At 47.7% G+C, this 57,671-nt stretch carries 38 protein-coding genes (1 of these 38 running past the window's edge); 19 read left to right on the top strand and 19 right to left on the bottom strand.

Going from position 1 to position 57,671, the window contains the following annotated elements; genetic code table 11:
* Nucleotides 1-87: 87 nt before the first annotated feature.
* Both JFT56_RS06365 and JFT56_RS06360 read left to right on the top strand, forming a co-directional pair.
* Nucleotides 88-471 carry a hypothetical protein gene (locus tag JFT56_RS06365; protein ID WP_198782846.1) on the top strand — a complete coding sequence of 128 codons (384 nt, stop codon included), beginning with the start codon at nt 88-90 and terminating at the stop codon, nt 469-471.
* Nucleotides 471-1,244 (top strand): Zn-ribbon-containing protein, encoded by a 774-nt coding sequence (locus JFT56_RS06360; RefSeq protein ID WP_198782845.1) that lies wholly within the window; start codon nt 471-473, stop codon nt 1,242-1,244. Before JFT56_RS06365 ends, JFT56_RS06360 begins: the two co-directional genes overlap by 1 nt.
* A gap of 92 nt (nt 1,245-1,336) precedes the next feature.
* On the opposite strand, the gene syd is transcribed toward JFT56_RS06360, so the two are convergent.
* Nucleotides 1,337-1,987, bottom strand: coding sequence for a SecY-interacting protein (gene syd / locus JFT56_RS06355; protein WP_198782844.1), 651 nt, complete (start codon nt 1,985-1,987; stop codon nt 1,337-1,339).
* Between the two features lie 59 nt (nt 1,988-2,046).
* On the opposite strand from syd, the gene queF reads away from it, so the two are divergent.
* Nucleotides 2,047-2,904 (top strand): NADPH-dependent 7-cyano-7-deazaguanine reductase QueF, encoded by an 858-nt coding sequence (gene queF, locus JFT56_RS06350; protein ID WP_198782843.1) that lies wholly within the window; start codon nt 2,047-2,049, stop codon nt 2,902-2,904.
* 61 nt (nt 2,905-2,965) lie between these two features.
* Here the strand turns inward: queF and JFT56_RS06345 are convergent, their stop codons facing one another.
* Complete coding sequence (locus JFT56_RS06345) at nt 2,966-3,901, bottom strand: LysR family transcriptional regulator (RefSeq protein ID WP_198782842.1); 936 nt, start codon at nt 3,899-3,901, stop codon at nt 2,966-2,968.
* A gap of 123 nt (nt 3,902-4,024) precedes the next feature.
* On the opposite strand from JFT56_RS06345, the gene JFT56_RS06340 reads away from it, so the two are divergent.
* Entirely contained in the window at nt 4,025-6,013 is a 1,989-nt protein-coding gene (locus JFT56_RS06340) for an alkyl/aryl-sulfatase (protein ID WP_198783506.1), read from the top strand.
* 155 nt (nt 6,014-6,168) lie between these two features.
* On the opposite strand, the gene JFT56_RS06335 is transcribed toward JFT56_RS06340, so the two are convergent.
* Entirely contained in the window at nt 6,169-6,714 is a 546-nt protein-coding gene (locus tag JFT56_RS06335; RefSeq protein ID WP_198782841.1) for a hypothetical protein, read from the bottom strand.
* Between the two features lie 88 nt (nt 6,715-6,802).
* Nucleotides 6,803-7,717 carry a 4'-phosphopantetheinyl transferase family protein gene (locus JFT56_RS06330; RefSeq protein ID WP_233095573.1) on the bottom strand — a complete coding sequence of 305 codons (915 nt, stop codon included), beginning with the start codon at nt 7,715-7,717 and terminating at the stop codon, nt 6,803-6,805.
* A 389-nt stretch (nt 7,718-8,106) separates the two neighbouring features.
* Here JFT56_RS06330 and JFT56_RS06325 point away from each other — a divergent pair, with 389 nt between their 5' ends.
* The 5 genes from JFT56_RS06325 to pfaD all read left to right on the top strand — a co-directional run bounded on the left by JFT56_RS06325 (nt 8,107) and on the right by pfaD (nt 26,801).
* Entirely contained in the window at nt 8,107-8,934 is an 828-nt protein-coding gene (locus JFT56_RS06325; RefSeq protein ID WP_198782840.1) for a helix-turn-helix domain-containing protein, read from the top strand.
* Complete coding sequence (locus tag JFT56_RS06320; RefSeq protein ID WP_198782839.1) at nt 8,931-16,745, top strand: type I polyketide synthase; 7,815 nt, start codon at nt 8,931-8,933, stop codon at nt 16,743-16,745. The genes JFT56_RS06325 and JFT56_RS06320 overlap by 4 nt, the downstream gene beginning before the upstream one ends.
* Nucleotides 16,742-19,075 carry a PfaB family protein gene (locus JFT56_RS06315; protein WP_198782838.1) on the top strand — a complete coding sequence of 778 codons (2,334 nt, stop codon included), beginning with the start codon at nt 16,742-16,744 and terminating at the stop codon, nt 19,073-19,075. The genes JFT56_RS06320 and JFT56_RS06315 overlap by 4 nt, the downstream gene beginning before the upstream one ends.
* A gap of 41 nt (nt 19,076-19,116) precedes the next feature.
* A complete protein-coding gene (locus tag JFT56_RS06310; protein WP_198783504.1) occupies nt 19,117-25,038 on the top strand; it encodes a beta-ketoacyl synthase N-terminal-like domain-containing protein in 5,922 nt (1,973 codons plus the stop codon).
* A gap of 116 nt (nt 25,039-25,154) precedes the next feature.
* A complete protein-coding gene (gene pfaD, locus JFT56_RS06305; RefSeq protein WP_198782837.1) occupies nt 25,155-26,801 on the top strand; it encodes an eicosapentaenoate synthase subunit PfaD in 1,647 nt (548 codons plus the stop codon).
* A 644-nt stretch (nt 26,802-27,445) separates the two neighbouring features.
* Here pfaD and JFT56_RS06300 read toward each other — a convergent pair.
* The 3 genes from JFT56_RS06300 to JFT56_RS06285 all read right to left on the bottom strand — a co-directional run bounded on the left by JFT56_RS06300 (nt 27,446) and on the right by JFT56_RS06285 (nt 30,365).
* Nucleotides 27,446-28,423 carry a transposase gene (locus tag JFT56_RS06300; RefSeq protein ID WP_198782836.1) on the bottom strand — a complete coding sequence of 326 codons (978 nt, stop codon included), beginning with the start codon at nt 28,421-28,423 and terminating at the stop codon, nt 27,446-27,448.
* Between the two features lie 586 nt (nt 28,424-29,009).
* Entirely contained in the window at nt 29,010-29,432 is a 423-nt protein-coding gene (locus JFT56_RS06290; protein ID WP_198782835.1) for a DUF3224 domain-containing protein, read from the bottom strand.
* Between the two features lie 138 nt (nt 29,433-29,570).
* Nucleotides 29,571-30,365 carry a hypothetical protein gene (locus tag JFT56_RS06285; protein WP_198782834.1) on the bottom strand — a complete coding sequence of 265 codons (795 nt, stop codon included), beginning with the start codon at nt 30,363-30,365 and terminating at the stop codon, nt 29,571-29,573.
* Nucleotides 30,366-30,680: 315 nt separating this feature from the next.
* Here JFT56_RS06285 and JFT56_RS06280 point away from each other — a divergent pair, with 315 nt between their 5' ends.
* Nucleotides 30,681-30,923: a hypothetical protein gene (locus tag JFT56_RS06280; RefSeq protein ID WP_198782833.1), complete on the top strand. Its 243-nt coding sequence runs from the start codon at nt 30,681-30,683 to the stop codon at nt 30,921-30,923.
* A 177-nt stretch (nt 30,924-31,100) separates the two neighbouring features.
* On the opposite strand, the gene JFT56_RS06275 is transcribed toward JFT56_RS06280, so the two are convergent.
* Entirely contained in the window at nt 31,101-31,727 is a 627-nt protein-coding gene (locus JFT56_RS06275; protein WP_198782832.1) for a fumarylacetoacetate hydrolase family protein, read from the bottom strand.
* Between the two features lie 238 nt (nt 31,728-31,965).
* On the opposite strand from JFT56_RS06275, the gene JFT56_RS06270 reads away from it, so the two are divergent.
* Nucleotides 31,966-33,993, top strand: coding sequence for a methyl-accepting chemotaxis protein (locus JFT56_RS06270; RefSeq protein WP_198782831.1), 2,028 nt, complete (start codon nt 31,966-31,968; stop codon nt 33,991-33,993).
* 20 nt (nt 33,994-34,013) lie between these two features.
* Here JFT56_RS06270 and JFT56_RS06265 read toward each other — a convergent pair whose 3' ends face one another.
* From JFT56_RS06265 to JFT56_RS06250, 4 genes are all read right to left on the bottom strand, one after another.
* Complete coding sequence (locus JFT56_RS06265) at nt 34,014-35,027, bottom strand: succinylglutamate desuccinylase/aspartoacylase family protein (RefSeq protein WP_198782830.1); 1,014 nt, start codon at nt 35,025-35,027, stop codon at nt 34,014-34,016.
* A 119-nt stretch (nt 35,028-35,146) separates the two neighbouring features.
* The gene (locus JFT56_RS06260; RefSeq protein WP_198782829.1) at nt 35,147-35,704 is read right to left on the bottom strand and encodes a MarR family winged helix-turn-helix transcriptional regulator; all 558 of its coding nucleotides are present in this window, start codon (nt 35,702-35,704) and stop codon (nt 35,147-35,149) included.
* A gap of 218 nt (nt 35,705-35,922) precedes the next feature.
* On the bottom strand, nt 35,923-36,486 hold the full coding sequence (locus JFT56_RS06255) for a PhnA domain-containing protein (RefSeq protein WP_198782828.1): 564 nt from the start codon (nt 36,484-36,486) through the stop codon (nt 35,923-35,925).
* Between the two features lie 133 nt (nt 36,487-36,619).
* Complete coding sequence (locus JFT56_RS06250) at nt 36,620-38,839, bottom strand: TonB-dependent receptor domain-containing protein (RefSeq protein WP_198782827.1); 2,220 nt, start codon at nt 38,837-38,839, stop codon at nt 36,620-36,622.
* A 302-nt stretch (nt 38,840-39,141) separates the two neighbouring features.
* On the opposite strand from JFT56_RS06250, the gene JFT56_RS06245 reads away from it, so the two are divergent.
* From JFT56_RS06245 to JFT56_RS06220, 6 genes are all read left to right on the top strand, one after another.
* Nucleotides 39,142-39,855, top strand: a complete 714-nt coding sequence (locus JFT56_RS06245; RefSeq protein WP_198782826.1) for a DUF2461 domain-containing protein — start codon at nt 39,142-39,144, stop codon at nt 39,853-39,855.
* Nucleotides 39,856-39,909: 54 nt separating this feature from the next.
* The gene (locus JFT56_RS06240) at nt 39,910-40,536 is read left to right on the top strand and encodes a glutathione S-transferase (RefSeq protein ID WP_198782825.1); all 627 of its coding nucleotides are present in this window, start codon (nt 39,910-39,912) and stop codon (nt 40,534-40,536) included.
* A gap of 37 nt (nt 40,537-40,573) precedes the next feature.
* Complete coding sequence (locus JFT56_RS06235) at nt 40,574-41,242, top strand: glutathione S-transferase family protein (protein ID WP_198782824.1); 669 nt, start codon at nt 40,574-40,576, stop codon at nt 41,240-41,242.
* Between the two features lie 231 nt (nt 41,243-41,473).
* The gene (locus tag JFT56_RS06230; RefSeq protein ID WP_198782823.1) at nt 41,474-42,877 is read left to right on the top strand and encodes an RsmB/NOP family class I SAM-dependent RNA methyltransferase; all 1,404 of its coding nucleotides are present in this window, start codon (nt 41,474-41,476) and stop codon (nt 42,875-42,877) included.
* 288 nt (nt 42,878-43,165) lie between these two features.
* Nucleotides 43,166-43,324 (top strand): hypothetical protein, encoded by a 159-nt coding sequence (locus JFT56_RS06225; protein WP_007646662.1) that lies wholly within the window; start codon nt 43,166-43,168, stop codon nt 43,322-43,324.
* Between the two features lie 261 nt (nt 43,325-43,585).
* Nucleotides 43,586-46,708, top strand: a complete 3,123-nt coding sequence (locus tag JFT56_RS06220; protein ID WP_198782822.1) for an NAD(P)-binding protein — start codon at nt 43,586-43,588, stop codon at nt 46,706-46,708.
* Between the two features lie 65 nt (nt 46,709-46,773).
* Here JFT56_RS06220 and JFT56_RS06215 read toward each other — a convergent pair whose 3' ends face one another.
* Nucleotides 46,774-48,447: a diguanylate cyclase gene (locus tag JFT56_RS06215; protein WP_198782821.1), complete on the bottom strand. Its 1,674-nt coding sequence runs from the start codon at nt 48,445-48,447 to the stop codon at nt 46,774-46,776.
* Nucleotides 48,448-48,660: 213 nt separating this feature from the next.
* Here JFT56_RS06215 and JFT56_RS06210 point away from each other — a divergent pair, with 213 nt between their 5' ends.
* On the top strand, nt 48,661-49,512 hold the full coding sequence (locus JFT56_RS06210) for a DMT family transporter (protein WP_198782820.1): 852 nt from the start codon (nt 48,661-48,663) through the stop codon (nt 49,510-49,512).
* Nucleotides 49,513-49,564: 52 nt separating this feature from the next.
* On the opposite strand, the gene JFT56_RS06205 is transcribed toward JFT56_RS06210, so the two are convergent.
* The 3 genes from JFT56_RS06205 to JFT56_RS06195 all read right to left on the bottom strand — a co-directional run bounded on the left by JFT56_RS06205 (nt 49,565) and on the right by JFT56_RS06195 (nt 52,185).
* On the bottom strand, nt 49,565-50,104 hold the full coding sequence (locus tag JFT56_RS06205; protein WP_198782819.1) for a YfaZ family protein: 540 nt from the start codon (nt 50,102-50,104) through the stop codon (nt 49,565-49,567).
* A gap of 163 nt (nt 50,105-50,267) precedes the next feature.
* Complete coding sequence (locus JFT56_RS06200; protein ID WP_198782818.1) at nt 50,268-50,771, bottom strand: GNAT family N-acetyltransferase; 504 nt, start codon at nt 50,769-50,771, stop codon at nt 50,268-50,270.
* Nucleotides 50,772-50,814: 43 nt separating this feature from the next.
* The gene (locus tag JFT56_RS06195) at nt 50,815-52,185 is read right to left on the bottom strand and encodes a magnesium transporter (RefSeq protein WP_198782817.1); all 1,371 of its coding nucleotides are present in this window, start codon (nt 52,183-52,185) and stop codon (nt 50,815-50,817) included.
* A 147-nt stretch (nt 52,186-52,332) separates the two neighbouring features.
* Here JFT56_RS06195 and JFT56_RS06190 point away from each other — a divergent pair, with 147 nt between their 5' ends.
* Nucleotides 52,333-52,818: a glutathione peroxidase gene (locus tag JFT56_RS06190; protein WP_198782816.1), complete on the top strand. Its 486-nt coding sequence runs from the start codon at nt 52,333-52,335 to the stop codon at nt 52,816-52,818.
* Nucleotides 52,819-53,446: 628 nt separating this feature from the next.
* Here JFT56_RS06190 and JFT56_RS06185 read toward each other — a convergent pair.
* From JFT56_RS06185 to phoR, 3 genes are all read right to left on the bottom strand, one after another.
* Nucleotides 53,447-55,267 carry a M1 family metallopeptidase gene (locus JFT56_RS06185; protein ID WP_198782815.1) on the bottom strand — a complete coding sequence of 607 codons (1,821 nt, stop codon included), beginning with the start codon at nt 55,265-55,267 and terminating at the stop codon, nt 53,447-53,449.
* 414 nt (nt 55,268-55,681) lie between these two features.
* Complete coding sequence (locus JFT56_RS06180; protein WP_198782814.1) at nt 55,682-56,653, bottom strand: PstS family phosphate ABC transporter substrate-binding protein; 972 nt, start codon at nt 56,651-56,653, stop codon at nt 55,682-55,684.
* A gap of 224 nt (nt 56,654-56,877) precedes the next feature.
* Nucleotides 56,878-57,671: the 3' portion of a phosphate regulon sensor histidine kinase PhoR gene (phoR, locus tag JFT56_RS06175; RefSeq protein ID WP_198782813.1), read on the bottom strand. 505 nt of this gene lie beyond the right edge of the window; the window shows 794 of its 1,299 coding nt (coding positions 506-1,299); its start codon lies off the right edge, out of view — the gene reads right to left on this strand; the stop codon is at nt 56,878-56,880.

The raw sequence follows: 57,671 nt of genomic DNA, 5'->3' as shown, positions 1-57,671 counted from the left end.
TAATTAATTGTTATTTAACAATAAAATCAATATCGCATGCCGGAAGTTAGTGTAAATGACAACTCGAATTAAGGAATTTCACTCATTATGAGTCCCATTGACCAAGTATTGGCTGCGGCACGTGCGCTCGAGGCCAGCGGAAAAGTCCCAAGCTTAGCCTTAATTAAAACTCGCTTAGGGAACAGTCTGCCTTTACCTATATTGATCCAAGGTTTACAGCAATTTAAATCTATGCCAAAAGCGGAACGTGAGCGCTTAGCCGAGTTGCCAACCATCAGCTCAACCACTGAAGCCTCGACAACTGGCGATACCTTAACCCTTGCGATGCTCGCCGATCGCCTGCAGATGCAACAAACCCATTTTGAGCGTCACGCTGAGCAGCAAAAAGCTGAAATAATGCAATTAAAAAACGAACTGCTTGAGCTAAAACAACGCCTCAGCTTATTAGAATCAAAAGGAAAAACAGCTTAATGTTTGTCACTGAACTGCGCTTCGAATGCTTTGCCGATACCACGATTTCTGCTGCCGAGAAAGCCATTAATCAGCTACTTGAAGCCTATCGAGCCAATGGCCAAGTATTAGGGCGGGAATTTGCGGTCGCCTTTAATGACGGTGAGTTTAGGGTGCGGCTATTAACGCCTGAAAATAACAGCCTAGCGCACAAATACCACAGCCCATGGGTCAAAAAAGCCTTAGCCGAATTAACCGAAGCTAAGCTACTCGCGCCGCGGGAAAAGTTTATCGGGCAAGATATCAATTCTGAGGTCAGCAATACCGATACCCCAAGCTGGCAATTGCTGTATACCAGTTATGTACATATGTGCTCGCCGCTGCGCAGTGGTGACAATTTATTGCCGATTCCCCTGTACCGTATACCCGCCACCTTTAATGGCGACCATAAACGAATTATTCGTTGGCAGAGTGAATGGCAGGCCTGTGACGAGCTGCAAATGGCGGCGGCCACTAAAGCCGAGTTTGCCGCACTTGAGGAATTATCGAGTCCAGACAGTGATTTATTTCGCAGAGGTTGGGATTTACGCGGCCGTATCGAATATCTCACTCAGATCCCGACCTATTACTATTTATATCGCGTCGGTGGTCAGGATCTCACCTCCGAAATGGCGCGCCCCTGCCCTCGTTGTGGCAATCAAGATTGGAAGTTCGATGAACCTTTATTGGATATGTTCCACTTTCGCTGTGAGCCTTGCCGCATAGTGTCTAACCTATCCTGGGATCATCAGTAACTTGTGGTGAAGCTTGCCACAGAGCAAACTCAAGCACATCGATAAACCAATCATACCGATACAACCTTGAGTTTGCGAAAGTTTGCCTCGCGTTAACGCTTCCCCCTAAGGTTGTGCCACATACGTTTAAAGCTGGCAAAAATCCCCGGATGTTCTAATGCGGGCATAGGGAGTTCTTCATGTTTTACTGGCGGTGCTATCCGTGGGGATAACGCCCCAATAAACGCCGCTAAACTTGGCGACAATTGCTGGGTGGGGATCTCACCTGGGATCTCAATCCAAACGCTACCATCGGCATTATTGACCGTCAGCATATTATCGCCATCGTCTAAAAGGCCGATAAACCAAGTTGGTGGCTGTTTGAGTTGTTTCTTCATCATCAAGTGACCAATGATATTCTGTTGCAAACAGTTAAAATCATCCTCATTCCATGCCTGCAACAATTCGCCCGTGCCCCACTGGGAGTCAAATAGCAAAGGGGCCGCAAAATACTGGCCGTAAAACACATTGATATCGGGCCAGAGGCTTAGCTCGAGTGCCTGTTCAAGGTTGACAAAACTGCCCTGCTCATCACGTTTAACAGGCTTCCAAGCAACGGCTTCACCCGCATCTGGCAAAAACTCACCTTGAATACATAAAGATGCTTCCCCCTGCGGGTAATATCGCGGTAATTCACCTAAAGTAGTTAGGTAAGCTTGATGATAATTTTGCAAAAATTTATCGAGGGCAGACAGACAAGACACTTAAGCACAATCCAATTTCAGGTATAATGTGCGCCTATTTTGACATGGAAACAGTATTGATGACACAGAATCACGATCCCTATAGTGATGCAAAAGAGCTTGTTGGACTAACGTTAGGTAAAGCCACCGACTACCAAGCTGAGTATGATGCATCGCTGCTGCAAGGGGTTCCACGCTCACTAAACCGTAATGCTATTGCACTGACTGGGACCTTGCCCTTTCATGGCGCCGATATCTGGACCGGTTATGAGCTGTCTTGGCTGAATGCAAAAGGTAAGCCTATGGTGGCCATAGCTGAATTTCATTTAAGCTATGAAAGCCTGAATCTGATTGAGTCGAAATCCTTCAAATTGTATTTAAACAGCTTTAATCAGACCAAATTCGACAGTATCGATGCCGTCCAAAAAACCTTAGTGCAGGACTTAAGTCAGTGCGCTCAAGGCGAAGTGACAGTCAAGATTATCGAACCTAAAAGTTTTGGTATTCAGCGTATTATAGAACTGCCAGGCACCTGCATTGACGATCTCGATATTGAAGTCAGCGATTATAGTTTTAACCCTGATTACTTAGAAAACAGCACGGACGATAAGCAAACGGTCGCAGAAACGCTTAATTCAAATCTGCTAAAATCCAACTGTTTGATCACCTCACAACCCGATTGGGGCAGCGTGATGATCCGTTATCAAGGGCCGAAAATCGATCGCGAAAAACTGCTGCGCTATTTGATTTCTTTCCGCCAGCATAACGAGTTCCACGAACAATGTGTCGAGCGGATTTTTGTCGATTTAAAACGCTACTGTCATTGCACTAAGTTAACCGTGTACGCCCGTTATACGCGCCGTGGCGGCTTAGATATCAACCCTTATCGCAGTGATTTTGAGCACCCCGGCGAAAGCCACAGACTCGCAAGACAGTAATTAGCGGGCATTAAAACTGAGATTTAAAACGGAAAAAGCGCTGAATCACTCGCCCTCGCGGTTAGCCAGACTCAGCGCTTTTTTCAGTTACCGTTTTTGTACTGGCCTGAAGCAGTAAGCTTCGTAACCATTGATGACTCGGGTTTTGAGTGTACTTACTCCCCCACACCATATACAAATCAATCGGCCTTGTTCTAAGTGGCATAGGTAAAATTTGTAGGCCAAACATTTGGGCGTACTGACTGGCGTAACGTAAAGGCGCTATGCCTATCGCCTCACTTTTACCTACGGTCGCAAACATACTCAATAAAGATGACTGCTCGCTGTACATTTTGCGCCTTGGCAACACGCCCTCAGTAAACAAATCCCCCGCCGTCAAATTAAAACGCCGCAAATTCAAAAAGACGTGTTTCTCCGCAAAATACTGTTCATGGCTGATGGCACCTTGAATACGGGGATGTTGCCGACTGACGATACACACTAAGGTTTCGGTGAAGAGCAATTTGCTTGAGAGCAAACTTTGCTGCGCAGGTTTAATATCAACCGCCACGGCGACCCGCTCAAGCAAGATATCTTTATATAACTCAGCCTCCTGCGGCGGCGACTCACGGAAAATCACTTCAATATCCGCCCCCTGCAACAGAGCCTGCACACTGGCCTGCAGCGCTTCGATAACCGACTCATTGGCATACACATAAAAGCGCCGCTGGCTAGAGTTGGGATCAAAATGCTCAAATCCTAATAAGACGGTTTCAATATCCGCCATGGGTTGTTCGAATTTTCGGTACATCTCCCGCGCCACCGCCGTCGGTTCTATTCCCCGGCCAACCCGATTAAACAGTGACTCCCCGACCCAGGTCCTGAATCGACTTATCGCATTACTCACCGAAGACTGAGTTAAATCTAACTCCTGCGCCGCTAGGGTGAATGACCGAGTGCGGTAAACCACCATAAACACCCGTAATAAGTTTAAATCTAACGGTTTTTGTGTCGGCATAGGAGAAAGCACTCATTCACAGTATGAATATTACAACCCAAGCTAACCCGAGTTATCTCAATACGCAAGCTGGCTATACTCAAACCATCAACGGCACACACCCTCTTATCGGTAGGTAAAATGATGCAAAAATCTTTGATGACATTGAGTATTATCGCCAGTTTCTCTTTAAGCACAGTGGCGGCAGAACACGAGCATGAACATATCAGCCTGCACTATCAGGGAAAGCCTGCCACTGAACAAACCATTGCGGTAAACAAAGCCACAGCAGCTAGCCTTAACTTTGCCGATAAAAAAGCCTTTGAAGAGTTTTCAAAGAATCTTATCGCCGAACTCGATGAACCAACTGCGGCTATTTTGCGTGCCGATTTCAATTTTATTGGCGACAAAACCCCAGACACAGTCAACCCTTCACTCTATCGCCAGGCCCAGTTGAATATGGTGTCTAACGGCTTATACAAGGTCACAGAGGGGATTTACCAAGTTCGCGGCACAGACTTATCCAATTTAACCCTGATCCGCGGTAAGACTGGCTGGATCCTTTATGACGTGCTGCTCACCAAAGAAGCGGCAAAACTCTCCCTCGAGTTTGCCCTAAAACACTTGCCCGAGGGCAATGACTTACCCGTAGTCGCGATGATTTACTCCCACAGCCATGCGGACCATTTTGGCGGCTCCCGCGCCATCAAAGCCATGTACCCTAAGGTCAAAGTCTATGGTTCCAATAACATCACCAAGGAAATTGTCGACGAAAACGTATTAGCGGGGAATGCCATGAGCCGCCGCGCCGCCTATCAATACGGCGCGACACTGGATCATAACGAGCAAGGCATTGTCGATGCCGCACTCGCTAAGGGATTATCCAAAGGCGAAGTGACCTACGTAAAACCCGATATCACCTTAAATGCTAAAGATAAGTGGGAAACCCTCACTATCGATGGTATCGATATGGTGTTTATGGACGCCTCAGGTACGGAAGCCGCCTCGGAAATGGCCACCTATATTCCCTCAATGAAAGCCCTGTGGACGGGTGAGCTCACCTACCATGGCATGCATAACATTTACACCTTACGCGGGGCAAAAGTTCGCGATGCCATTAAATGGTCTAAGGATATCAACGAATTATTAACCCATTTTGGTGATGATGCGCAGGTATTGTTCGAAGCCCACTCTGCGCCCGTCTTTGGTAATGCGGATGTAAATGCTTACCTCAGAATGCAAAGGGATAACTATGGCCTAGTCCATAATCAAACCCTGCGTTTAGCCAATAATGGCGTGGGAATTCAAGATATTGGCGATGCGATTCAAACCACTATCCCTAAGGCCGTGCGCGATACTTGGTACACTAAGGGTTATCATGGTACCTACAGCCATAATGCTAAAGCCGTATACAACATGTATTTAGGCTATTTCGATATGGATCCCGCCAACTTAAACCCGCTACCGACAAAGGATGAAGCGGTCAAATTTGTCGAATATATGGGCGGTGCCAAAACCGTGCTTAAACGGGCCCAAACCGACTATGCCCAAGGCGAATACCGTTTCGTGGCCACCGCGCTCAATAAAGTGGTGATGGCAGAACCTAACAATACAGAGGCAAGACAATTACTCGCCGATACCTATGAGCAATTGGGCTATCAGGCTGAAGGTGCTGGCTGGCGTAATATCTATCTCACCGGCGCCCAAGAGCTACGCGTGGGTATTCAACCCGGCGCCCCTAAATCGGCCTCGGCAGATATTTTAGGTGAAATGGATATCTCGACCCTGTTTGATTTTCTCGCCGTGAGAGTCGATAGCATCAAGGCCGCAGAGCTTGGGTTAATCAGGCTCAATGTGATTAACCCAGACACCCAAGAAACCCTTTATGTCGAGCTAAGCAACGGTAATTTAAGCAATATCAAGGTTGATAAACCAATGGCGGCCGATAGCAGTCTTTATATCGATAAGCGCTATATTACCGGGATTTTACTCGGTAAAACGACCCTGAAGGACTTGCTGGCCAACGGCAGTGCCAAACTCGAGGGCGATAAAACCGCTTTTGCTAAAATCATGTCGACCTTAGTGCAGTTCGATGCCAACTTTGAGATTGTCCCCTTACCAACAACAAAATAACCTCAAAGTAAAAAGCCCTGAAGTTTCAGGGCTTTTTTGTGTAAAACTGTCCCACTGATATTTAGCTTGAACGTCTCTCACTCTGGGTTAGCGAAAGTATTCAAAGCAGAGTCAGAATAATCTTGCCAAATTTAAACGCAAATTTAAGCACAAAATTAATTCTCAGAGGCCGGCGTTGGAGCCACGGTTTTACATTCAAGCAATAATTGCTGGAAATGCACGCCTAAATCCTGCTGGGCAAATTGCTGGCTAGCCACAGCCATTTGCTTAAGGCTTTGGAGTGCTTGCTCTAAACCTTGTTGCTCTATAAGACTTTTAGCATAGGCCGCCGCATCGGCGCCCTTTTGTAGCAAGCTCGCGACCTGATCAAAACTCACGTCTTGCTCCATCACTTTCTGTAAGTCACCCAGCAGTTCTGCCACCTTAGCCGACTCCACCAGCGAGCCTTCAACATTGACTAACTTACCCAGCGGATCTTGGCTAAGTTTTTCAGCCACACAGGCCGAAACTGTGCCCGCAGCCGCGCTTTGCGCCACAACATCTAAACCATTAGCACGAATTTGCTCAACCACTTGCTGTAACTGTGGATCTTTGGCCAACCAAGCCTGCTCTAATTGCTGCTTTTCATCGCCACCAAAATAGCCGCAGCCAGATAGCAACACCAGCATAGTGGCAGGTATTAGGCATTTAATCCGCTTCATTGCTAAACCTCATTTATTTCATTCAAATTCAAAATATTATAAGTGTGACTATACCCATGAATATTTAACCGAAGATGAATAAAACAGGTTAATAATAATCAGCGAGTAAGGTTTCTATGCTACTTAGCTGCGCGGTTAACCCCATGGGCAGCGCGGCATGAGCTGTATGCCCTAAGCTCACTGCAAAGCGATATTCCTCGGTCAAACGCCCAAAATAGGTTTGCCAATACCATGAACTCGCATCGATGGTTTGCAGCGGGATATTAGGGTAGACACTCAACAAATTGGCCACACCACAGGATTGCATCAAGGCAGCATCTTGGCACCTAAGCTCAACCGTTCCAGCCACCAATGGCTCGAATGGCTTTAGATCAAAGCTAAAGGATTTAAGCGACTGCGCTAGCCCTAAACCTGTCGCCTTGATATAGGATTCCTTTAGTGCCCATAAATCAAAAAAGCGTTGCCGCTGACTAGGTTCGTCGGCGAGGGTCAACAAGGTCGCCGTTTCTTGGGGGGAAAAATAGTGATTTAAAATTGGATAAATATCCGTTTTTGGCCTCGACCTTTCGATATCGACACCGAATAACACAGATCTCGCCTTTAGCGCCTTAGTCACACCAATCAATAGCCAATCACCACTATGGCTGACATTAAAATCCAACCCAGTTTGCTGCCACTGCGAAGCCGTTAAACTGGGTTTGCCTCTGGGACCATATTCGAAACACCAATCCTTTGGATGCAAAGACTGAACACTGGCTGAGCCATTTTTAGGGAGCACTGTCGATAACACGGCGCGCAGGGCAGCCCTCACCAGTAGTGCATTCATTTGAGCCTTGGGGGTACGATAACGGGCAACCTTGGCCCGCTCATCCTCGCTCAACCACGCCATAGCCTGAGTTTGCAACTCAGCATTTATTTCCTCTAGGGGAATAAAAAATAACGCTATGCAGGCCTCTGGCTCAGCAGGTGAAACATCACTTTGCCCTGGGATTAATGTGCCCATTTATTACTCTCGGCTGGGATTACGGTTGCCATAGTTCCACAGATTAAGACTGAATTTTGTGGGCATTTTACCCCCTAAAGCCATAAAACCGCAGTATTCACAGCTTAACTCGTTCACTTATGACCTCAAAAGCCTCTCGATTGACCCTAAAAGCCATTCCAGTGCACAAAAAATGACACCCGCACTCAATCGATCCGCTTTTCCAGTCCCATATGATTGTATCGACCCGAAACCTCAGGTAATCTGCATCCCCATTATGTGACCATAAGCCTACCATTCTGAATTAATACGCCAGCTAACGAGAACAACCGAAAGTGTTCTTTGCAAGCATGGCAACGAGTCCCAACAGATTGTGTCGGATGATAATGATAAATGAGCACTCGCAATAAATGAGTTCTAGCGCAGATAAAAAGTCCCCCAAAAAAACCAGGGGACACGGCAACGCCACCACTACGCCAGAGATGCGGCACTTTATTCAGCAATCTGATTTGAGTGTGAGTCAGCTTGCCAAAATTTTGAATATCACCGAGGCCACAGTGCGCAAATGGCGGAAGCGGGAATCGATTGATGACAGTCCGAACACCCCACACCACCTCAATACCACGCTCACACCGATGGAAGAATATGTGGTGGTAGGGTTACGCTACCAGCTAAAACTCACCCTAGATAGATTACTTCAGGTTACCCAAACCTTTATCAATCCCAATGTGTCGCGCTCCGGCCTTGCCCGTTGTTTAAAGCGTTACGGCATATCGCGCCTCGATGAATTTGAAGCCCCAAAAGTCCCCGAACGCTATTTTAATCAATTACCTGTGACTCAAGGCAGCGATATTCAAACCTATACGGTTAATCCAGAAACCTTGGCCAAGGCGCTGGCCCTGCCGAGCACCGATGGCGATACTGTGGTGCAAGTAGTGTCACTCACCATACCGCCGCAGCTCACTGAGCAAGCCCCAAGCTCAGTGCTATTAGGCGTAGACACGGCAAGTGATTGGATTTACCTCGATATTTATCAAGACAGCAACACCCAAGCGACCAATAGATATATCGCCTATGTCCTCAAACATGGGCCGTTTCATTTACGAAAGTTGCTCGTTCGCAACTATCACACCTTCTTAGCCCGTTTTCCCGGTGCCCATGGCACTCCAAAGACAAGCGCGGCGGGATCCCAAAACAAGGTCACCGAATCTAGGTCGACCCGTGGAGACTCTTTATGAGCCATACCCCTTCTGTACCTCATTCAACCACTGATTCAAAAGCTGAGTCAAAAAAAGATAAACGACTCAACAAACGCTTAAAAGATATGCCCGTTGCCATCGTCGGCATGGCCAGCATCTTCGCCAACTCACGCTATTTAAATAAATTTTGGGATTTGATCAGCGAAAAAATCGATGCTATTACGGATATCCCTGATACCCATTGGCGCACCGAAGATTACTACGATGCCGACAAAAGCAAAGCCGATAAAAGCTACTGTAAACGCGGCGGTTTTATGCCTGAAGTTGACTTCAATCCGATGGAATTTGGTCTGCCGCCCAATATTCTTGAGCTGACGGATACCTCGCAGTTGCTGTCGCTGATTGTCGCCAAAGAAGTGCTCACCGATGCCAATCTACCCGCCGATTACGACCGTGACCGTATCGGCATCACCCTAGGCGTGGGCGGTGGTCAAAAAATCAGTCAGAGCTTGAACTCGCGCCTGCAATATCCAGTGCTTAAAAAAGTATTTAAAAGCAGCGGCCTGAGCGATGAAGACAGCGAAATGCTGATCAAAAAGTTCCAAGACCAATATATCCACTGGGAAGAAAACTCTTTCCCAGGGTCCTTAGGTAACGTGATTGCAGGCCGTATCGCCAACCGTTTTGATTTTGGCGGCATGAACTGCGTAGTCGATGCTGCCTGTGCGGGCTCGCTTGCCGCCATGCGGATGGCGCTGACTGAACTGACCGAAGGTCGCAGCGACATGATGATCACAGGCGGCGTCTGTACCGACAACTCGCCGTCCATGTACATGAGCTTCTCAAAAACGCCTGCCTTCACCACTAACGAAACCATTCAACCCTTTGATATCGATTCAAAAGGCATGATGATCGGCGAAGGGATCGGCATGGTCGCGCTTAAGCGCCTTGAAGATGCCGAGCGCGATGGCGACCGGATTTATGCCGTCATCAAAGGTGTTGGCGCTTCATCGGACGGTAAGTTTAAGAGTATTTATGCGCCGCGCCCCGAAGGCCAAGCTAAAGCATTGGAGCGCGCCTACGATGACGCGGGTTTTGCCCCGCACAGCATTGGCTTAGTTGAAGCCCATGGCACAGGTACTGCCGCGGGTGACGTGGCTGAATTCAATGGTTTAAAATCGGTATTTGCCCAAGGCAACGACACCAATCAACATATCGCGTTAGGATCGGTAAAATCCCAAGTGGGCCACACAAAATCCACTGCGGGCACTGCCGGGGTGATCAAAGCTGCGCTGGCACTGCACCACAAGGTATTGCCTGCGACCATTAACGTCAGCAAGCCTAATCCAAAACTGAATATCGAAAGCTCGCCATTCTATTTAAATACCGAAACTCGCCCATGGTTCCAGCGCGCCGATGCAACGCCGCGCCGTGCAGGTGTAAGCTCCTTTGGTTTTGGCGGCACGAACTTCCACCTTGTATTAGAAGAATACAAACCTGAGCATAGCCGTGACGAGCAATATCGTCAGCGCAGTGTGCCGCAAACGCTATTGTTTGCCGCAGCCAATAAAGACGCGCTGCTTAGCGAGTTAAAAGCTGCGCTGAGCCAAAGCGTGAACACGAGCGCAAACGCGAATAAGAGCAACGCTGCGAGTCTGAACGCTATCGCTCAGCAATATCCGCTGCGCGTGCTGGCAAGCACAGATGCCCGTTTAGGTTTTGTGGCTAAGGATATCGCTCAGCTACAAGCTCAGTTAAATCAAGCGATTGCGCATTTAGAAACCAATGCAATTGAAGTGTGGCAATTACCGTCTGGGATCAGCTACCGCTCCCATGCCTTGCTCGCTAAAGATGAATCAAAGAAAGTAGCCGCCCTGTTTGCCGGCCAAGGTTCACAGTACCTGAACATGGGCCGCGAACTTGCCTGCCATTTCCCTGAAATGCGCCAACAAGTGGCGGCCAGCGATAAGGTATTTGCTCACCACGGCCAAACGCCGTTATCGAACATCCTATACCCTATTCCGGCATTCGATGCCGATGCAGTTAAAGCCCAAGAAGCGGCGCTGACCAATACCCTGTTCGCCCAAAGCGCCATAGGCGCAGTTTCAATGGCGCAATATTCGCTATTAACGCAAGCGGGTTTTGCCCCCGATATGGTGGCGGGTCATAGCTTTGGTGAATTGTCAGCCCTTTGCGCGGCAGGCGTGATTTCCAATGAGGATTACGTCGAACTGGCTTTCGCCCGCGGACATGCCATGGCGCAAGTGCCGAGCGATACTGGGACTCAAGTTGATTTAGGAACCATGTTCGCGATTATTCTTAAGCAAAAGAATGATATCGATGCGCTCAATCGCTGTTTAGCCCAGTTTGATGACGTTAAAATTGCCAACTACAACGCGCCGACGCAATTAGTCATCGCAGGTGGCACAGAGCAAACTCAGCTGGCCGCTAAAGCCATTAGCGAGCTAGGCTTTAAAGCGATTGCCCTGCCCGTCTCAGGCGCGTTCCATACCCCATTGGTTGGACACGCACAAAAGCCCTTTGCCAAAGCCATTGATAAAGCAAAATTTAGCGCGCCAAAAGTCGCACTTTATGCCAACGGCACGGGTCAATTGCATCCAAGTGATGGCAAAGCGATTAAAGCAGAATTTAAACAACACATGCTGCAATCGGTTCGCTTTAGCGAACAACTGCAGGCCATGTATGACGCTGGCGCCCGTGTGTTTGTTGAGTTTGGCCCTAAGAACATACTGCAAAAGTTAGTTGAAAATACCTTAGGTGAACACTTAAATGAGCTTTGCCTTGTCAGCGTGAACCCGAATCCTAAGGGCGACAGTGACAGTCAATTACGCTTAGCCGCAGTGCAACTCGCGGTAGCCGGTGTGGCGTTAACTGAGGTTGACCCCTATCAAGCCGTCACGTCACAGGAGATTGCCGAGCGTGAAGCGCCATCGGCGATGAACATCAAACTGAACGCCACTAACCATATTAGTGCTGCGACCCAAGCTAAGATGGCCAAATCCCTCGCCACAGGCAGCGTGACTAGCCAAGTGCAATATGTGGATCGCATCGTTGAAACGGTTGTCGAAAAAGAAGTCGAAAAAATCGTTGAGAAAGAAGTCATAGTCGAAAAAGTTGTTGAAAAAATAATTGAAGTGGAAGCGAATCAAGTGGCAACTGTTGAAATGAAACAAAAATCCTCAAGCGTTACGCAAGGCTTAAGCAATCACCAGCAACAAGCGACGGCTCAGCTGAGCCCAAGCGTCAGCGGCGATGCATTAACGGCATTTTTCAGCGCGCAATCTCAAGCGGCGCAGTTACATCAACAGTTTTTAGCCATCCCACAGCAATACGGTGATACCTTCGCGGCGCTGATGACTGAACAAGCCAAGATGGCAAGCCTTGGCATTGCGATTCCTGAAAGCCTGCAACGCTCGATGGAAATGTTCCACCAGCATCAAGCGCAAACCCTGCAAAGCCACGCCGAATTTATGCAACTGCAAAGCAGTAGCAGCCAAGCGGCCTTGGCGATGTTAAACAATGCGCCGATTAACTTCACCCAAGCGGTAGCAAGTCAGCCACAAGTGACTTCACCTGCACCTGTTGCTCCTGCGCCTGTGGCTGCATCGACAGTGGCACACAATGCAGCACCAGTCGCGACTCAGGCTGTTGCGACGAGACCAGCGGTTAGCACACCTGTTGTGCCTGTTGTGCAAACCGCTCCCGTTGCTTATGCACCTGCTGTGACTGTACAAGTTGCGCCTGCAGCGCCTGCCGCTTCTGCACTAGTCATGCCTGCTGTGGCAATGCCAGAGGTAACACCTGCGGCACCAACAACGAACGGTTTAAGTGCTGAAAAAGTACAGCAAACCATGATGGCTGTGGTTGCCGACAAGACAGGCTATCCCACTGAAATGCTGGAACTTGGCATGGATATGGAAGCCGATTTAGGTATCGACTCTATCAAGCGTGTTGAAATCCTAGGCACAGTACAAGACGAACTGCCGGGCTTACCTGAGTTGAATCCTGAAGATCTGGCCGAGTGTCGTACCTTAGGTGAAATCGTTAACTATATGAACTCTAAGCTTCCAGCAGTGGGTTCAATTATCGTAGCGCCTATTACTGCTACAAATGTGGCAACTCAAGTGGCAACAGCCGCACCTGCCGTTAACGGTTTAAGCGCTGCGTTAGTACAACAAACCATGATGGCTGTGGTTGCCGACAAGACAGGCTACCCCACTGAAATGCTGGAACTGAGCATGGATATGGAAGCCGATTTAGGTATCGACTCCATCAAGCGCGTTGAAATCTTAGGTACAGTGCAAGACGAACTACCGGGCTTACCCGAACTTAGCCCAGAGGATCTCGCCGAGTGTCGCACCTTAGGTGAAATCGTAAGCTATATGAATAGCAAATTACCTGCAGCGGGAGCTATTGCTTCGACAGCAGCGCCAGTTGCGCAAACCATTGCAGCTCCTGCATCTAACGGCTTAAGTGCTGCACTTGTTCAACAAACTATGATGGCTGTGGTGGCCGACAAGACAGGCTATCCCACTGAAATGCTGGAACTGAGCATGGATATGGAAGCCGATTTAGGTATCGATTCTATTAAGCGCGTTGAAATCTTAGGTACAGTGCAAGATGAACTGCCGGGCTTACCTGAGCTGAATTCTGAAGATCTCGCAGAATGTCGTACCTTGGGTGAAATCGTAAGCTATATGAACAGTAAACTACCTGCGGTTGGCTCGGTTTCAGCTACAACAGCAGCGCAAGTCACTGTTACCGCTACAACAAATAACGGTTTAAGCGCTGAAAAAGTCCAACAAACCATGATGTCAGTAGTGGCCGACAAGACTGGCTACCCCACTGAAATGCTGGAACTGAGCATGGATATGGAAGCCGATTTAGGTATCGACTCTATCAAGCGTGTTGAAATCTTAGGCACAGTGCAAGACGAACTGCCGGGTTTACCTGAGCTAAATCCTGAAGATCTGGCCGAGTGTCGCACCTTAGGTGAAATCGTTGCACTCTTTTCGAAAGAAATAGGGCAAAGTAAACTTGGGCAAAATATGGCAAGCCTGAATGCTGCGCCAGTTAGCGCTATCGTTCAGCCTGAACCTACTATCGATTTACCCCCACATAACGAGGTGGTGCTAAAAAAGTTGCCAGCGGCGGCTGAGCTAGCGCAACTATCGTCAAAGCAATCAGCGCAACAAGCTGTGACACGAACTTTTGCTAAAGATGCCTGCATTATCATTAGCGATGATGGTCACAATGCTGGCGTACTTGCCGAGAAATTGCATGCTCAAGGTCTCAAGGTTGCGGTAGTGCGCTCGCCAGAAAGCCTTGTAGCTAGTGCATCACCGCTCAATAGCCACATTGCCAGCTTCACCTTGGCGGCGATTGACGATGCCAGCATTGGTGCAGTAATTAATGAGATCAAAAGCTTAGGTCAAGTTGCAGGCTTTATTCATCTGCAACCACAACATAAAACCTCAGCAGATACTAAAGGTTTAGTGCTGTCGAATGCCGCTAAGGTATCCGTCGAGCAAGCGTTCTTGTTCGCCAAGCACTTGCAGCCGCTGCTGACAGCAGCAACCGCCAATACTGACAGCAGCTATATCAGCGTCAGTCGTATCGACGGTGGTTTTGGTTATCTTAACCACAGCCAAATTGCCCACAGCGAGTTAAACCAAGCGGCATTGGCAGGCCTGACTAAAACCTTGAGCCACGAGTGGCCAAGCGTGCATTGCCGCGCCTTAGATATCGCGCCAGCACTTGATGCCAAGCAACTGGCCAATGCGGTGATCGCAGAGCTATTTGCAACCGATAAGCTATTGGAAGTCGGTGTTAGCCAAGGCGCAGCCCAAGCACTTGAGCGCGTAACCTTAGTTGCTGGCAAGGCTGATACCCGCCACGGCGCAGCAAACTTGACGAGTGCAGATAAAATACTGGTGACTGGCGGCGCAAAAGGCGTGACCTTTGAATGTGCGCTAAGTTTAGCCAAACGCAGCAAGGCGCACTTTATCCTTGCTGGCAGAAGCAGCCAACAAGCCATTCCCGCTTGGGCACAGGGTAAAAATAACAGCGAACTTAAAGCCGCTGCTATTGCCCATATCCAAAGTTTGGGGGAGAAACCCACGCCAAAACAAGTGGATGCCTTAGTATGGCCAGTTCAAAGCAGCCTAGAAATTGCAGCCGCACTGCAAGCCTTTACCGCTGTGGGCGCGAGCGCTGAGTACTTAAGTCTCGATGTTAACAATCCAGATGCGATCGCCAGCACGATAGTGCCGATCACCGAGTTGTCGCCTATTACTGGCATCATCCATGGTGCGGGCGTACTCGCCGATAAACACATTCAAGACAAAACCTTAGATGAGTTAGCACGGGTGTATGGCACTAAGGTCACAGGTATAAGCAATCTACTTGCCGCACTGGATTTAGATAAATTAAAACTGATTGCCCTATTCTCTTCGGCAGCGGGTTTTTACGGCAATACTGGCCAAAGCGATTACGCTATGTCCAACGACATACTCAACAAAGCCGCACTGCAACTGGCGCAGCAACTGCCCAATGCCAAAGTGATGAGCTTCGATTGGGGTCCGTGGGACGGCGGCATGGTGAATCCTGCGCTGAAAAAGATGTTTATCGATCGCGGTGTTTATGTGATCCCGCTAAAGGCAGGCGCTGAGTTATTTGCCAGTCAATTGCTGAGCAACACAGGCGCACAATTGCTGGTTGGTACTGATATGCAAGGCAGCGCACCTCATGACGACAAGCCTAACGAAGTACAAGAAACTGAAGGTAGCAATCTAAAAAAGCCTAAAGCGGATCTGACCACTGACTCGTCGGATCCGCATGCTTTGGCATCAACACTTGCTGCAATCGCTTTAACGCAACCGCTAACACTGCAGCGCACACTGGACCCTAAGGCAATGATCTTTATTGAAGATCACTGCATTAATGGTAATCCCGTATTGCCAACTGTGTGCGCGATTCAGTGGATGCGTGAAGCCGCCTTTGACGTGCTTAAGCAGCCTGTCAAAGTGCAAAGCTACAAGCTGCTGAAGGGCATTATTTTCGACACTGCCGTGTTACAAAATGGAGTGTTAGAAAGTGCAGCACCCATCACGCTAGAACTTGAGCTTGCACCGATGGCGTTAACGGATAAAGCCGCGAAAGATACTGACGAGTGCTTGAGTGGACAATTCAATGCCTTAATCAGCTTTGAAGGTCGTCCGCAATATCAAGCCATCTTAGTGATAGATGACGCGGCTAGTGATAACTTAGCCACTAACAGCAAAGTAACTGCTTTTGACGTGCACAGTTTGGCGGGACTTTCTGCCATCACAACTGCGAGCAGCCTTTACAGCGACGGCACGCTTTTCCACGGCCCGAGACTGCAAGGCATTGAGTCAGTGTTGAAGTTTGACGATGCGAGCTTAATCGCCAAGGTGAGCCTACCCCATGTTGCGTTAGCAGACTGCGGGAGTTTTGTGCCCAATCTGGCCCCTAAAGGCTCACAAGCCTTTGCGGAAGATTTGCTGCTGCAGGCGATGCTGGTATGGGCGAGACTCAAATATGGCGCGGCGAGTTTGCCATCAAGCATTGGTGAGTTTATTTCCCATGCGCCGTTTGCCTTTGGCGATAAAGGGTATTTAGTTCTCGAGGTGGTGAAACACTCAGGCCGTGTCCTTGAAGCCAATATCACGCTGTATCATCAAGATGGCCGCTTAAGCTGCGAGATGAACAACGCCAAAGTCACCATCAGCAAAAACCTTAATGGTGCATTCTTAGCGAATAAAGTTGCTAATAAAAGCATTGAAAGCGTGGAGGCAAAAGCCGAGTGAATTTAGCCCACACTTTAGCAACTCTAGATAGCGGCCAAGCTGACGCTTCGAGTAAAGACAAGGCTATTGCCGACAAAAGCGCCAAGCCACTGCGTATTGCAGTGTTGCTTGGCGACGCGGTCAATCTTCCCCCTCACTCAGCCCAAGTATTAGGGACGTTTGCAGAACGTGAAAGCGTTCAGATTTGCGCTGCCGATGCCAACCAATCAACAGTACATGGGCCGACTGCTCATGAACCAAAAGTGCATGAGCCGTCAGTGCCTGAACAAAGCTCGCTCACTGCGTTATTAAGCCAAGCGGTGGCGGCGATTGAGCAAGGCAAGCTCGTTGAACTGATATTCAATGATGCTAATCTGCCCCAGTCCCTGTATTTGCTCGATGGTTTACGCGCCGCCAAACTGCGCCTCCACGCCCACGCGTTTATTGCTGGTTTTGCCGCTGGTAATGAGGCAACAGGTGTTGCTAATGCAGCGTTAGCGGCGGCAAAGCGCAGCCCTGCACAAACCGTTCAGCATCAGCTCATCGCCAACACACTTAATGAAGCATGTATTGCGCTGCGCCAAGGCGTAACCGCCCTCGCTGCGCGAACACAAGCGCCGCTTCATGGCGCAACTGATATTAAAGAGGCAAACGGCACCAATCATCAAGCGGGCTATTGGTTTAGCGACCAACATCAAGCGCGGGTTTTGTGTCTAAATCTTGTAGCAAAGAATCTAGCGGCAACAAGATCAAACCCAGCAGATACCTTGCTGGATTCAGGCCAAAATATTTGCCAAAGCCTAGTGCTGACCCAAGGCACACAAGTTATTGCGCCCAAAGCTCTTGTTGATGAAAACCGGCTGTTTGTGCCGATAAGTGCTGACAATATTGATTCACTCATCGCGCAAGTATTGCAACTAGTTAATACAGTCGAAAATGGTGCAGGCACCCAGGAAAATAGCGTAGGCTTTCACGCTGACTTTCGCGCTGAGCAACTCAAACCTTGGTTTGAACGCTATGATGCCAACGCACCACTGGCATTAGTCTTGATGGCAGCATCGATTGACGATCTGAAACTTGAAGCCAAAGCTATGCTTTCGGCGCTTGAAAATCATGCTGTTCGCCATCATGGTCAACACTTTAAGACACCAGCGGGTAGCTGCTTCACCGCTAAGCCGCTAGGGGATGCGGGACTCACCTTCGTATATCCAGGTGTTGGCACTGTTTACGCCAATATGTTCAATAACTTGCATGAGTATTTCCCCGCGCTGTATCACCAACTGGAGCGTGAAGGCGATTTAAGCGCCATGCTGCAATCTTCGCTGATATATGCGGCAGATGTTAAAACTGCGGCCAACATGAGCTTAAGCCAGCAAGCGATTAGTGGCGTGGGCGCCAGCTACCTATTCACTAAGCTGTTGACCCAAGTCTTTAATATTAAACCCAAAATGGCGCTGGGTTACTCTATGGGCGAAGCCGCCATGTGGGCCAGCCTAGATGTGTGGCAAACACCCCATGCGATGATCAAGGCCACAGAAAATAGCGATATTTTCAACCATGCCATTTCTGGCGAGCTAACCGCAGTGCGCCGAGCATGGCAGCTTGCGGATGATGAAGCCATAGTGTGGAACAGCTTTGTGGTGCGCGCTGATAGCCATGAAATCAAGGCTTTATTGCCAGAGTTCCCTCGCGCTTACTTAGCCATCACCCAAGGTGATACCTGCGTCATTGCCGGTTGCGAAACAAGCTGTAAAGCCCTGCTTGCCACATTAGGCAAACGCGGGATTGCCGCCAATCGCGTCACGGCCATGCATACCGCACCTGCCCTGTTAGTCCACGGACAAGTACAAGATTTCTATACTCAAGCGTTAAAACCTGAGGCACTGAAACCTAAGGCGCTGGAAGCGGCGGCGCAAGATTCGTCTATTCGCTTTATCAGCGCAGCGCAAACTGCGCCAGTCACCGTTGATAGCCACAGCATTGGCCGCGCGATTGCCGATACCTTTTGTTCGTCACTCGACTTTAGTGCGCTCATTCAAAATGCCACTGAGCAAGGCGCAAGGCTATTTGTCGAAGTGGGCGCCGATAGGCAAACCAGCACACTCATAGATAAAATCAGCCATGCCCATGCAGGCCAAAGCACTGGCCATCATCAAAGCACGGTAAACGAGGCAACAGTCGCCATTGCCTGCAATGCCAAAGGTGCCGATGCGATTACCAGCTTACTCAAGTGTTTAGCTCAGCTAATAAGCCACAGAGTGCCGCTGTCGCTCGCGCCGCTTATTCAGCCATTAAGTGCTAACGCCGCCCCTTTATCATCAGCAGTATCACCAAAAGGAGAACCCCAGTGAGTTCTCAGCATTCCCCTAGGATTGATAAAACTACCGTGCCTATGACTGTGTCAAACAATGCGTCAAAAAGCGCATCAAAAATTGCGATTGTCGGTCTCGCGACTCAGTATCCTGACGCCGACAATCCTCAAACTTTCTGGCAAAATCTGCTGGATAAAAAAGACTCTCGCAGCCAAATCAGCCGCGAGAAGCTCAATGCCAATCCCGCCGATTACCAAGGTGTTCAGGGGCAATCTGACCGTTTTTACTGTGATAAAGGCGGCTATATCCAACACTTTGAGTTTGATGCCAAGGGTTATCAACTGCCTGAGTCCGCCTTTGACGGGTTAGATGAAAGCTTTTTATGGGCACTCGATTGCAGTCGTAAAGCCCTTCAAGACGCAGGGATTGCCCCAAGCGATGCCGTACTGGCGCGCACTGGTATCGTAATGGGAACCTTGTCGTTCCCCACCGCCCGCTCCAATGAATTATTTTTGCCTCTGTATCATCAAACCGTTGAAAAGGCGCTGCAAAACAAACTTAACCAAAGCGCATTTCAGCTGGCTGATTTTGGCAACTCAGTTAACGATCTCAATGCCAATAGCCAAGCATTAAACGTCGCCAATGGCGCGGTTGCCCATACAGCCTCAAAGCTGGTCAGCGATGCACTCGGTTTAGGAGGCACTCAGTTGAGTCTGGACGCCGCCTGCGCCAGCTCGGTTTATGCGCTCAAACTCGCCTGCGATTACCTAACCACAGGCAAGGCTGACATGATGCTTGCGGGCGCGGTATCGGGCGCAGATCCCTTCTTTATCAACATGGGATTCTCGATTTTCCACGCCTACCCAGATCACGGTATTTCGGCGCCCTTTGATAGCAACAGCAAGGGCTTATTCGCCGGAGAAGGTGCTGGGGTTTTAGTCTTAAAACGCTTAGAAGATGCCGAGCGCGATGGCGACAACATCTATGCCGTCGTTAGCGGCATTGGTTTGTCGAACGACGGTAAAGGCCAGTTTGTATTAAGCCCCAACAGCAAGGGCCAAGTGCAAGCCTTCGAGCGCGCCTATAGTGCCGCAAACACACTGCCTGCCAATATCGAAGTGATTGAATGCCATGCCACAGGCACGCCGCTTGGGGATAAGGTCGAACTCGCCTCGATGGAGCGCTTCTTCGAAGACAAACTCGCGGGCTCTGCGGTGCCGCTGATCGGTTCGGCAAAATCCAACTTAGGCCATTTGCTCACAGCCGCGGGCATGCCGGGGATCATGAAGATGATTTTTGCCATGCGCTCGGGTCGACTGCCGCCAAGTATTAACTTATCAGCGCCGATATCTTCGCCTAAGGGCTTGTTTAGCGCTAAAAATCTGCCAACAGAATTGCATGCTTGGCCCGATAAAGCCGGCAATGACCGCCGCCACGCGGGTGTTTCTGTGTTTGGTTTTGGCGGCTGTAACGCGCATTTGTTGCTGGAATCCTATGCAGCCAATACAAACAAAAAGAATGAACAAGCCGCAGCCACAGTAAGTTACCAGCACACGCCATTAAATATCATTGGCTTAGCATCGCACTTCGGGCCTTTATCTTCGATTAATGCCTTAGATAACGCGATTAGCTCTCAGCAAAACGCCTTCATCCCGCTGCCCGCTAAACGCTGGAAAGGCTTAGATAAACATCCTGAGATCTTAGCTAACTTTGGTTTGCCTTCTGTCCCGCAGGGCGCCTATATCGACCAGTTCGATTTTGACTTCCTGCGCTTTAAAGTGCCGCCCAATGAGGATGACCGCCTGATCTCCCAGCAACTGCTACTGATCAAAGTGGCCGATGAAGCGATCCGCGATGCCAACCTAAAACCCGGTGGTAAAGTGGCCGTATTAGTGGCGATGGAAACTGAACTCGAATTACACCAATTCCGTGGCCGGGTAAATCTGCACACTCAACTGGCAGACAGCCTTAAAAAACAAGGGATAACACTCACGCAAGCCGAGTATATCGCCCTTGAAGAAATCGCCATGGATAGCGTGCTCGATGCCGCCAAACTGAACCAATACACCAGTTTTATTGGCAACATCATGGCGTCACGCATCGCATCCCTTTGGGACTTTAACGGCCCGGCCTTTACCATTTCGGCGGCCGAGCTTTCGGTCGCCCGCTGTATCGATGTAGCCGAAAACCTGTTGTCCCAAGAATCCTTAGATGCCGTAGTGATTGCCGCCGTCGATTTAAGTGGCAGTTTAGAGCAAGTGATCCTCAAAAACGCCGTATCGCCAGTGGCGTTGAATGCAACAGAAACAGGCTGGAAAGTCGGCGAAGGTGCCGGCGCGCTGGTACTCACTGCTGAAAATTCAAATACGAATGCTCAACTTAACGCTACCAATAGCAACAACTTTGGCAACAGCTATGGTCACATCAGCGGCCAAGTGTTTGGCGCGATTTGTGACAAACAGGGTAATAGCAACACTGCGCGGATTTGCGATGACTTGTTAACTCAAGCCAAGGTCAATAGCAGCCAGATTAGCTTGATTGAAACCAGTATTGCGGTTGAGCAACTTGCCGATTCAGAGTTGGAACTCAAAACCCTGTTACCAAGTGTGAGTGAGCGCAGCCAAGCCGCAAACACCCTAGGCCACAACTTTGCCGCGGCAGGAATGGCGAGTATCTTGAGCGCGCTGCTTCAGCTTAAAAATCAGGTGCAGCTTAAAAATCAAACGCAACTTAAAAACCAAGCACAGCAACAAGCTAATCAAGTACAGCACGCGCTCGTTGCCACGTTTAGCCAAGGTAAATGCTCGCAGTTATTGCTCAGCCAAAGTGCCACGCAAGCACACAGTTTGCAGCAAAGGCTTGAACAAGACTTAACGCTTTCTGAGCAAAAACACTTAATAAAACAAGTAACGCTCGGTGGCCGCGATATCTATCAGCATATCCTGGATACGCCGCTCGCAGGCCTCGATGCTATACAACAAAAAGCCCGAGCCATGACAGCACTGCCAGCGCGCAGCCAACGCAAACATTTGGCCCAAATAGCGAGCAAAGACACGAATAGCTTTGCAACAAGCAGCCCAACCACGGCTCAACAAAAAGAGACATTAAGCAGCATGCCAATTAATGCCCTAAGCACCAATAAAAACGCCACTCAAGCAGAGCTAAAAGACGCGGCATTTTTAAGCAATCAGCAACTCGCCCGTGAAGCCCATTTAGCCTTTTTACAAAGCCGTGCTGAAGGCTTGAAACTAGCCGATGCCTTGATGAAAGCCCAGCTTGCCAGCGAGTTAGCCGTCAATGGCCAAGCTGCGCCAGTACAACAGCAAGCCATTGTTCAGGCATCTGCGACAGCGGTTCTTCCACATCCAGTGCTTTATCCCAATCATGCAAAAGTGCCTGAGTACACGCCGCCAACACCGATAAGCAAGCCTTGCATTTGGGATTATGCGGATTTAGTCGAGTACGCCGAAGGTGATATTGCTAACGTCTTTGGCCCAGATTACGCCATTATCGACAGCTATTCGCGCCGTGTACGCCTGCCAACCACAGACTATTTACTGGTATCTCGGGTAACGAAATTAAACGCCCAGATGAACCAATATCAGCCTTGCACTATGACCACGGAATACGACATTCCTGTGGACGCGCCGTATCTGGTCGATGGTCAAATCCCCTGGGCCGTGGCGGTCGAATCGGGTCAATGCGACTTAATGCTGATCAGCTACTTAGGTATCGACTTTGAAAACAAGGGCGAACGCGTTTATCGCCTGCTCGATTGCACCCTGACCTTCCTTGGCGACTTACCGCGCGGTGGCGACACCCTGCGCTACGATATTTCCATCAACAACTTTGCCCGCAATGGCGATACCTTGTTGTTCTTCTTCTCCTACGAATGCTTCGTAGGCGATAAGCTGATTTTGAAAATGGATGGTGGCTGTGCGGGTTTCTTTACCGACAAAGAACTCGCCGACGGCAAGGGCGTTATTCGCACCGAAGCCGAAATCAAAGCCCGTAACCTTGCGCTCAATAATCCCAATAAGCCGCGCTTTATTCCGCTGCTTAACTGCGCACAAAACCAATTTGATTACAGTCAAATCCATAAACTGCTCGGCGCCGATATCGGTGGCTGTTTTGGCGGCGCCCATGCGGCGCATCAAGCCCAATATGGTTTGCAGCCCTCACTATGTTTTGCATCCGAAAAATTCCTGATGATTGAACAGGTCAGCAATCTTGAGGTGCATGGCGGCGCGTGGGGCTTAGGCTCAGTGCAAGGCCATAAGCAGCTCGAAGCCGATCATTGGTATTTCCCGTGTCATTTCAAGGGCGACCAAGTGATGGCGGGATCGTTAATGGCCGAAGGCTGTGGTCAATTACTGCAATTCTTTATGCTGCATATTGGTATGCACGCCAGCACAGAAGAAGGGGGCGTCAAAAACGGTCGTTTCCAACCGCTCGAAAATGCGTCACAAAAAGTGCGCTGTCGCGGTCAAGTTTTGCCGCAATCTGGCCTGCTTACCTATCGCATGGAAATCACCGAAATAGGTATGAGCCCGCGCCCCTATGCTAAGGCGAATATCGATATTTTGCTCAATGGCAAAGTGGTCGTGGATTTCCAAAACCTTGGGGTGATGATCAAAGAAGAAGCCGAATGCACCCGCTACCTCGCGGATAAAGATGCCAGCACAGCTAGCTATGCGGCTAAGGCGACTACGCCGCAGGTTTCGACAACAGCCGTATCATTAGCCGCGCCACTGATGGCACAGTTGCCTGATTTAACTGCGCCAACCAATAAAGGCGTAGTGCCACTTAAGCATGTACCTGCGCCAATTGCGCCAGCAGGTTCTAAGTACGCTAACCGCGTGCCCGATACCCTGCCGTTCACGCCGTATCACATGTTCGAATTTGCCACGGGCGATATCGAAAACTGCTTCGGCCCTGATTTCAGTATCTATCGCGGCCTAATTCCACCGCGCACGCCTTGCGGTGATTTGCAGCTTACCACCCGCGTCATTGCGATTGACGGCAAACGCGGCGAACTGAAAAAGCCGTCATCGTGCATCGCCGAATACGAAGTGCCTGCAAACGCTTGGTATTACGACAAAAACAGCCATCACGCTGTGATGCCCTATTCTGTGCTGATGGAAATATCACTGCAGCCAAACGGCTTTATCTCGGGTTATATGGGCACCACCTTGGGCTTCCCCGGCCAAGAGCTGTTTTTCCGTAACTTAGACGGCAGCGGTAAGCTGCTGCGCCATGTGGATTTACGTGGCAAAACCATAGTGAACGACTCACGTTTGTTATCGACTGTGATTGCTGGCAGTAACATCATCCAAAATTTCAGTTTTGAATTAAGCTGCGATGGCGAGCCTTTCTACCAAGGTAAAGCGGTATTTGGTTACTTCAAGGGCGATGCGCTGAAAAACCAACTCGGCATAGACAACGGCAAGATAACTCAACCTTGGCATGTGCAAAATGGTATAGCCGCCGATAGTCAAATCAATCTGTTAGATAAACAGCATCGCAGCTTTAATGCACCACAAGGTCAGCCACATTACCGTTTAGCGGGCGGCCAACTTAACTTTATCGACAAGGCTGAAATCGTAAAAGCCGGCGGTAAAGCGGGCCTTGGCTATTTATACGCCGAACGCACGATTGACCCGAGTGATTGGTTCTTCCAATTCCACTTCCATCAAGATCCGGTAATGCCAGGCTCATTAGGGGTTGAAGCGATTATCGAGCTGATGCAAACCTATGCGATTGACCAAGACCTTGGTGCGGGTTTTAAGAGTCCTAAATTTGGGCAGATTTTATCGGATATCAAATGGAAGTATCGCGGTCAAATTAACCCATTAAACAAGCAGATGTCACTGGATGTGCACATTACCAGCGTGACAGACGACAATGGTAAACGCATCATTATGGGCGATGCCAACTTGAGTAAAGATGGTCTGCGGATTTATGAAGTTAAAGATATCGCCATCTGTATTGAAGAAGCCTAGCGAGTTTACGCTGTTAGAAAGACGCTAATCTCGAATAACAAATAACGAATAACAAATAGTTGCGCCGCCTTGGCTATCCACATCACCAAGGCGGCACAAATAACATGAGAACACCTATGACTAGCCATACTCTAGATCAATTCAATAGCAATAACGAAAAACTCAGCCCTTGGCCGTGGCAAGTCAACGATGCCGCGCTGAGCTTTGATATCGACTCATTAGGCAAAAAACTCAAAGAGTTAAACCAAGCCTGTTACTTAGTGAATCACAGTGAAAAAGGCTTAGGCATAGCGCAAACAGCCGAAGTAACCACAAGCGACAGCCAAGCGCCACTAGGCTCATACCCCGTCAGCGCCTTTGCGCCCGCCCTTGGCACCCAAAGTTTAGGCGACAGTAATTTTCGCCGCGTACACGGGGTTAAATACGCTTACTACGCTGGCGCTATGGCTAACGGTATCGCCTCGGAAGAACTGGTTATCGCGCTGGGCCAAGCGGGCATTTTGTGCTCATTTGGCGCGGCGGGGTTAATCCCATCCCGCGTTGAAGCGGCCATTACTCGCATTCAAGCGGCGCTGCCTAATGGCCCCTACGCCTTTAACTTAATTCACAGCCCAAGTGAGCCCGCATTAGAGCGCGGCAGCGTTGAGTTGTTCTTAAAACATAAAGTGCGCACGGTCGAAGCCTCGGCATTTTTAGGGTTAACACCGCAAATCGTCTATTACCGCGCAGCAGGTTTGAGCCGCGACGAACATGGCGAAATCGTCATTGGCAACAAAGTCATCGCAAAAATCAGCCGCACCGAAGTCGCGACTAAATTTATGGAGCCGGCGCCTGCTAAAATCCTCCAGCAATTAGTGAGTGACGGCCTTATCAGCCAAGACCAAATGGCGATGGCATTGCTGGTGCCGATGGCGGACGACATCACAGCCGAAGCTGACTCTGGTGGTCATACCGACAATCGCCCGTTAGTCACGCTTTTACCGACGATTTTGGCGCTTAAAGATGAAATCCAAGCTAAGTATCAATACAAGACACCCATCCGTGTGGGTGCCGGCGGCGGCGTCGGCACACCCGATGCGGCACTAGCCACCTTCAACATGGGCGCGGCCTTTATCGTCACAGGTTCAATCAACCAAGCCTGCGTCGAAGCGGGCGCGAGTGAACACACCCGTAAGTTACTCGCCACCACAGAAATGGCCGATGTGACTATGGCACCTGCCGCCGATATGTTCGAAATGGGCGTGAAATTACAAGTGGTTAAGCGCGGTACCCTGTTCCCGATGCGCGCCAATAAGCTGTATGAAATCTACACCCGTTACGATTCGATTGATGCCATCCCTGCGGACGAGCGTAAAAAACTCGAAGAGCAAGTGTTCCGCTCATCACTCGATGACATTTGGGCGGGTACTGTCGCCCACTTTAACGAACGCGATCCTAAGCAAATCGAGCGCGCACTGGATAACCCAAAACGCAAAATGGCGCTGATTTTCCGCTGGTATTTGGGTCTGTCGAGCCGCTGGTCAAACACAGGTGAAGTCGGCCGCGAAATGGATTACCAAATCTGGGCAGGCCCAGCGCTCGGCGCATTTAACGCGTGGACCAAAGGCAGCTATTTAGATGATTACCGCGAGCGCAATGCGGTCGATTTAGCCAAACATTTAATGCAGGGCGCCGCCTACCAAGCACGGATTAACCTGTTGTTATCCCAAGGGATAAGTATTCCGGTTAGCCTGCAACGCTGGAAACCACTGCAGCGCTGCTAGCCCCATTTGATCAAAGCCTATCGAGCGGGTTGAGGAAAACTTAACCCTCTCTTTTTTAGTTAAATTTTGGGTTCTGTTTTTGGTTCAGTTTCCGCTCGACACTGTCACTTCAGTGGCACGCCGTAAACCCATCTTGGGGGCTCAACGAAAAAGTCCCTTTTTCCGATGGCCACTGTCGCGACAGTGCCCGCCTGCAAGCTATCGAAAAATATGATGCCTAATATCGTTATGGGTTCAGTTTCCGCTCGGCACTGTCACTTCAGTTAAAGTAAATGGAGCCACCCAAGTTAAAACAATAACATAATGTGCTTTCGGTTTGCCTTCAAGCCGCATTACAAGTTAGGCAAGTACAGTTAAAATTACAGTTAGGCCAACTACAGTTAGGCAACTACAGTTAGGCTACAGTTAGGCTACAGTTAGGCCATCCATTTTAAATCAGCAACATAATGCACTTTCGATTTGTCTATTACCTGTACTGGCTAAAATTGCTTGAATGAAAGTAATCAAAAATGACATGGCTGCATCTGAAACAAAAAACTCGAGCTAATCTATTAAAAATGACGTATTTCAAACGTGACAAGCCATCCCATTGTGATGGGGAGATGCTTGGCGATAATTCTTATTAGATATATATCAAGTCGTTATCAGTTGCGGTGAAACTGCAGACAACTTGCCGCAAAATGCCGTCGTCGCTTTTCTAAGTGTTCGCAGTAATCGGTGAGTTCCTGCAACGTACCCACGGGGCCATGAAATAACTTACCAAAATCCGTGGTCAGTTTGAGCCAATTGTCATGGGGGATATTTAATCTTGTCAGCAACTTGGCGCTAGTTTCACCGATGGAACCACATTTATCATTGCGAATGATTCGCCCAGTATCCTCCACCAATTGAAGGTAATCCGTTAATGAAAAGGCAATGCCATTGGGTTGGTTATCACACTCATTGCCAACGAAAGGCAGTAAATTTTTAGGTTGTTCACCTTTTAATGCGGCCCGAATCCGCAGCTGGATGCTGGTATGGTCGGATTGTTCTGGCGTATCGGCCATCTTGGCTCGAATGGGGTTTAAATCAACATAAGCCATACAGGCTAACACTGCGGCTTCATCAAGTAGAGCTTGTGACTTAAAGCGACCTTCCCAAAATCGGCCTGTACAGTTATCTTCTTGATTTGCTTGCCTTGCTATCGGTTCGTTAAGACAGCGCATAAACCATGAAATATCACATAATCGGCTGCGGTAAACTGCAATGGCATGCTTAAGTCTGAGCACTTGGTGGGGTTCAACTAACTCACCTTTAGCGAATTTTTGTGTTAGTTCATCGCCTTTAAACAGCTTATGCCAATGTTCAAGCACTTCTCGGTCAGTCCAGCGATTTGCACTGTCGATATCTACCCGCAACACTACGTGCAAGTGATTTGACATCACCGCAAAGGCAGCCACATCAATAGCAAAAACCGCTTCAAGTTCAAACAGTAATGATTCTACCCAACCTCGGCGATGGTCATAATTATTCCCCGAATAGGTGTCATCGCCACATAAAAAGGCGCGCCGAACAACTCGACTACAGCAATGGTAATAGAGAGTGTCTTCAAGGCTAATTTGAGTTCTGCGAGGGCGCGGCATAAAACCTCCTTGTCTAATGCTTAACAAAAGCATAGCCGGAGGTTAACTGTTATGCCATTTTAGGTTGGGTGTCCAAGCCAGGCCCCCAAGCCAGGCCCTATAGTTTTTCCCCGAGTAGGTATCATCACCACATAAAAAGGCGCGCCGAACAACGCGGCTACAGCAATGGTAATAGGGGGTGTCTTCAAGGCTAATTTGAGTTCTGCGAGGGCGCGGCATAAAAACCTCCTTGTCTAATGCTTAACTAAAGCATAGCCGGAGGTTAACTGTTATGCCATTTTAGGTTGGGTGTCCAAGCCAGGCCCAATAACAAAAAAACGATGTTTATCAATATTGTGAGCACTATAAGTACCCACATAACACTTAATTGACTAGCTTGGGGAAGTGATTTTTCAGTGGTGTTGCTAAAATCCTGAAATTTACAGCCTATCGCCTGTGCATATTTCTGCAGCGCTTGTTGTAATTCCTTCCTATCTAACCAACACTGTTGCTGATAAAACGCCAGCGGCAGCACGGGTAACAACATATAGCCTGCAGATTTTAGGAGCGGGAAATAGGACCACTGAAAGCTAACGCCAGATACAAGCTAAAATTCAGGCTCTGTGGCGGTTTCAAACCCAAACTGAAATTCATAGAAATGTTGGCCATTTTCGATATTGATGGCCATAGTGCCAGTTAACCCCTGCAACTCGCCCGCGCCTGAATGGGGAACTACTTCTAAGATCAGGCGATTTTGTCCGTCGGTCATAATGCCAAAGTGCTGCAGCACGAAACTGCCCTGCCTACCGCACAAGCTACCCACCACTTGCTCAATCGCCACATAACCCGCAGAGCCTTTGACTGACGTCATAGCACTGAGCATTTCCCCTTGGCTGCGGGCCTCAAGTTCACCGTAAAAGGTTTTATCTAGCGTCATTCTGCCAAGGGCCACACCATTAACACCTGTTGCATAAGCGTTACTGGGGGTGAGTTTTACATCGAATTTTCCGCTGATTTGTTTTGCATCCATCGCACTCTCCTTGTTTTGATCTTGAACTGTGCATTCCCAAGCTTTGATGCCTCAAAAAGCCATAAACACCAAATCACATCTAGGATCTAAGCGAGTTTATCGGGCGAAAAATAACTTAACACAGGACCCAGGATAACCCTAATGTCCGCTAGAGATCTTGGATTCACTCACAGTCATCTCAACCGTCTTAACGACTTTAGGCTCCTCAGACATAGCTTGGCTCGGTGCTCTATCTCGGTAAGTCACTGCTATTTTGTAAGGTGATTCAAAGGGATATACAGGTTCGATACTATCGACTTCTATCCTGTCACCTAACATAACGCTGCCCAAATGCTTTAGAGAATTCTGGCTATAATCGAGGTTAAATAGTCCAAGATACCAAAATACCCCAGAGCCTTGAGTGGTCACGATAAAGGGGGCGACAAAGGGCATGGTCTGCATTTTAGGATCATCCGAAATGGGTGCCTGATTTTCAGTATCGGGATTGAGTGCGGGATCAAAATTGAGTGGCGTAATACGCATATAGTCGAGCAAGACTCGCCCCTTCACTTCGCCATCCTGATAATCACCCATGGCAAATTCCGTTTGTTTAACCTTGATAAAATGGGTTAACACCATGGACTTACCTCCCTCAGGTAGTTTCACTTCAAAGGGGTTTGCGGTATTTAAACTAAAGAGTTTACCCATAACCTCCGAGGCATTCGCCACAGGTTTAACCTCACTGGGTACTGCAAACTCGGGTGTGCTTAGCGCCTCATTCGTCACCGCATCGGCGTGCTTCTTCGCCATGGCATCATCGTATTGCATCACCCCACCGTCTTCCATCACCATAAAAATATCATCATTGGTCATGTTGAAACGGTAAATCCCCACAGCAAGAATGCCGAGCACAACGATGGTGGCGACTACGGTTAATTTTACAAATGTACTCATCTTCTTCCCCTTCTTATTCCACTCCTGTTCCCTATTTCACAGGGAAAAAGCAGTATTACAGATAGCCGTAAAAAACAAACCCATACACTGCATGAAACTTAATTTATTTTTGCTTTCGTCAGCCTAAGTTCAGCTAATGACGACGGGAATAAGCAAGCGGTTTACCTTCGCCATTAAAAACATCACTCGGCAGTTTTCAATAATAACCCGACTCAGGCTATAATCCCCGCGCTAAGGCCCATGCCCCTGTACTACACGCCCTAGCAGTTAGGCATGAAACGTTTATCCACTTAAAAGTTAAGGATCCCCTCGCCGATGACAAGCGCTTCTACTAGCCCCTTTGCCGTATTAAACCAAACCACGGCGACTTCGTTTAATGAGCAGAAAAATCTGATTAAGCGGGTATTTAAGGGTAAGCCAGTACAATGCCCTCACTGTAAACAGACCCTTAAAGTGATATTGCCTGAGCAGGCAAAAGCCGAACAAGCCGCGGGCATTTACTGCGCTAAAGGCTGCACCGATATTGAACTCGATATGGAAGCCGTCGCGGGACTCTAGCTCATTTGAATAAAAATATTTAAATTAAACCTTTAAATTCAATATTCTAAATCCAAAATATTAAGTTACAACCACGGCGATATTACGTGGGCAGTATTAGGGGTAACTCGCCGTAACAGTACTTATTGCTTCGCGATTTATTGACATTGTTCAGACGAATTTCAGCTACTTCAAGGCTTAAGACACTTGCCATTGCCACTCGAGCAAGGGCTCAGTGCTCGCGTGCAGGCCTCGGCTCAATGTGACTTTAAAGACACTCTCAGCGGGAATAACCCCCACGCCCTTAGGGGTACCTGTCATCACAATATCGCCGTCATTTAGGCTGATAAAGGCTTGCAACTCGGACAATATGGTCAGAGGTTTGTAGATCATTAAATCGATATGCCCCTCTTGGACCAGCTTATCGTTGATACTCAAGGTGAAATGCAGCGGCGCCTCTGCATCATCAATCGCCACAAACGGACTGAATAACGCAGCACCATCAAAGGCTTTTGCCCGCTCCCAGGGCAACCCCTTAGCTTTTAACTTAGTTTGCAGATCGCGTTTTGTGAGATCTAAACCGACGGCGACGCTACTAAAACGGCCATTTTGGAACATAAAACACAGCTCGGTTTCATAGTGCAGGCTTTCACTTTGATGCTCGGCAAATAGCTGGGACGAAATCGCCGAATTGGGCTTTAAAAACACGACCATATCCTCTGGCATTTCATTGCCTAGCTCATAGATATGCTCGACATAGTTGCGCCCAATACAAAGGATTTTACTCGGCGTTATCGCTTCATTAGCTAACATCACGGTTTTCATTTTCAGTCCTTCTTATGGTTACTTAACGTCACTCGCTACTACAATCAAAACACAGTATACAATTTTGTGCCTGCAACTCTCTGCTACACTTAGTTTTATATCTAAATAAAAACAATGTACTAGGGGCATGACACGGCATAAAAATGCCCCACGAATGGCCACTCTCTCTGATGATTAACCCTTTAATACCGCTGGCGAAGATATGTCTGAAACCACTTGCTAAAAGGTCAATAGCTCAATGTTAACACTCAGCATCAAACAGAAAATGCTCTTAAGTTTCAGCGCGATTGGCATCCTACTCCTTGCGGGGAGTAGCTTTTTCTATTATTCCCTTTATCAAGTGAAAATCGCCTACGCAAACATTGAGACGCTGGCGGTTCCGGTGCAAAAACAGAGTAATAACCTGCAATTAGTGCTAGTCAAAATGTCGCGTCTAGCCACATTGGCCCATAGCCAAAGGGATACCGCAGCCCTAACCCTTAGCCAGCAAGCCTTTAATGCCCTAGAGCGGAAATATCAGCAGATTGAGAACGAACTATCACTAAGAGTCAGCGACCAACCCCAGATGCTGGCTTCATTAAAAGAGGCCAAAATCCGCTATCAAGCCTATTTACAACAAAGCCAAGCGATGTTTGCAGCCAAGCTCGCCAATGAACAGGCTAAACAGCAATATCAAACACTCTTTAATCATTTTACCGACGCTAAAACCCAAGCAAGCAATGCCATGATCGATCTTGAGACCATGTCGCTACCGGATAATGCCCCCTTACTGGAGGAAATTATCGGCACCGGCACTCGTATCGACGATATGTTATACACACTAAGCAACACTATGGCCGAGTTAATCTATGCCAGCGATGCAAAAACCGTCAGCGACCACCAGCAGGATGTAAGCCTACTATTAGGCAACCTTGATACCAATTTTACCTTTTTAAAACAACAAACAACGGGTTTGGATACCTTAGGCTTACTGCAAATATTTGAGCAGCAGTATGCCGTTATTCGTACACTTCTGACAACACCCGGCGACTTGTATCAGGCACAGCAACAAGTGGTCGGCACTCAAACCCAAGCAGAGCAACACTACAAGGATGCCGATCTCGAATTCAACGCCAATAACAGTGCCTTAGATAAACTTGTCACCCTCGCCGACCGCCGGTTCACCCGCCTACAAACCATAGCGAATGATGATATTCAGCAAGGCCAAACCTTAGCCATTGTGCTTGCGGTTGTCTTTATTATCATGGTGAGCTTTATTTCCTTCGTCACCCTTAGGGCAATGTTAAATCCCCTCGCATTAGCCAATGCTGCGTTAGCCAGTATCGCCCGCGGTGATCTGTCCAAACGTATCCCCAAACGCCATGATGATGAATTTGGCACTTTGATCGATAATATGAATACCCTTTGTGATGATCTTGCCAAGCTATTGACTAATATCACTAATAACGCCCACGCCTTAGATCATTCGGCAAGCCAAACCCACCAACAGGGCCAAGGTATCGCCGGCGCAGCAAGCATTCAAATAGAGCGCGTAGATAGTACAAAAGCACTCACTGAACACATGGTTGCTAGCTCAAATCTCGTTGCAGAACAGGCGAGTGGCTCGGCAAAACTTATAGCGCAGGCTTCACAATACGGTAATCAGGTCAAACAAATCGCGGAAGATAATCAAGATGATATCGCCGAGTTAAGCACTAAATTAAGTGGTTCTGTCGAGGTGATGTCTCGCTTAAGTGTCCACAGCGATAACATAGGCAGCATTTTAACGACCATCAGCAGCATTGCGGATCAAACAAACTTACTGGCACTCAATGCGGCCATTGAGGCGGCTCGTGCGGGGGAGCATGGCCGAGGTTTTGCCGTGGTGGCCGATGAAGTTCGCTCTTTAGCGTCTCGGACTCAATCTTCTACCGCAGAAATTCAAACCATGATCACGGCCCTACAAAATGAAACGGCCGCGGCGGCCACGGCCATAACAACGGGGCAGTTGCAGGCCAATGAATGTGTGCAGCAGAGCCAAGCACTGCAGCATGCTATCACCCATATCGAGAACACATTGGATGCTATCAATGATATGAGCTTACAAATTACCCACGCCGCCCATGAACAACTCGCCTACAGTCAGCAAATTGAATCGAGCATGAGTGAAGCGGCCCTCGCGGCCGAGCGTAATGCGACTGCAGCCACGGACATGGCCGAGCGCAGCAGTGAAGTGACCCGGCTTGCCCATTCCCTTACAAACTCAGTGGAACGCTTTAAGTTGTAGAGGTGATAGGGGCTAAGGGCCTAAGCATATTCCATCAAAAACTCATCGAGTTGCTCGTTGGCGATCTCAATCTCATCCCCTTCAAACTGGGCGATATGGAACATGCCCTCGCCTTCGTTAGTCACAGGGATATTGCTGATCCCTATGATAATGCCATCGGTTGGGGCACGAATGGCCACACTATCTCCGCCGTGGGGGCTGACGATATGGGCAATGATATAACCTTTAGTCACCCGCTGGCCGAGTTTAAGCTTCATATTCACTAAACCGTCGGATTCGCTACGCACCCAATAACTGCGAATGGCGCTGACACTCGCGCCCTTATTGCTGACCCGCCCTTTAAGCATGCCTAAACTGCGCATCACATTGAGAACACCCTTAAGGCCTGATTTTATTGACAATTCACTGAAGCGCAACGCCTCCCCCGCCTCGTACAAAATACACGGAATTCCCTGCTGATTCGCGTAACCCCGCATGGAAACATTACGCGCCTTAGAATGCATGATCAGCGGCGCACCAAAGGCATTGGCCATGGCGAGCATAGTTTCGTTATTCGTATCACAGCGAATTTGCGGCAGGTTGTCCCTGTGAATCGCGCCAGTATGTAAGTCGATCACATGGGTTGCATGGACTAATAATTGAGTGGCAAACAGGTTAGCTAATCGGCTTGCCAGCGCCCCTTTACTCGAACCTGGGAAGCAACGGTTGAGATCGCGCCTATCGGGTAAATAACGGGATTGCTGAATAAAACCAAACACATTCACAATAGGTACTACAAGTAAAGTGCCCGTCAAATTCTTGGGGTTCACTCTGGCTAATAACCGCCGACAAATTTCGATGCCATTGAGTTCATCCCCATGAATGGCGGCGCAAACCAGTAATGTCGGGCCGGGTTTGACGCCGTGAAACACTTCCACATGAATATCGAGTTGGGTATCGGTATACAACTTAGCGACGGGTAGCTTGATCCCAAGCTGAGTCCCCGCTGTGACTCGTTTTCCAGCTAATTCAAATGCTTCACGTCTTTTTACCATGGCAACTCCCTTGTACGATCAAATGTTGTCCCGCGCGGATTATCCTATTTGCCTATAGCGTTCGGCCAGCTATCAGCCGTCATCTCTATCCCAAATACCAATGTAGGCAGATTACTGCGCTATTGCGGCTCAAATTGGGTCAGCCAAGATTTTAAAATCTGCAATAACATAGGCCTATCTTCAACGCTCACCCCTGCTAACAAGGCACTCTGACATTGAATATGCTGCGGCAATGCCTTATCAATGAGCGCCTTGCCATCAAGCGTTAATGAGACATGCACGGCGCGGCGATCTTCCTTACTGTGTGTCCGTTCAATTAAGCCTTTGTTTTCGAGTCGATCTAATCGGCTCGTCATAGCACCAGAGCTTAACATCATGCTCTGATATAACTGGGATGGCGAGAGGGTAAAGGGCTCACCCGAGCGCCTTAACGTCGCCAGCACATCAAACTCGCCCTGACCTAAGCCAAATTCGCCATGACATTGCAGCAGGATCACTTCAATATATTTGGTTAAACGCGCGATTCGCCCGAGCACCGCCATAGGGATCAAATCTTCAGTCACCCCCTGTTGCTGCCACTGACCGACAATTCTATCGAGACCATCCGCTTGGGTGTTCATAGCCTCTTGGTCCTCGTTCGTTATACTAGCGATAGTGGGCTTAGTTTTAGTTGTCATCGGTTTTGTTGCCATAGGTTTAGTTGCCACGGGTTTATCTCTACGTAAAGATTCTTTGCATATTAGTCATTTTCAGGCTGAATTTAAATATCTTTATCGGGCCCTCGGTGCACAAATAAGTGCTTCACTAGGCATAAAAAAACCGCCATGTCGATTAACGACTATGGCGGTTTTCTATTGTGTTGAGCTAAAAAAATCGAGCCCAGACTAAACCAAACTTAAGACTTTTTAACGAAGCAGGTCAAGATCACAATCCGAGTGCCGTTAACACGACCTTCGATATGCTCTGGGTTGCTAGTCAAGGCAATGTTACGCACTGCTGTGCCGCGCTTAGCCACAAAACTCGTGCCTTTTACGTTTAAGTCTTTGATGATAACCACAGTATCGCCAGCGTTAAGCACGGCACCGTTACTGTCTAACGTTGGCGTCACATCGTCACCAGCTGCGGCAACTTCGGCATCACCCCAGGCTTTTAAGTCATCTTCCAGATACAGCATATCCAGCAAATCCTGCGCCCAGCTTTCACCATTTAAGCGCTTAAGCATACGGTATGACATCACTTGAACGGCCGGGACCGGGCTCCACATGCTGTCGTTCAGACAACGCCAATGATTCATGTCCATGGTATCTGGCGCAGCAATCTGGCCACTACAGGTTTCACAAATCATGATCTCATTTTCACGACCATCCGATGCGGGTAAGTCATAAATTGAAAGTTCGAGTTCGCTTGTGCAGAGCTCACACTTGCCGCCACAGCGACTTAGCAGTTCATTTTCAGTCATTTTTCTGTCTATATGCTTATTAAAACGCGGATTATGCCATAAATTGGCTTTTTACGGCAGGGGGCCTTGGCAAGATAACCTTCTTTTTTATAAGCTTTATTTCACTAGTCTCCACAGCCTCGGCTATTAAGCTTTAAAATTCATAGGCTAAACTCAAGCGAACATCGCGCCCAGCGGCGGGGATCCCATCGGATAGAAATGGCACCACTTGCTGGTTGGTGAGGTTTTTCACCATCAAACGCACACTTAGGCCCTTTAAACGGGCTTGAGGTTCATAGGCAAAGTACAGATTCTGCAGGAAGTAGTTCTCGCTTGGCGACTCGGCATTAAAGATATCGCCGTGGGGAACATTAGTCTGCGCATCATACCAAGCGCCCTGCCAAGCGACTGAAATATCCTCGCTAATATACATGCCTAAACGCAAACGAATATCGAGCGGCGCAATGTTAGCTAAATACTCGTCATCATCCAAACTATCCCTAAGTGAGCCATTGTGCTGCCCTTGCAGCCATGAAACCGCAAGATCACTGAACAGCTCTTGGTAACGATATTGGCCTTCAAAATCAGCACCATAGATGTTGTAACCATCAAGATTTGTATAACCGCTTTGAATTAACTGGGTTTTATCTGACTTAGCGCCGCGGCGCTGGGCGATATCATCCCGGCCGAGATTGGCAAACAACGTCAGTTGCGTCGACAGTCCATCATCATTGGCAAGCAGATGCTGGTGCTGCGTCATCAGCCCTAACTTGAAGGCGTGCAAGCGTTCAACATCAATCTCACGGCTCGTGCCTGTGACGCTGGCCTTGGCATATTGCACGGCATAAATCTCATCAACGACAGGTGCTTGCAGACTATAGGCATAATCAAAGTTTACACGCGCCTGGGTTGTCAGTTGATAATCTATGCCCAATCTCGGTGAAAACCCCGAATGGTGGGTCGAGCTATAATCGTGGCCTGCATTGATATCGTTGTAATCGGGCGCAATATTTGGCTGACCTATGCTGTAGATATAGTCGTATCGCAGCGAAGGGGTGACGGTTAAGTCATTGGTGAGATGAATCGCATCCCGTACATAGGCGGCATAGGTATCTTGGCGACCTTCGGGTTGATAGTAAGGCGTATACCAGCCAAAGTTTTTTTCGGGACTCGTCTCATAACTTTTATTAAACACCAGTGAAGTACGATCTAGGCTGCGATACTGTAAGCCTGCGGTGATCTCCTGATCGCCAACCAAACTCAAGTTATTGATATCAATGTAGTCACGCTTATAATCTAGCCAAGATTCGTGGCCAAAGTTACCGACGGAAACCGTCATTTTCTCCCAGGCGATCTCGGGCCTTACCCAGTGACGCGCATTAGCAGAATGGGAAATCACCATTTGGGTATCGATCAGCGGATTACTGGGTGAATAGCGATAATTAGCCGACCAAGTGTTGTCTTCATAGGTGTTGTAGGCGGTAGTGGCATACAGCGCCTGCTCGTAGGAGCCATACTTTTTGATGTTGTAGTCTGAGATTGCTGGCATAGGGCCACGGCGGTTAGCCCAAGGTTTTCGGCCCTCATCGAGGTAATGGGTCAGGCTCAAAGCTAATTGATGATCGCCCTGCGTATAATCAAGCTTTCCTAGGTAGTTATCTTGCTCATAGCCTGAATATTCAAATTCGTCGCCATTCGCTAACGTGACATTTCCGGCATCCCTGCGGGTTAAATGCAGCAGGCCAGACAAATGCGAATTCACCCGGCCATAGACAGTGCCTGTATAACTTTCGGCATCGTTATTACTGGCGTAACTTGCTTTTACTCGTGCCCCAACAGATTGATCATACTTAAGAAAATCATCGGCAGATTTAGTGACCACATACATAGAACCGCCAAAACCGCCATTGCCAGAACGCACATCATGGGCTCCTTTGATCACTTCGACTCGCTTGATGAGATCCGGGTCGAGGAAAAAGGAGCCGTAACGATACTGTTCAAAGCCCACGGGGGCATTATCCACATAGACGTTAAAGTCTTCGGTCTCGCCAAAACCCCAAATATTAATCCGCTCTCCGCCACTGCGAGTACCGCCATCAATATGGGCCCCCGCCATATCGTCAATCACTTCGGCAAAGGTCGTTGCCTGCATCTCCTCGATTTGCTCCATGGAGATAATGGCTTCCCCCGGTTTAGTCACTGTCATTGCGCGGCGATATTGCTGCCCGTGAACCTGCATAATTTCAATCGGCTCCACCTTAGGCTCACCTAATACCTGTGCAGCCTGCAACGGCAGTGATGGCAATAAACATAATCCCATGAGCGACAGAGTGTTGTTCGCTTTCCATTTCCCAAACTTAGTCTGGCAACCCATTCAACATCTTCCTATTAACAAACCAATTAAAAATAGGGCGGCATTATAGACAGCTAACACTCAAATAAGAATGGATATCATTTAGCTTTACGTGTAAATAACTAACTTACTGAAAACAGGGTAGATCCTGTCAGAGTGCAAAAATTTAAGTGAAGATCTTGCCGAAGGATGGCAGTATGAGTGGCATATTTAACCAGCTATCACCCTCTCAAGAGTGCACGACTGGACAGCACAAGTGGGGCATGTTGGCGACTCGCCTCCTGTTTCACTCGTTTAATATGCATTTATAAGGTTCACCGATAATGGCCACGCTAACGACTCCTCTCCCCATAGCAACTGGTGTTACATTCAGCGCCGCCAGTATGCAGTTTTTACAGCAATTGGCACAAAACAACTCCCGCGAATGGTTTAAAGCCCATCAGGATGAGTACGAAAATACGGTACGTAGCCCAGCATTAGCCTTTATTGCCCACATTCAACCCCATATTATTGAACTGTCGCCAAGGCTGACTGCCGTGCCTAAAAAAGTGGGCGGCAGTTTAATGCGCCCCCAAAGGGATAGCCGCTTTAGCCACGATAAAACCCCCTATAAAACCAATGTCGGTATTCAGTTTCGTCACTTTCAGGGAAAGGATGTACATGCCCCCGGCTTATACCTGCATATTGCCGAAGAAGGTTGTTTTATTGCTGCGGGAATTTGGCATCCAGAATCAAAGGTCTTAAATACCATTCGTACTTGTATCGATGAGAATCCCAACGGCTATAAAAAGGCGCTACAAACGCTTCAAAGTCATGGATTTAACATGGATGGGGATAGCTTAACTCGGCCACCAAAGGGTTTTGATAAAAATCACCCTATGCTCACTGAGTTAAAACGCAAAGATTTTATTGCCATAAAGAATATCGCCTTTGAGGACCTCTGCCGCCCAGATGCCCCCCGTTTTTGTGCGGAGCAATTTGCGCACTGCACTCAATTGATGGCTTATCTGTGCTTCGCACTCGAGCTTGATTTCTAACCATAATATGGCCTAAACAACTTCAAACAAAAGTTAAAAACTCAAGGATATTAGATGAAACTCTATGAACTAGCCCCTACGCCTAGCGCACGCCGCGTCAGTATTTTCCTCGCAGAAAAAGGTATCGATATCCCGAGGGTGAACGTCGATATCCGCGGTGGTGAAAATTTAAGTGCTGAATTTAAAGCCAAAAGTTTAAATGGCCGTATCCCGCTGCTCGAACTCGATGATGGCAGCTACCTGTGTGAATCCGTTGCCATTTGCCGTTATTTAGATGAAATCCACCCGAGTGTTAACTCGTTGTTTGGCAATGATGCTCTCGAACGTGCCAAGATTGAAATGTGGCAGCGGATCGTTGAACTACAGGGCCTAATGGTAGCATTTCAAGCCTTCCGTAATTTAAGCGGCATCTATAAAGACAGAGAAAACTGTGTCGAAGCATGGGGCAAAGAATCCCGCCAAAGGGTGATTGACTTCCTCCCCACCTTAGACCAACAATTGGCCAAATCACCCTTTATCGCATGCGACAGATTCAGTATCGCGGATATTTCCGCTTACGTTTTTATCAGCTTTATTAAGAATTTAGATATTGAAGTCGCGGATAATTTACCGCATCTCAAGGCTTGGTTTACAACAATGGCACAGCGTCCAGCGATAGTGTCGTTAACCCCGAAAAAGTAGCCTAGCAGCCCCAAACTCGTCATCTAAGGGAATAACTATGATTGATTTATATACCGCCGCGACCCCTAACGGTTTTAAGATCTCCATCGCATTGGAAGAAATGGGGTTAGAGTATCGCGTCCATAGGTTAGACTTCAGTAACAACGAGCAAAAACAGCCCGAGTTTCTTGCCATCAATCCCAATGGTCGGATCCCCGCCATTATCGACCGCGATAATGACGATTTTGTGGTATTCGAATCGGGGGCAATTTTGCTATATCTTGCCGAAAAGACAGGTAAATTGCTGCCCGCCGAGCCTAAAAAACGCTCTCAAGTGATCCAATGGCTGATGTTCCAAATGAGTGGCGTTGGCCCCATGATGGGACAGGCCAATGTGTTTTACCGCTACTTCCCCGAAAAAATCCCCGCCGCCATTGACAGGTATCAAAAGGAAGGCAGGCGTTTATTCGAAGTGATGAACACCCAACTCTCGACAAATCGCTATCTTGCCGGTGATGAATATACGATTGCCGATATCGCGACTTGGCCTTGGGTGCGGATCCACGAGTGGAGCGGCATCAATATGGAAGGTCTGCCTCATCTGCAACGTTGGTTGGATGAATTAGCACTCAGACCCGCCTGCCAAAAGGGCATAGTCACGCCACCACCGGTGGAAATGAGTGATGAAGAACGGGCTAAGCAAATCCAAAAGATGGTAACGAAATAGCCATCAATTAAACGGTCATTGTCCGATCGCCTGCCAATAGCCGTTAGGTACAAAATCACTGAGCCCCATTGGCTAAAACACTTAAAGCCCCGCAAGCTTAGGCTAAATAGGGGCTTTTTTACTGCCTGTTTTTAGGTAAAACTGCTACACTCTGCGCCACTTATTTTCTTCTCTGTGATGGCAATTATTCCCCATTTGCCCTAATACAGGGACATGATTCAGGCTACATTTATGGGTAATCCAAACAGCTTCTCATCCGATAAAGCATTCAACTCAAACACATCATCGGCATTAAATGTAGAGGCGAACACTCCCGCACAGAAACGTGCGCTCAGTTACGCCAGCACGATTAAGCAATTATTCGATGAAATTCAAAGCAGTAAAATGCCCGCGGACCGTATTCTGGCAAACTACTTTAGAGAACATAAAAAACACGGCTCCAAGGATCGTAAAATCATCCGTGAATCCTTGTTTAGCCTGTTTCGTTGGTGGGGCTGGTTTAAACAACTCGGTGAACCACAGTCATCGGCCGTCTTCTTTGCCAACCTAAGTGCCAGTGCGCTACTCGAAGCCCATGCTTGGCAGGATATTGCCAGCGCTTGGCATGAATTATCGCAATCAGCCGTAGATTATCAGCAAGCACAGTTACTGAGTGTTGAAACTCTTAAGGATAAATTAGCGCTGATGCGACTACTATTTCCCGCTACTGAGTTTAAAGCAAAGGATTTATTACCCGATTGGTTTTGGCAGGTTTGCCCCCTTGATGCGGCGCAGCAACCGCAATTCATCGCCGCTATGTCCAGCCGTCCACCAATTTGGGGACGGGCACAGGGGATCACTAGCCAAGAGGCGGTGGCACAACTGCAAGCTCTCGGCATAAATGCAAGCTGTGATCACTACTTCAGCGATGCCATCAATCTTGGCAACAAGAGCATGAATCTTAATGAAATAACCCTATATAAAGACGGCAAGATTGAGATCCAAGATTTGGCTTCCCAGGTCATAGGGCAAATTTGCGCGCCAGAACCCGATGCCCATTGGTGGGACACCTGTAGCGGAGCGGGTGGTAAGACACTGCAACTGCGGTCTTTAATGTTAGCCAAAGCCGCTGCCCACTCAACCGGACGCCACACCCACTCAACTGGCAGCATAGTCTCGTCGGATATTCGCGCCAATGCCCTAGAAGAGCTGAGCAAACGCGCCCAAAGAGCCCAGTTTGACGGCATTAGCATCGCCCGTTGGAAGAGCGATGCCCTCCCAGTGCCTGCGGATCATTTCGACGGCGTATTAGTCGATGCCCCCTGTAGTTGCACTGGCACTTGGCGACGTAACCCCGATATGCGTTGGTTGGATGGTATTGAGGCCGTCAAAGGTAAAGCCGCGCTGCAGCTCGATATTTTAAGCCGCAGTAGCAAAGCAGTTAAAAAGGGAGGAGTGTTAGTGTATGCCACTTGCTCGCTCTCCCCCATCGAAAATCAAGAGGTGGTTAGGGCTTTTCTTGGGCAACACAGTGAATTTACCCTAGTGCCAATCCGCCATCCTTTTACCGGTGAACAAACAGAAATGTTGACCGTTTGGCCCTTTGAAGCTAACAGTGATGGCATGTTTGTCGCCAAGATGCAGCGAAGGACATAGCACTAACTCATTATTTTTTATCGGATCTTAGCGCCCAACATTATGGGCGCTAATCATCACCACCCCAAAACACTCACCGATGTAGTTCTAAATACTAATTACATATCATAGAGATAGACGTAAAAAGTCACAAACCAACCCAGAATAATCCGAAGAGTATAGATAGAGCAGGATCTTGGACAAAACTTTTCACCATCAATGATGAAAAATTTCGCTTTAGCTTCATCTCACCTTTGGGTAAAAAGATCGGGTGCTGAGAATGGCACAGGTATTTTTGGAATTTTGACCATGTCACACTCCTATGAATTTGACGACGATGATGCGCCATGGGGCGATAACGTCAAAGGTAAACAAAAGAATAAACGCGTAAAACAACGTCGCAGGGATACTAAGCGCCGTTACTCTGACGAGACTGAGGTGGATTTTTATCAGCATAAATCGAAGTAGCGTGAATTATACTAATTTATTGCGTTAAATTAGTACCTTATGAAAGCCAGTCAAATCCGAGCAAGTTGGAAGCCCTCCAACTTGCTAGTTAAACCAGTCTCCTCTCCCGTTTTCCCGCTGTAACAAATCAATTGTAAAATCAATAGGCTAAATAGCTTATTTGCCCTATGCTTTTTAGAGCTGATTAACTCAACAATTAATAAGCTTAATATATTGATAATGATATAAAAATGACTCGCACAGGGTTTAAAGGATGATCCCATGGAAAAACAACGCCCCGATTTTATCTATCCCCAAGGCAGTATGTTAATGCACTCCCCTTTAGTACTGAATAAAGCCGATATGTACGGTTTTTTCCTGAAGGGGAAACGGGCAAATCTGCAACGCTCTATCGATAAAACCTTGAATCAAGTTGCCGGTAGTGCAATGTATTTTAAGGTATTATCCCCCTATGTATTGACAACTTTTACTCAGATTGAAAAGGCTTATTCCGCTTACCCAGAAGACAGAGCCAAAGGCTGGATCCAAGAAACCGACATCATCACTTGGGTCATGGTCGGCCGCCAAGATAGCAGTAACAGTACAAAGATAAGCCAAGTGTATTTTCAACCGCTACACATTTGGGTAAACGATGCGATGGCCTTGATCAACGGCCGCGAACTCTTTGGCTATCCTAAATATTCCTGTGAATACACTATGCCGGCGGTCGGTGAGCCCTTGACTCGACTATCACTTGCAAGCAAAAGTTTTTTGCATTTTTCACCTGAAACCGAACTTACCCTGCATCCACTCATTGAAGTGAACTGCAATGCCAAACCCGAGGCGCAGCTTTCCACCCTTGAAGCCATTACCCAAACTTGGCAACTCTTTAAAGAACAAACGGATTTTATTCCAGAACTTGACCAGCTTGGCGAAGAGCAACTCTTTCAACTGTTGTTCAAACCCGCCATCGAGCAAGTCTTCCTCAAGCAGTTCCCAGACACCTCTGGGCACAAAGCTGTGTATCAGGCCATAGTCGCCGCCCCCGCCCAAGTGAATAAAGTGCACAGTGTTGCGCTGCTCGACAATGATTTTGTCGTGACCATTTTTGATAACGCCAGCTTTCCTCTTAAGGACACACTCGGGGTCGAGATTGGCGAGCAGCACGTATTACTGCCCTACCATGTGAACTTCGATTTTGAAGTGCCGCCCGGTGAAGTATTAGTCGATAACTCCGAAATCAAAAAACAGAAAATCGCCATTCTCGGTGGCGGTGTCGCGGCAATGACAGCGGCCTGTTATCTCACCGACAAACCCGGTTGGCAGAATCAATATGACATTAATATCTATCAACTCGGTTGGCGTATTGGCGGTAAAGGTGCCAGTGGTCGCAATGCCGCTATGGGACAGAGGATCGAGGAGCACGGCCTGCACATTTGGTTTGGTTTTTATCAAAATGCCTTCGCCTTAATGCACAAGGCCTATGAAGAATTAGATAGGCCCGCAAACGCGCCGTTAGCAAGCTTTTTTGATGCCTTTAAACCCCATAATTTCATCGTATTACAGGAGGAAATTGATGGTCACTCTGTAAGCTGGCCAATCACTTTCCCGACATTGCCCGGCATCCCCGGTGATGGCACCGAAACCCTCACCTTCTGGAAAGTGGTCAAAGCGGCCTTTGCTTGGATAAAGGAATGGCTCAAGGACATGGATGACCTGCTCGATGCCGATGAAAAAGCCATGGCAACCCCTAAAAACTGGTTAGATACTGACTGGTTCGAACGCTTAAGGGATAAGTTAGAGGATTCGGTCGAAGATGCTAAGGAGTCACTCGACGCGCTCGGCGATAAGCTAGAATGCCATTTTAATCAAATGATTGGCCGCGAATGCGATGAGCATGTACACAGCGAAAGTGACGATGGTTTTGTGGAATCGGCCGTCGATGCCCTGCACCAAAGGTTAGTAAAACGTTTTGGCGATCATTTAGATAATAATGATGAACTGCGCCACTTATATATCGCCGCCGATCTCGGGCTCACCATCCTTAAGGGCATGTTTGCCGACGATGTGTTTGAAAAGGGGTTCGATGCCATCAATGGCTATGACTACCGCGAATGGTTAACCAAACACGGCGCCAGTCAAAAATATACCGTCGACAGTGCGCCCGTCCGCGGTTTTTACGACTTAGTGTTTGCCTATGAGAAAGGTAACTTCGACAAACCCAATGTCGAGGCGGGTACTATCATCCGTGCCATGCTGCGCATCGCCCTGTGCTATCAAGGTGGCGTAATGTGGAAAATGCAGGCGGGTATGGGTGATGTTGTGTTTACACCTTTTTACGAAGTGCTTAAACGCCGCGGGGTAAACTTCCACTACTTCAATCGAGTCGATAATCTCGAATGCCGCGATCAAAGCATTCAAGCGATTGAAATTACTGAGCAAGTCGAGTTGGCGCCGACTGTCACCCGTTACAACCCCTTAGTCGATGTCAAAGGGCTTCCTTGCTGGCCGAGTACGCCCAATTATGAGCAACTCGAGCCTGAACAAGCGGCGCTGCTTAAAGCCCATAATATCAATCTAGAACACTTCTGGAGCGATTGGGACAGCGTGTATGAGGCTCACTTTGGCAAAGCCCTGCCGAAAAAACGCTTAGTCAAAGGAGTGGATTTTGACAAAGTGATCTTCGGTCTCTCCATAGGTTCTGTCCCCCATGTCGCCAGAGAAGTGATGGCGCAAAGCCCCGCCCTCTCACTTTGCGTTGATAAAGTGCAAACCGTTGCCACCCAAGCCTATCAACTGTGGATGAACCAAGATCTGCATGGAATAGGCTGGCCAAATTATTCTGAAGAGGGCGAAGAACCCGTATTATCGGGCTTCACCGAACCCTTCGATACTTGGGCATCGATGGATCAATTATTGGATAAAGAAGATTGGCGCGGTTTAGAACCTAAAAATGCCAGTTATTTCTGCTCGGCATTACCCGTGGATGCCTATCCACCCAGCTCGGATGTAGATTTCCAACAACGGAAAACCTTAGAAGCTAAAGCGGGGGCGATTCATCAGCTCAATACCGAAATCCATAAACTTTGGCAAAATGTTGGTGATAGCTTCCCTTGGGAGTGGCTACACGATGATCAGAACCGCCAAGGCGAGGCTCGTTTCGATAGCCAATATTGGCGCGCCAATGTGGACCCATCCGAACGTTATGTCCTGTCGGTTAAGGGCAGTTCACAGTATCGCATCACCACAGATGGCACAGGGATAGATAACTTGTATATGACGGGAGATTGGATAAAAACCGGCCTCAATGCGGGCTGCGTCGAGGCGGCGACGATGGCGGGCATGCACACAGCTAAAGCCATCTGCGGCCACCCAGCAATAATCAAGGGGGAAAAGGATTTCTAGCTATTAACAAATAAAACGGCGTGAATATTCCACGCCGTTTTATTTTAATAGGATGATTCGCACCCTTAACTTAAATGTAGACTCGCATCAATACCTTGGGTTTGCGCATACTCTTGACGACGTTTTTCCATCCGGGATTGGTATAAGCTGGTATCCGCTAACCGCAGCCACTCGTGGGGCTCTTCTACCTCAGTATTTAACGAGATCCCAAAACTAAACTGACAATCCCTAAACCCCTGCTCTGCCACCAGCGTCGTTAAATTTTTTAAGGTATTCAGCAAGGTCGAAGTCCCATTGGCGGGGAGAATAATCACAAATTCATCGCCGCTGATGCGGTACATTTTAAGGTGTGCAATATCCGTCGTCTGCAGTAACTGCACTAATGTTTGCAGCAAACGGTCCCCCTCTTGATGCCCTAAGGTTTCATTAACTGCCTTTAAACTATCCACATTCAGTAGCACTAAGGCTAGAGATTGCACGGCTTTATTGGCAAAACCTAATTGTGAATTCATATACTCATCAAAGGCATACCTATTACCGACCCGGGTAAGCCCATCGAGACGCGCCTTTTCCCAAGCAATCCCCAACTCTTCGATATGGGCTTTACGCTCCTCGGCCAATAGTTTGAGTTTATTGGCTAATGCGAGGGACAAGAGCAAGGCATCGGCAGTTCCTCCCATCAAGGTGGCAAGTTCGGCATGCTCAATAAAATCGGGAGTTATCCCCATATTGCCAGGCAAAATAATCACTGCGGGGAGCAATAGGCAAGTAAAAGCCAAGATAAAATAGCGTGCGGGGGCAAAGCCCTTCATCAAACACACGTTACCGCAGGTGATCGCTAGGGCAATCCATAGCATGATCAGCACAGAGGCGATAATCGCCGTGTAGGATATCAACCAAATACTGGTGGGCAATGCCACAATGCAGGCAAACATCAGGCATTGACTCATTCGCCATAACCGAGGCGAATAGCTAGGCAATTGGAGAAAATGCTTGTAGAACATGATATTAAATATCGGCAAGCCAATAAAAAACAGATGATGCAATTCGAGTAAATGGAAATTAAACAAATGAGCGGGTAAATGGAAGGTCAGCGCCCATCCTCCAAAATACGCCAACACATAGAGGCCATAGTAGAGAAAGGCTTTATCAAAAATAGAGAAGTAAATCAGTAGATTATAGAACGCAATAAACAATAATCCGCCCAAACATAACAGCACCGCCATGGCGAGTCTGTCGGACACAAGTTGATGCTGATCCACACTCTGCAATGTGAGTTCAGGGGCCGATGAATAATAACGGCTACTGAGTTTGACGACTAACCAATAATCCGTGCCCATCTTGAGTTCGACCTTACGGCCATAATCGAACAAGAACTCATAGGGCGCGCTATAACCACTGCGGGCGTATTGAGCACTGCCATCACTGCCCAATAACCAATAATCGACAGATTCAACGATCGAATTACTCGCATCGATCACCCACTCATTTTGGCGGCTATTGACTAACACTGGGGTGATCATCCAGTAATCCCCCCCGGTTAAACTGACCGATGTCGCCTCATCGAGTCGTCCCATCCAATGGGGGATCTCACTGTAGTTGTTCGGTGGAGATTGATTCACGTCGGCATGGAATAAATAAGGGGAGTCCAGCGCAATTTCTGCGCTTAAGGTAAAGGGACTAAATATCCATAAAATCAGAAAAAAGCACCGGAACGTGATTTTTTTAAGTGTATTCATAGGTAAATGGGTTCTGATACTGGGTTATTTTCACATTAAAAATAAAATTAGAGCGTTAACTTTATGTATACCTCTAATTTTTTACAATCAGTTAGACTAAATTAGTCGGATATCGAATGTCTTATGGTGGTATTTTAGCCGTAACGTCTAAGACACAACCTAAAATGCCCATATACGACCCAGACCCCATATTGACTTCTTATTGTGGAAACCATGCCCCCTCTACTGATGATTTTAGCTGCACAATTGTTAATTGCCAGCGGTAACCTATTGGTCAAACTGCTGGAAACTGACGCACCCGTTTTTCAACTTGTGCTTTATCGTCAGTTATTTGCCACTCTGTTAGTGCTCCCTTTTGTGTGGCGTCTGCAGGGAAACCTTAAACTAAGCCCCTTTTATAAGGTGCACCTTGCCCGGGCGTTATTGATTGGACTTGGCAACGCTATCTTTATGCTCGCAATCATGCATCTTCCCTTAGCCACAGTAACCGCGGTTATTTATACCTCACCGTTATTACTTCTCGTGTTGTCGACATTATTTTTAAATGAGCGCATTGGTTATCGACGCACCGTTGCCGGGATCATTGGTTTTAGTGGTATTTTACTTATCAGCCAACCAAGCGAATTTAACCTGTATATCGGCTTGGCCTTTTTCGGCGCCATGACATCAGCATTGAATAGCTTGATTTTAAAGGCCTATTCGACTCATGAACATCCTTTCTCTATGCTCTTTTGGTCTAATGCCTTTGCGATGATATTTCTGATACCGGCAACCCTATACGAAGGAGCCGATTTTAGTGTGTCGGTGGCCCAGGTGGGACTCACGTTAGGGCTATTTTATATTGGTATGACTTATCTCATCATCCACGCCTATCGACGCGCCGATGCGAGCCAAATGGCGCCGGTGGAATACACTGGATTGATCTTTGCCGCCCTATTCGGTTGGTGGATATTGGATGAGGAATTGAGCTTAGTGATGCTAATCGGAATCGGGTTAGTGATTTTTTCATCCATACTCCCCAGCTACAGTGAGCTCAAGGCTAAATGGAAAAGCCGGCGAAGTTAATCCTTAGCCGGCTCTTTGCAGTCACACAAACCCAATAAAAGCGGTCGATGGCTTAAAAACGGTATTTACCGCCGATGTAAATGCCATCTTCAAAGGTGAAATCACGGGCATTATCGTATTCAAAGGCGATTTTACGGTAACCGACATACAGCGCCATGTTTGGCGTAACACTGTATTGTACCTTTGAATCTAACTGGTAATAACCATCGACATTACCAAAGGACAGCACTTCTGGCGCATAGTAAGCGGCAGCATGCAAGGAAATATTCGGTCCCATCGTTAGGATATAACGACCGCCAACGGATATGGCACTACCATTGGGTGCATCATCGGACCAAAGCTGGCTTAACTGTGCCCCCACTTCAAAATGATGCACGCCAGCATCATGGGTCATGTGCATTGCACCTTGGGCAATGTGGCCACTCTCATCTGAGTAGATATAGCCTAATACCGCATTGGTATCTTTATTCATCTGCAGTTCTAACTCGGTAGAAACCACATCGTTGTTTAACCCAAGATTAAATTCTGACGCACTCACTTGCAGCGCTGCTGCACTCAATAATAAGACACTTGCTACTCTGAACTTAGCCATAAAAACACCTCGATAATGACTGTGGGTAATGGCGCGGATCATACCGAATTAAAAAAGAAAATCTGCATATTTAGCGGAGAATCGCTGAGATTTTTGGGGTTTAGCGTTAACTAAAACATCTTCAAAACAACTGCAGAACGAACCGATTTCAATTTAAAAACATTTATACTACTGGCACTCGATCTCCCACTAAAGATTGCATGATGGTTTCAACATCGACATGCTCTTTAAGGGGTAAGTAATACCAACCCACAGTGTTTCCTGTTCCCCGGATACTTAAATAATCACGCCAAAATTGAAAGCCCGCCTTCAGTAAATTCGCTCGACTTGAGGTGTTCTCCGCACGAACGGTCGCAAATAACATGGCTATACCGAGGGACTTGGCGACTTCAATGCGTTTGAGCGTTAATCCTTGCGCAATACCTTGGCGACGATAACAAGGGGAAACAACAAGATAACCAAGTTCACCAAGGACACCAGCTCCTGCCTTAATCGCCGCACACCCGACTATATCACCCTCAATCGTCTTCGCGAGGATCACCGCTCTTGAGTGGAAAAAGGACTCATGGTCTAACGGATGGGCATTATCATCACGGCTATCGACCAGAGTGGCGGCGAGGACTAAGTCTTCTTGCTTATCACAAAGTACAAACTGAATACCATTCATGATCAGGTTAACTCATTGATATAAAATAACTGTTATACATCACTCAAAGGTATAGCAAGGTCGCCATGCCTAAGAAAGTGAAAAAGCCGACCACATCCGTCACAGTCGTTAAAATCACCGACCCGGAAAGCGCCGCATCTTGGTTAAATCTCTGCAATACCATAGGCACAAATACGCCAGCCAAGGCGGCTACCGCCATATTGATCAGAATCGCGCAGCCAATCACTATGCCTATCGTACTGTCATCAAACCACCACCCCGAGACGAGACCGATAACAATTGCCCATAAAGTACCGTTCACTATGCCAATCCCCAGTTCGTTCTTCATCAGGGAAAACACGTTACCGGCGGAGATCTGCCCCATCGCCATACCGCGGATCATTAGCGTTAGAGACTGGCTACCCGCAATCCCGCCCATGGAAGCCACAATCGGCATCAGCACGGCTAACGCAACGACTTGAGACAACACATTTTCGAATAAGCCAATCGTCGCCGAGGCTAAAAATGCCGTGAGCAAATTAATCCCAAGCCATACTGCGCGGCGCTGGGCACCTTTCATAATAGGGGCGAACAAGTCGTCGGATTCATCCATACCCGCCGTTGCCATCAATTGCGACTCATAATGTTCACGCACTAACGCCGTAGCCGTTCGCAGTGTGACACGGCCAATTAACTCACCGGACTCATCGATGACGGGTAACTCAATTTCGCGGCTGTGCTCGATAGCTTCGGCGGCTTCGAGCAAGGTCGCATCCGCCGTCAAGGCGCGGCTATCTTCAGATAAAATCGATACTAAAGGCTCATCGGGATCATGCTTAAAGATATCGTAGCGCCTAACCGTACCGAGATACTTATCTTGATCGTCAACAATAAACAAATTGTCGTTGCAATCGAGTTCAATTCGTCGGAAAAAGCGCTGCGCCTGAGCCACAGTAGCCTTATCACTGAGCACTAGCATTTGGTGATCGGTATAACGGCCGATTTCATTTTCAGAATATTGATCGTAAAGCTCAAAGCGCTGCCGCTGACGCTCCCCCATTTGTGCCAAGGCGCGATCGGTAAAGCTCTCGGGGAGGTAATCACTCCACTCAATCAAATCCTCAGGACTTAATTGGGCAAATAGCAGATCCACTTCGTTTTCGGGCATCTGCTTGAGGATCCCCATACGGGGATCGGCGCGCATCAAACTCAGTACTGTGACTCGCTCACTAAATTCAACTTGCTGCCAACGTTCATAACGTTCATCTAAGGGCAATGACTCAAGTGCCAGCGCAATAGTGCCAGGCTCTAGCTCATTTAAAATTTCGCTAAACACTTCGGCTTGTTCTTCGCCTTCAACTTCAGTGAGTTGTTGAACAACCAGCCCTACATCGGCCTGAGTGTTTGTTTCATATTCGGCTTCATGTTCAGTCACATAAATGCCCTTCTTTCACAATAAAATTAACGTAACTATATTGATATTTAAGAAAATTAGCAAATACCCAAAATAAATTGCACACAAGTATATTGTTAGAAATTTATATATTGTTTATGCTAGCGCAGACCACTAAAGGAGATAAACATGGCATCCACCATTTATAGCTATACGGCAACCGATATAAAAGGCAACCCTGTCCCATTGGCCCAATATCAAGGTAAAGTCCTGTTGATAGTCAACACCGCCAGTGAATGTGGATTTACGCCGCAATACAAAGGATTAGAAGCGCTGTATCGGCAGTATCAGGACCAAGGATTAGTCGTGTTAGGTTTTCCCTGTAATCAGTTTGGCGCCCAGGAAAAAGCCAATGATCAAGGAATACAACACTTTTGTGAGCTGAATTTCGGGGTGACTTTTCCGCTGTTTTCTAAAATTGAAGTGAATGGTGAACATACCCATCCACTGTATCAATACCTTAAAAAGCAGGCTCCCGGTGTGTTAGGCACCGAAGGTATAAAATGGAATTTCACTAAATTCTTAATTAATCGTCAGGGCGATGTGGTTGAACGTTTCGCTCCAACGACAAAACCCGAAGCCATCGCAGATAAAATTGCCGCCCTATTAAAATAGTTTCGAGCTATCTATTTGAAAATTTGTGTTTTATAAAAAATTTAATTTATTTTTAATTTTTTATGGAACTTAAACCGCACAAGCCCCCTCAAATGTATTGAACAGCGAATGTCTTTTTCATGTTCATCATTCTCCCTGGGGCTTCTAGCGCGGCCCCCTTGACCTAGGAATAGGTCACTAGGCAACCATTTGGTTGCCTTTTTTTATCGCCATGATTTTTATATAAAATAAGCATGGCCGTATTCCACCACTTGAGCGCCACCCCATCACTTAACCACTCGCCCGAGATCTCGCCGCTAAACCCCTTTGCCATCGGCTACCTAGAAATATTTTTAATTTTTTTTATGGTATAGGTGAACTTTATTCAATACGGTGACTCTGACTATAGGTAAGGATTAACGAATAAGATTGAATGCAACCTTGATAGTGAAATTTGTTGAATAAGCAGTTTCATCTACTCAAATGACACAGTTTCTGTTTTAGCGCATTAAGTCGGATTAGTTGGTCGTTCATCATCATCTCCCTTTGGGGACACAATTGAATACACGCTAGCGCACTGCATTCTTTGTATCCCACTCTGATTTTCTTGTGGCAACCTTAGGTTGCCATTTTTTTTATCTCCAATAATTTAAAACCCTAATGATTTATCTAATTGAACTTGAATAGAAGGGTGATAACCGGGACGAGCCTTAGCGTAAATTTCGGCCAACTCAACATGATATCCCGCAATTTGTAGCTCAGCATAGAGTGGCCGCACAAACTTACCTCGGCCAATATTCACCAAATATGCACTTAGTGCGGGTAAAACAGGATCATAATGATTACGAATCGCCACCCTAAACCAATCACAGGCAATTTCCGCATTCGTCGATTGGGTAAATTGGAAGGTTTCATCGAGATCCATCAGTTGCACTTGACTTAAGACTTCCGGCAATTGAGTCAGAAAATACTGCCAATGGTGAACTCGCCAATCCTTAACCGTTAATCGGCTCGCAGCTTTGCCCTGTAGGAAACATGCCAGCGCATCATCGACTTTATCTAAACTCGAGGAAGTCGGGCCACAATACCCTGCGGGTAAACCTTCACCATAAACCCACTCTAAAAACTCGGCTTCGGTGATTTTATCGGAGTGATCCTTGAGTAAGGTCTGTTTTGCATACTCGACAAAAACTTCGGTCGTGATCGCCTTAAAGGCAAAATGCGCCACATAACGGCACAAAAATTGGTCAAAATCGCGCCGCCCCAACCTATGTTCTAAATCATGCACAAACATCGATGCCTTATCATAGGTAAAACGATTAAAGGCCAGATTAGGATCCCCCTCCTGCACATTCGCAGGCAAGGTTTGTCTGTGCTTAGGTAAAGAAGTCATTTCCTCTTTTAAGCGACCAAACTCGATCACCCACTCCAATTCAGCCTGTTCCTTACCGTAAACCGCCTCCACAATTCGATTGGTAAAATAGGTTGTAAAGCCCTCGTTTAACCAAAGATCTCGCCAAGTCGCATTGCTGACTAAATTTCCCGTCCACGAATGGGCCAATTCATGGGCCACGGTTGACACTAGACTCTTATCCCCTGCGATTAGGGTCGGCGTTAAAAACGCAAGCCGCGGGTTTTCCATTCCACCGAAGGGAAAACTCGGTGGCAGGATGATCATGTCATACCGATCCCACACATAGGGCCCCAATAAAGACTCGGCGACGTCGAGCATATGCTCTGTGTCTTCAAACTCTTTTGCAGCGGCGGCAAGCATACTCGGCTCAGTATAAATGCCACTGCGAGGACCTATCGCTTGGAATGCAAGATCACCGACGGCGAGCGCCATAAGATGCGTTGGAATGAGCTTTTCCATCTGAAAACTAAACAGACCATCGGGTGGCATTTCGGGATGGTTCATCGCACTCATCACGGCACGCATTCCTCTGGGGACTTGCACCTTAGCATCGAAGGTGACCCGCACCTTAGGCGTATCCTGCAAGGGGATCCAGCTACGGGCGTTGATAGGTTGTGATTGGCTAAAAAGATAAGGTAGCTGCTTACCTGCGGTTTGCTCAGGCGTTAACCACTGTAACCCTTGCGCCTTAGGCGAGGTTTTATAGTGAATACAAATCTGATCACAGCGCACATGGGGCAAACTGACCACCAACTTTTGCCCCAGTATGGTGCTCGTTTCTGGAAGCGAAAATGCAAGGGATTCCCCCGCCAGAGTGGTCACTGATAATAGGGTTAAATCCCGAGTGTCGAGCCATAGTTCGCTGACCTGCTCCTGAAGGTAATGCAGGGAAAGTGTCGCCTTACCGACCAGAGTCTGCGCGTCAAAATCAACCGTGAGTGCCAATGACAGGTGAGTCACTTGCACCTCGTCACTGTTGGCAAAGGAATGATAATCCCGAGTTAAATCCCAAGTTGTTGGAGTTATTGCTTTTTGTAGTATTGGATCTAACGACATCGCTTCGATAACCTGTATTTGATTAAGCTTCCTAGGCCATATTATCAACTGCGAATTTACAAACAATCAAATGGAAAACGACAACTCCTACACTAAAGATGAGTAACAATGTTTTATCAAATAAAAATAAATCGTAGAAAGTAAGAATTTTTTGCACTCTTGCTGAACTAATTTAAATAGGCCGAGTCAGATATTATGAACCGAATCTTTGCAATGAGTTTCTTCGTTCATCATCATTCTCCTTTAGATGGTTTCTAGCGCGACCGTCCCAAGATTCCGAATTGGAATTTACAGCAACCTACTTAGGTTGCTTTTTTTATGCCCGTTTGCAACCACATTCCACAGACCAAATTAATACCCTCCAAAAACAAAAAAGGGCCTCCGAAGAGACCCTTAATGATTAGCGATTAAGAATTAGAGGCGGATGCCTAACTGTTCTAAATCTTTAGCAACTACGCTCTTAGGCAGAGTCACATAACCATCTTTTTCAACCACTTGCTGACCTTGCTTAGACAGCACATAACGGATAAATTCTTTTTCCATTGGTGCTAGGTCTTTGTTGGGTTGCTTGTTCACGTAAACATACAAGTAACGTGATAATGGGTAAGTACCATTAGCTGCGTTTTCAGCAGAGGCTTCGATAAACTCGTTGCCTTTTTTCGCAATCGCAACGGCTTTTACACCTGCGGTTTTATAACCGATACCTGAGTAACCCACAGCGTTCAGTGATTGAGAAACAGACTGAACCACAGAAGCAGAACCAGGTTGCTCGTTCACGTTAGCCTTAAAGTCACCTTTACACAGGGCTTTCTCTTTAAAGTAACCGTAAGTGCCAGATACTGAGTTACGGCCATATAACTGCACGTCTTTAGCTGACCAGTTACCGTCAAGACCTAAATCGCCCCAACGTTGGATATCGCCGCCACCACATTTGTGGGTAGAAGAGAAGATACCGTCAACTTGTTCAGCAGTTAAGCCTTTGATTGGGTTGTCCTTGTGTACGAAAACGGCTAAAGCATCGATCGCTACACGAATTTCTGTTGGTTTGTAACCATAATGCTTTTCAAATGCTTCAACTTCATTAGGCTTCATCTTGCGGCTCATTGGGCCGAATTGTGAAGTACCTTCAGTCAGAGCTGGTGGCGCAGTTGAAGAACCCGCCGCTTGAATTTGGATATTGACGTTAGGATACATCTGTTTAAATTCTTCTGCCCACAGTGTCATCATGTTGGCTAAAGTATCTGAACCTACAGATGATAAATTGCCAGACACGCCACTTGTTTTCTCGTAAGTTGGCAGAGATGGGTCAATAGATGCCATGGCAGTGGCAGAGAATACACCAGCGGCTGTGAGGGTCATCGCGCCGACAAGCTTTTTCAGTTTCATTATGTGCTCCAGTAGTAAGCTAACTAATTTCTAACTTAAGTTTCTTCAGACGCAGCCAGTATCAATCGCTACAGTGACAATTCTATGTCGGTGATATGACACTTAGATGACAATGCCAGATTTTTATATTTTTTAAGTTCACTGGCCTGCAAAGATGAAGATAAAAAACAAAACAGGCCATAACGGCCTGTTTTTAAAATAATATTAATGCAAACCGTAAAGGTTTATTTTTGACGTTCGATTAAATGTAGTGGGATCACAAAGCTAAAAGTACTGCCTTTACCTAACTCACTACTGATATTGAGTTCACTGTGATGGTGATTAAGTGCATGTTTCACGATCGCCAGTCCTAAACCACTCCCACCGGTTTGCCTTGAGCGGGCACTGTCGACACGGTAGAAACGCTCCGTTAAGCGGTTAATATGCTGCGGTGCAATCCCTTCGCCGGTATCTGTCACACTAAAGAGCCCACCCGTCGCCACACTACGCCACTGCACAGTGATTTTTCCACCCGGTTCTGTGTAGCGAATAGCATTAGAAATTAAATTAGAACAAGCACTTCGAAGCTGCAACTCATTACCATGGGAATTAAGCCCCGCTTCGCAATAGAAACTCAGCTCGTATCTATCCTGCGCCAACGCCTTCGCCTCTTCCTTCAGCATTTCCATTAACTGCGCCATATTAACCGTATTCTCAAGGTTAATATCCGCCGCATCCTCAATGCGCGATAACACTAATAATTGCTCAACCATAGATTGCATACGCCGGGTTTGCTGCTGCATCAATGCCAGCGGCTTAGCGTTCATCGAATCGGGCTCTGCCATACTTTGCATCATTTCCAGATACCCTTGCAGTACGGTCAGCGGGGTTTTGAGCTCGTGTGACACATTGGCGACAAATTCTTTACGCATGCCTTCGAGTTGTCTTATCCGCGTAATATCCCGCGCAATTAACAGTAGTTGCCGGTCACCATAGGCCATAATCCGAATTTCGAGCAGACGCCTCTCCGAAACCGGCG

It is taken from the genome of Shewanella putrefaciens (genome assembly GCF_016406305.1).
In the GTDB taxonomy this organism is placed as follows: Bacteria; Pseudomonadota; Gammaproteobacteria; order Enterobacterales; family Shewanellaceae; genus Shewanella; species Shewanella putrefaciens_C.
The sequence above is the reverse complement of the archived record's forward strand: the minus strand, read 5'-3'. Positions and strand labels throughout refer to the sequence as shown.

Coding starts and splice junctions, on each gene's coding strand:
- JFT56_RS06320 (WP_198782839.1), top strand. CDS start 8,931: ATGAGCCATACCCCTTCTGTACCTCATTCAACCACTGATTCAAAAGCT.
- JFT56_RS06265 (WP_198782830.1), bottom strand. CDS start 35,027: ATGGTAAAAAGACGTGAAGCATTTGAATTAGCTGGAAAACGAGTCACA.
- JFT56_RS06185 (WP_198782815.1), bottom strand. CDS start 55,267: ATGTCGTTAGATCCAATACTACAAAAAGCAATAACTCCAACAACTTGG.
- JFT56_RS06360 (WP_198782845.1), top strand. CDS start 471: ATGTTTGTCACTGAACTGCGCTTCGAATGCTTTGCCGATACCACGATT.
- JFT56_RS06235 (WP_198782824.1), top strand. CDS start 40,574: ATGATTGATTTATATACCGCCGCGACCCCTAACGGTTTTAAGATCTCC.
- JFT56_RS06325 (WP_198782840.1), top strand. CDS start 8,107: ATGAGTTCTAGCGCAGATAAAAAGTCCCCCAAAAAAACCAGGGGACAC.
- JFT56_RS06340 (WP_198783506.1), top strand. CDS start 4,025: ATGCAAAAATCTTTGATGACATTGAGTATTATCGCCAGTTTCTCTTTA.
- JFT56_RS06245 (WP_198782826.1), top strand. CDS start 39,142: ATGGCCACGCTAACGACTCCTCTCCCCATAGCAACTGGTGTTACATTC.
- JFT56_RS06240 (WP_198782825.1), top strand. CDS start 39,910: ATGAAACTCTATGAACTAGCCCCTACGCCTAGCGCACGCCGCGTCAGT.
- queF (WP_198782843.1), top strand. CDS start 2,047: ATGACACAGAATCACGATCCCTATAGTGATGCAAAAGAGCTTGTTGGA.
- JFT56_RS06285 (WP_198782834.1), bottom strand. CDS start 30,365: ATGAGTACATTTGTAAAATTAACCGTAGTCGCCACCATCGTTGTGCTC.
- JFT56_RS06205 (WP_198782819.1), bottom strand. CDS start 50,104: ATGGCTAAGTTCAGAGTAGCAAGTGTCTTATTATTGAGTGCAGCAGCG.
- JFT56_RS06210 (WP_198782820.1), top strand. CDS start 48,661: ATGCCCCCTCTACTGATGATTTTAGCTGCACAATTGTTAATTGCCAGC.
- JFT56_RS06180 (WP_198782814.1), bottom strand. CDS start 56,653: ATGAAACTGAAAAAGCTTGTCGGCGCGATGACCCTCACAGCCGCTGGT.
- JFT56_RS06280 (WP_198782833.1), top strand. CDS start 30,681: ATGACAAGCGCTTCTACTAGCCCCTTTGCCGTATTAAACCAAACCACG.
- pfaD (WP_198782837.1), top strand. CDS start 25,155: ATGACTAGCCATACTCTAGATCAATTCAATAGCAATAACGAAAAACTC.
- JFT56_RS06290 (WP_198782835.1), bottom strand. CDS start 29,432: ATGGATGCAAAACAAATCAGCGGAAAATTCGATGTAAAACTCACCCCC.
- JFT56_RS06215 (WP_198782821.1), bottom strand. CDS start 48,447: ATGAATACACTTAAAAAAATCACGTTCCGGTGCTTTTTTCTGATTTTA.
- JFT56_RS06200 (WP_198782818.1), bottom strand. CDS start 50,771: ATGAATGGTATTCAGTTTGTACTTTGTGATAAGCAAGAAGACTTAGTC.
- JFT56_RS06250 (WP_198782827.1), bottom strand. CDS start 38,839: ATGGGTTGCCAGACTAAGTTTGGGAAATGGAAAGCGAACAACACTCTG.
- JFT56_RS06220 (WP_198782822.1), top strand. CDS start 43,586: ATGGAAAAACAACGCCCCGATTTTATCTATCCCCAAGGCAGTATGTTA.
- JFT56_RS06335 (WP_198782841.1), bottom strand. CDS start 6,714: ATGAAGCGGATTAAATGCCTAATACCTGCCACTATGCTGGTGTTGCTA.
- JFT56_RS06310 (WP_198783504.1), top strand. CDS start 19,117: ATGACTGTGTCAAACAATGCGTCAAAAAGCGCATCAAAAATTGCGATT.
- JFT56_RS06275 (WP_198782832.1), bottom strand. CDS start 31,727: ATGAAAACCGTGATGTTAGCTAATGAAGCGATAACGCCGAGTAAAATC.
- JFT56_RS06345 (WP_198782842.1), bottom strand. CDS start 3,901: ATGCCGACACAAAAACCGTTAGATTTAAACTTATTACGGGTGTTTATG.
- JFT56_RS06300 (WP_198782836.1), bottom strand. CDS start 28,423: ATGCCGCGCCCTCGCAGAACTCAAATTAGCCTTGAAGACACTCTCTAT.
- JFT56_RS06365 (WP_198782846.1), top strand. CDS start 88: ATGAGTCCCATTGACCAAGTATTGGCTGCGGCACGTGCGCTCGAGGCC.
- JFT56_RS06255 (WP_198782828.1), bottom strand. CDS start 36,486: ATGACTGAAAATGAACTGCTAAGTCGCTGTGGCGGCAAGTGTGAGCTC.
- JFT56_RS06230 (WP_198782823.1), top strand. CDS start 41,474: ATGGGTAATCCAAACAGCTTCTCATCCGATAAAGCATTCAACTCAAAC.
- JFT56_RS06260 (WP_198782829.1), bottom strand. CDS start 35,704: ATGACAACTAAAACTAAGCCCACTATCGCTAGTATAACGAACGAGGAC.
- JFT56_RS06270 (WP_198782831.1), top strand. CDS start 31,966: ATGTTAACACTCAGCATCAAACAGAAAATGCTCTTAAGTTTCAGCGCG.
- JFT56_RS06190 (WP_198782816.1), top strand. CDS start 52,333: ATGGCATCCACCATTTATAGCTATACGGCAACCGATATAAAAGGCAAC.
- JFT56_RS06225 (WP_007646662.1), top strand. CDS start 43,166: ATGTCACACTCCTATGAATTTGACGACGATGATGCGCCATGGGGCGAT.
- JFT56_RS06330 (WP_233095573.1), bottom strand. CDS start 7,717: ATGGGCACATTAATCCCAGGGCAAAGTGATGTTTCACCTGCTGAGCCA.